The sequence below is a fragment of the Candidatus Jettenia sp. AMX1 genome (genome assembly GCF_030263775.1).
In the GTDB taxonomy this organism is placed as follows: Bacteria; Planctomycetota; Brocadiia; order Brocadiales; family Brocadiaceae; genus Jettenia; species Jettenia caeni.
In genome coordinates this window covers 1-47,818 of the sequence record NZ_SZPP01000024.1, presented here as the reverse complement: position 1 = coordinate 47,818, position 47,818 = coordinate 1, and the positions used below count along the sequence as shown (strand labels likewise).

Below are 47,818 nucleotides of genomic sequence, written 5' to 3'. Positions count from 1 at the left end.
AGAGCGGTCGGTGAAGGCTCATGAGACAAGACCTGATGGAAGGGCGCTATCGGCAGGCACCGGGTATCAATCAAGCTTCCGTTATGGATCACAACAGAGTATTACCAGAGATTGGTCCATGCCCATGCATCAATTGGATAGTCTGTTTCACAAAGCGAAGATTGGTATGAAGTTTGTTTTTGGTTTTGAGGCAGATAATCATGGCATCAACACAGTGCCAAAGGAGACCCTGGTAAAGATTACTAAGGCAGAGGACGGTGGTATTGGAGGTAAGGGGCTATGGGATCCGGCAAAGACAGGGTATACCGCTGGCAATGAGAATGATTTCATGAAAAAATACCTGAGCGGAGAATTAATAAAGGTGGAAAAAGCGTAAGGTAAATTTTGTAAAATATGATAACGAGCTAGCAGATGGTTATAATACATCGGTTAGCTCGTTTAATTTAGATTTTTTTCATTCATTTTGTATAAAGGGAGAAAAAAGAATTTATGAAGAGATATTTGATTTCTGGTATACTCTCGTTATCGGTGATTGCATTTTCATATAGTTCATTAACTTGGGCTCAAGAAGAAAAGAAGGCTTTAACAGCAGAAGAGATTGCTGAAGCACAAAAGAAGTTGGAAGAGGCGCAGCAGAAACTGAAAAAGACTGTTAAAAACCTGCCAAAGGTAGAGAATGCAGGTTCTATTACGGGTGTAGTTACTTGTCAAAAAATGAGGAATAATGCTGATGCCGTAGTATATATTGAGAAAGTAGGAGAGAATAAATTTCCTCCTCCTGCTGAGCACGCAGTTGTTGATCAGCTTAATCTTACCTATGTACCCAGGGTTGTGGCATTACAGAGGGGTACTGTAGTAGACTTTCCCAACAGTGATGCGGTACGCCATAATGTGTTTTCACCTCCAACGGCAGCTTTACAGTTTAATTTGGGTACCTATCCTACAGGTGTTGTAAAAGAGGTATCTTTTGATGTTATTGGTGAGACGCCTCTGCTCTGTAATGTTCATGCTGAAATGGCAGGCTATGTTGTGTCTTTTGATAATCCTTATTTTGCAGTTACAGATAAGGATGGAAACTATACAATTGAAGGTGTTCCTCCAGGAAACTATGTACTAAAGACCTGGCATGAAAAACTCAAGGAGATGTCTCAGGATGTGACGGTAGAGGCAGGAAAAGCCACTACGTCAAATTTTGAGTTAAAGAGAAGAAGATAAGCTTAACAATGTAGATTATTTACCCAGAATGCGCTGCTATAAGAATTCCAGTGAGGTAGCAAAATACTTCACTGGAATTTTTTTTGGTTTAAGATGGAAATATAAAGAGGATGGAAGCGCCTTATATACTTTCAATTCAAGTCGGCAGACCTAAAATTGTTACCATAGAGACGGGTTCGCTTGTTAGCGAAAATTCTTGGGTAACCGGATTTTTCAAAGAACCTGCAGAAGGGAGGATTTGGTTAGGCAAGTCAAATCTTTCAGGTGATGGTCAAGCTGACCTGAAACATCACGGTGGTGCTGATAAGGCAGTTCTTGGATATTCTGCTGATCACTATATCGCCTGGCATAATGAAATCGTAAGTGTTAAATTACCCTACGGAGCATTCGGAGAAAACTTTACTGTGAAGGGGCTTACCGAAGAGTCTGTTTGTATCGGTGATATGTATGCTATTGGAGATAGCCAATTACAAGTTTCTCAACCTCGGCAGCCATGCTGGAAGATATCAAGCAGATGGAGGATTCAAGATTTAGCAGAAAGGGTTAAACTCAGTGGTCGGACAGGTTGGTATTTTAGGGTTATCCATGAGGGATTTGTCGAAAGAGGCCTTCCACTAATCCTTCTTGATCGGCCATTTCCACAGTGGACTATTGCTTGTGCCAATAAAATTATGCATAGCCGGTACGAGGATAAAGATGCTGCTGCTGAACTTGCTTCTTGCCGTCTTCTTTCAACGAATTGGCGTGCAACATTGTCTGGTAACTAAGGTTAATAGTAAGTTTACATTTGACAAAATCAATAAGATGCTCATATAATTGCTAATCTATAGATGCTTTGTACATTAAAATTACTGTAAATATAAAATTTATCATAAGATTATGATTCAAAGGCGGAAAACAAGGGTAGTGAATATTGGTGGTGTATTAATTGGCGGAGAAAATCCAATCTCTGTGCAAACTATGACTAAAACCCACACAGAGAATATTGATGCTACGGTTCAGCAAATTAAGGAGCTTGAGGCAATAGGATGTCATATCGTACGTGTTGCAGTACCTACTATTGTTGTGGCTAAATGTCTTGGTGCTATTAAAAGGCAGATACAAATTCCAATCGTTGCTGATATTCACTTTGGTCATCATTTAGCATTGGAATCTATTGCGCAAGGGGTTGATAAAATACGAATTAACCCTGGAAATATGAAGGATAAAGAGAAGCTGGAAGAGGTTGTACGTGCTGCTAAAGATAAGGGCATTCCAATTCGTATTGGAGTTAATTCAGGATCTGTTCGTGGTAATGAAGATAAACACGAGGATTTAACAATGTTGATGGTAAAAACAGTCCTGAATTATTGTGAGCATTTTGAATCAATCGGATTTAAGGATATTGTATTATCTCTCAAGGCTTCAGATGTTCCTTCAACCTTAAGCGCCTATAGATCTATAGCTGCCCTGTGTGATTATCCACTGCATTTAGGTGTTACCGCTGCAGGGCCGCCAAGCCTTGCTACTATTAAATCAGCTATTGGTATTGGAGCGTTACTTTCTGAGGGTATTGGGGATACCTTAAGGGTTTCTTATACTGGTGCATCCGAGCTAGAGATTAAGGCTGGTTATGATATTCTTGAAGCGCTTGGCCTTTATAAAAGCGAAAAGACAGAACTTATATCTTGTCCTACATGCGGTCGTTGTGAGATCGATTTAGTAAATATTGTAGAAAAAGTTAGGCAGCGTTTACCAAAGGATAAAAAACATCTCCAAATAGCGATTATGGGTTGTGTTGTTAATGGCCCTGGCGAAGCGCGTGAAGTTGATATCGGTATTGCTGGAGGAAAGGGATTTGGATTCCTTTTTAAGAAAGGTGAGAAGGTGCGGAAAATACCGGAAGATCGTATGGTAGAGGAACTCCTGGAAGAAATTGCCCAGATGTCCTAAAATGAAAAATATTGTTATTCTTGGTTCTACAGGCTCGATTGGTAAAAACACTCTTGAAGTTGCTCGAAATTTAAAAGACAAGTTTCGAGTTATCGGTCTCTCCTCAAATTCACGATGGGAATTGCTTTCCGATCAAATTGAAGAATTCAAGCCAACATATATTGCCTTAAACGATAGCAAATTAGTTGAAAAGATAAAAGGTCGCTTTCCAAACAATAATGTAAAAGTAATTACGGGAAGCAATTGTTTGGAAGAAATTGTTCAAAAAAAAGAAGTAGATATTGTGGTTTCTGCTGTGGTAGGCGCAGTGGGTTTGCCGGCAGCTATTGCAACTTTACAACAGGGGAAGATTCTTGCGCTGGCTAATAAGGAATCACTTGTTATGGCCGGGCATATAGTGATGTCGTTGGCAAAAAAAAATCAAATTTTACCCGTAGATAGTGAGCATAGCGCAATATTTCAATCTCTTCAATCTGGTAAGCCGGGTGAAATCAAGCGTGTTATTATTACAGCATCAGGTGGTCCTTTTTACGATTATCCTCGAGAAAAGCTTTGTGATGTAAGTCCAGCACAGGCACTCAAACATCCAACTTGGCAAATGGGACAGAAGATAACAATAGATTCAGCTACTCTGATGAATAAGGCGCTGGAGATTATAGAGGCTAAATGGTTATTTGATCTGAAGATAGAGCAAATTGATGTCGTGATACATCCGCAATCAATCATTCATTCTATGGTGGAATTTTGTGATGGGTCGGTTATTGCGCAGATGGGTATGCCTGATATGAAGGTCCCGATTCAATATGCTTTAACATACCCTGAAAGAAAGGCTTTGAGTGTAAAATCATTCGATTTATCAAGTATAGGGAATCTTACATTCAAAAAGCCCGATATGGAAAAATTTCCGGCTCTGAAATTAGGGTATCAAGCCGCTCGGGAAGGCGGTACAATTGGCGCGATTCTTAATGCCGCCAATGAAGTTGCAGTTCAGGCCTTTTTGGATGGCCATATTCGATTTACCGAGATAGTATCTTATGTAGAAAAGATGGTAAATGATCATCACTTTATTAAAAACCCTTGTCTGGAGGATGTTTTAGCAGCTGATATCTGGGCAAGGCAGGAGATAAAAAATGCCTTATTTAAACGTATCAACTAATGTTATTCTTGTTATTATCGGCATCGGTTTGCTTATCTTTATTCATGAGCTTGGCCACTTCCTTATGGCAAAGAAGATAGGAGTCCGTGTATTCGCTTTCTCATTGGGTTTTGGGCCTGCGATATTAAAAAAACAATGGGGAGAAACTGAGTACCGGCTTTCCCTGTTTCCTCTTGGGGGTTATGTTAAATTGGCCGGAGAAGGTCCGGAAGAGGAAAAGACAGGCGCTTCTTGGGAATTCTCATCCAAGTCTGCCGGTCAGCGTGCCTCAGTACTTGTAGCGGGTGTAGCATTAAATGCTGTTTTAGCCTTTCTCGCTTTTATCGTTGCCTTTCAAATCGGTGTGCCTTTTATTACTCCGGAAGTAGGGCAAGTTATGCCCGGATGGCCAGCATGGGATGCAGGAATTCAGCGAGGTGATAAAATTGTTGCGGTTGATGAAGATAAAGATATTGATTTCGAAGATCTCTTTACGATTGTTGCCCTGAGCAGCCCAGCGACTGGTGTAAATCTTAAAGTTGAACGGGATAATAGGACTTTTGATGTAAATGTTATACCCAGGTATGACAATGAGAATGGTATACAGCGTATTGGTATCATGCCTGCAACGAGCCTGGAGGTTGATAAAATATTTGCATTTGAAAATAACAACTCCCCAGCCAGAGATGCTAATCTCCAGGTTAAAGATGTTGTGGTTGCTGTAAATGGTAAGCGAATTTCTACAGAAGATGAATTCCGGGAAGTAGAAGCGAGTAATCCAGGCAAAGAGATGTCTGTTACCGTATTACGAGATAATAAAGAAATAGAGTTAAAGGTGACACCTTCAAAAGCTACCCGATGGATGCTTGGTATTTCTTGTGCAAGTACGATTTTAGAAGGAGTAAAGGACGATAGTAGCGCAAGTAAGGCAGGCTTAAAAGAAGGAGATGAGATTCTTGAAGTCAATTCTAAGCCTGTTACAGGATTTACTGACATTAAGAATTTAGTTATAAATTCAGAAGAAGAAACCTGTGTCTTTACCATGAAAAGGGATGGCATCGTAACCTTAATTTCTGTCCCACTGAGTGATAGCAAAGCGAAAGAAGAGTTTCTTAATAGCATCACTCCTTTTTATGGGTTGAAGGTTGATTCTGTTGTTGAAGGATTTCCTGCAGAAAAGATTGGATTAAAACCAGGTGATAGAATTACTTCACTTAACGAGAATGAGGTAAAAGACTGGAACACTCTGCTTCAGATGATAATGGCGAGCCAAGGGAAGCCTATGGTGATTGAGTGGATGCGTGGTAATGAAAGGTTTGTATCTACCATAGAACCTCAAAAAGATGAAAAAAATGCTGTAGGAAGTATCGGAGTAAAATTTAGAGAAAAAACAGTAGTAAAAAAATACGGTCTGTTGGGTTCATGTGTCGTTGGCACAAAAAAAGCTGTCATTAATGTACAAAGACTTTATCTGACAATAAAAGGCTTTTTCTCCCAAAGACTTTCTCCAAAAAATGTCGGAGGCTTTATTTTGATTGCCCAGGCATCTTATGAATCGGCAAAAGTTGGTTTTGGCAAACTGGTCTACTTTTTGGGCATTTTGAGTCTCCAGCTTGCAATTTTGAATATTTTGCCTATTCCAGTACTCGATGGAGGCCATTTAATGTTCTTAGCTATTGAACGAATCAAAGGATCCCCTGTAAGCCAGAGGACCCTTTCCATAGCGCAATACATTGGTTTTGCTATTATTATTACCTTAGTTATTTATGCTACTCGAAATGACATCATGCGTTTGTTGACACTTTAAGTTTAAACACTCTGATTATTGAACAAGATTATTTTATTGTTCTTCTTAATGATTCATCCGAGATCCCTTTTTGGCAGTATGGATGTGTAGTTAACGCTTATAATTGAGATGGATACATAAGTTTGTCATTAAGATCATCTTCTAAGCCCGTTTTTATAATGCTTACGATCTTCGACAATTTTTCAATATTCATCATTGGATGTGTAGGAATCAACAATAATCTTCGGGAAAAATAGGTAGCATTCGGAAATGGGTCTTCATATAAATCATATCCTAAGTCATACATTCTATGGATTGGATTATGATAAGGTAATACGATCTTAATGCCTGTATCATTAATTCTTTTAAGAAAAGTTTCTTTCATATTTTTATTATCGAACAGAATAGGAAACTGATTGAACACGGGAACAGCGTATGGATGTAACTCTGGAATTTTAATTCCCTTTATCCCACTGAGCATGTCAGATAAGAAAATGCCGTGATCGAACCGTTTATTGAAAAGCTCAAATGCATGTTTAAATAATGTATATCCAATGCCTGCTTGAAATTTTGTGTAGGCGAAACTATGAAAATCAGCATGCAGGGTAGTGTTTTTTAATTTAGGGGTCAGATTATAAAAAACTGTGTAAAAGACGGGATATGCGGCAAAGGCTAATGCAAACAATCTGGCAGTAATGTTTAATTTTGAAATCAATCCTGGTTGTGGCAGTGAAGCACATTCTGTTTCAATGAATTTTGCAATGTCCTCTCTATCGGTAATAATACATCCGCCGGAAAGTGTAGAAAAGTTTTTTTCCTGATCAAAGCTATAAAAGCCGACATCACCAAAAGTTCCTGTCGGGCGTTGGTGAATGGTTGTGCCTAATGAAGATGTTGCATTCTCAACTACCAATAAAGATTTTTTTTGGGCAATATTTATTATAGCTTCCATATCAATAGGTAATCCAAACGTATGTGCAGGAGCTATGCAGAGGGTGTTTTCCTGTGTATAAGTATTAATAGATTGGATATCCATATTGAATGTTTTGAGGGAAATATCACATAATACCGGCTTCAATCCCGCTTTTCTTATAGCAATAACCAGAGAAGGGCATGTATATGCGGGAATAATTACTTCTGTTTTCTCTGAGATATTCCTGATGGCCTTCAGGATGATATAAAAGGCGGTGATGCCTGAGTTGGTAAAATAACAATATTTTTTATTTGTATAAACCTTCATGGCTGATTCAAAGGTATTGATGGGCTGGTTAAGGGATACTAACAGCCCTTTTACTATATTTGGAAAAGAAACAGGCATACCGGCAGATGGGATTAACAATTTCATGACTATTCAAACCTCCCTGCGTGTAGTAAAAATGCATTGATGTTAAATTTGACAGAACAGCCGATAAGTATATATGCTATGCAATGAAACTCGTAGTTTTTTGAGATATCGGGAATATCTTCCATCTTGTAATCTTTATCGATGATTTCTATTGATCCGGATTAACTATTTCATTCTTTGCAGAATGTATGAGATTTTATAGGCGTAATTTTTCATATTATACTTCCTTATAAAGAGAAGTGTCTAAGAAATATTTATCGTAGTATTTTAAAAGTTGATTTTGCCAGAATCGATGGATGTCTTTACCGTAGTCTGATATGGTGATATTTTTAACAGTTATTAAGAACATTAATATCTCTTGAATTTTACTGGAAACTTATTTTAAGTTATGTATAGCGTGAGAAACTAATAATCCCCTTTGTCTTGCCTGCTGCCCAGATATACTCCCTATTCTGAAATACTTTACGTTATATGGAACAGACTGGTCAATTAAAGATTAACTCCGAAAAAGAACTCATTTCAAGTATTCAAATCTACCTCATGGATATTTTAAACACACATGGCGTTATATATGATGTGAATGGAAGCGTAATTAATGAAATTAATGCTTCATCGTATTGTAAGACGCTACGTTTTGTCAGTGAACGCAAAGACCTCTGTCAGTCCTATAGCTGGGAGTTATCAAAAAGCGCTATCCATTTTAAAAGGCCCTTTGAGGATGTTTGTCCAGGAGGTTTAACTCTTCTTTCAATGCCGATATATCTTTATGACAATACGGTAATTGGCGCACATTGTGTGGCGATTTCCAACCCCAGACGTTCAAAGTTCTGTATATATGATATTGCTGCTCATTTTAATATCGATGCTCATATCCTTTGGGATGCGGTAAAAAAAACACCTCCTATACTAAAACCGATCTTGAAGATAGCGAGGGGGCAGGTGTTTTCAACAACCGAATTACTATCAAAGATTTTTACCCACACATATGCCCTACAACAAAGGGAAGCTGCGATAGCAGAAAAATATCATTGTATTGAGGAGTTTTTTAAAAGTCAGAAAAAAGATTAAGTAGTCAGTGCTATTAAATTTATAGCTTGAAATTTCTATTATACATGCTAAACTTTCGGGTGATTTATATCGAATATTCTCATATTCTTACATGGATACAAACTCTCGTTGACAATGAACAATAAAACATACCTAATTTTATTGATTTAAAAAACTTACCTTTAGTGGGAGGATGTGCGTAATGAGAAGTATAGCATTACTTAACCAGAAGGGAGGAGTAGGGAAGACTACTACAACGGCAAATTTGGGCGCATGTCTTGCAATGCTGGGGAAAAAAGTGTTGATTGTCGATATGGATCCACAGGCCAATTTGAGCGTACATCTTGGGGTAGACATTTACAATCTAAAATGTTCCGTATACAACCTCATTAAGGGTGAATGTAAACCAGACGAAGTAATTTTACCTACCCATATTAAAGGTCTCGATATTATTCCTGCAGATATTGACCTCTCGGGCGCAGAAATTGAGCTTGTCGGTGTTGTTGGACGAGAGACGGTGCTAAAAGAACATTTGGGAAATGTATTAGACCGATATGATTATATTCTCTTTGACTGTCCTCCTTCTCTTGGCTTATTGACTCTTAATGTCTTGACGTTAGTACATGAGATGTTTATTCCCGTACAAACTGAATTTTTCGCATTACGAGGGGTGGGTAAGTTGTTGGATACATTTGAGGTTGTGAGAAAAAGATTAAATAATAATTTAGAGATTACCGGAATAATTCTTTGTATGTATATTAGTCGTACCCGACTTAGCAAGGAAGTTGTTGAAAAGGTTAAAGAACACTTTGAAGATAAGGTATTTAATACAATTATCAGGAAAAATGTGAAACTTTCAGAATCTCCCAGTCATGGTAAGCCAATTACATCTTATGCGCCTGATTCTTATGGTTCTGCAGATTACATGGCCCTTGCAAAGGAAGTCATACAGCAGGAAAATAACAGAAATCTTAATTTGTTGGAAATATAAGTTGTTTATTTTGATGATAAAAGGGGATATTTATCGTAATGCTAGAAGGTTTGGGAAGTGTGTTTCTGTCGTGAGTCTCATTAAAATATAATGTAAGTGATTGTAATATATTATTACGAGAAAATCTACATTAGGAGAAGATATGGGAAAGGGTAGTGTGCTTGGGAATGACCCATTGGGTTGGATGAAGATTGCAAATGAAAATAAAAAATTGCTTCCCTTAGAGAGCGAAAATGCCGTTGATCTGAATAATGAGAAAAGTAACCAGCAAATAGCAATAAAACAACAAATACCTGTTTCGGCAAACAGTAAAGAGATTTCAGATATTATAAAGATACAACAACCTATAAGTGAGGTTAATGATGATTCAGGCGGCATTATAATGCCTAAGCAAAAAGTCTTGATTGGACGTTTATATGAAAAACCTGCGGAAAAAGCAAAATCAATACAGAGTCGTGAGATTGTATTTCAAGGATCAAAGAACTATACCGAAACATCATTTTCTGGATCAAGAATACAACAGAAAAAGAAAGAATCAGAAATGAGCCGTGTACCCATTTCTACTTATATCATAATAGCCTATACAGCACTTATGCTTATTCTGGGATATCTTGTGTATAATGATCTTTCAAAACAGACGAGCAGGATTGAAGCAAGGTTGTTTGCTATTGAGAAAATGTTACGATTAAAGTAATGGTAAGTTAAGAATGTAAAAGCAAGAAGATTTTATGAACCAAAAGCTGTAAAGACGGGAAGAGACGGTTTTTTAGGCTCCCATTCTTTTGATTCTCATTTTCCGCAGTCTCAAAATAGTATATGATTTAAGGTGGTGTTTTGCTAATATTTGATCGTGGCATGTTCACCACGGAATATTTTTATCTCACCGTTATCTAACCGCAACATCAAGCCTCCGTTATTAGAAATATCGATTACCTGGCCAGAATAATCTTTACCACAATCGGCAATAGTTAACTTCTCTCCGATCGTAATACAAAATTCCCTCCATCGTTCAGCAATATACCTAAAGTGTTCGTCCTTTAAAATTAAATACCATTTGTCGATATCTTGAAGTAATGCAGTTGCAAGGGTCGTACGATCTATAAGCTCATTTTTTTCGATAGCTAAAGATGTTACCGGTAAACGTGTTTGTTTTGGTAACTCTTTTTCAGAGGTATTGACATTCAGACCTATACCAATTAAAAATATTGGTTGTTTTTTAGGTCTTTTTTCCAATTCTACCAATACACCTCCCACCTTTTTCCCATAGATTAAAATATCATTAGGCCATTTAATTACTGCCGGGAGCTTTAAAGTCTCGCGAATTGTCTCTGTGATTGAAACAGCTATAGTGCCGGTTAATAGGCATAAATGGTCTGGCTGGATAGTATGCCTTATTAAAATTGTAAAAAGCAACCCTTTAGATTTTTGGCAAGACCATAATTTGCCTGAACGTCCCCTTCCGTGAGTTTGCTCTTCTGTAAAAATTACCATGCCATTTTTAAAACTCCTATGGGCAATTTTTTTGGCAACATCCATCGTTGAGGTTATTCGGTCATGAATAACTACAGCACTTCCAATGATTTTTGTTTTTAATCCCTTAATGATTTCTTCGGAAACCAGACAATCTAGCATATATGCAAATAACTTTGTATCAAATTCTATTCAATTTTCAAGGTGAAATAGATGGATTTGGTCAAAAACATTAGGCTGACAATGTTTTTAATATATGTCATAAATAATTTAAAAGTCAACATTAAAGATAAACTAATTTTCTTTTAATCTTAAAGGTGTAAGATAATAAGTTTCTGTCATAGTGGCAGATATTGTTTAAAGCCAAGTTTCAACACTGCCACAATGGCATACCCAAGGTAAATATTTTTTGTTTTATATTGGATAATACCTATGAATATAACATTATAAACTTTAATTGGTTAAGGTGTTTTGTTGTTTGAAAGTATTTAACGGCATTATGTTTGCTAAGTTATGGTGAATCAAGTTAAGGTTTTTAAAATATATTTTTATTTCTTTATTATTATGAGAGTATAGATACTATTGAAAGGAGGTATTCAATGGCGAAGCAACTGGCCTTTAATGAAGAAGCAAGGGCCGCTATAGCTAGAGGCGTTACAAAACTTGCCAGAGCAGTTAAAGTTACTTTGGGCCCAAGGGGGAGGAACGCTGTATTGGATAAAGGATACGGGAGTCCTACGGTAACTAAAGACGGTGTATCTGTGGCCGAAGAGATTGAATTAAAAGATCCTTATGAAAATACAGGCGCTAGGTTAGTACGGGAAGCTGCATCAAAGACAAGTGATGTTGCAGGTGATGGTACCACTACAGCTACGGTTCTTACCGAGGCTATATTTCTGGAAGGTCTAAGGTGTGTAGCATCGGGCGCTGATCCCATGGCGCTAAATAGGGGGATGCAAAAGGCGCTAGGTAAGGTTGTAGAAAAATTGAAAGAAATGAGCAAGAAGGTCAAGAACCAGACAGAAGTTGCAAGTATTGGTTCTATTGCAGCAAATAATGATGCTGAAATTGGAAAGATGATTGCTGATGCAATGAATAAAGTTGGAAAAGATGGCGTTATTACGGTTGAAGAAGGAAAGGGTCTTGAAACTAGCGTAGAAGTGGTAGAAGGTATGCAGTTTGACCGGGGTTATCTTTCTCCTCATTTTGTTACGAACCAAGATTCCATGGAGGTTGAGTTTAAAGATCCTTACGTTTTGATTTATGAGGATAAAATATCTACTATTAAGGGATTAGTTCCATTATTAGAGAAGATTGCAAAGAGTGGGAAACCTCTTTTTATTATTGCAGAAGATGTAGAGGGAGAAGCATTGGCAACCTTGGTAGTTAACAAGCTCCGTGGTACCATTAGTTGTGCGGCAGTAAAGGCGCCTGGGTACGGTGATCGGAGAAAATCGATGCTTGAAGATATTGCTATTCTTACCGATGGTAAGGCAGTGTTTAAAGATTTGGGAATTCAGTTGGAAAGTATCGATATTCGTGATTTAGGGCGAGCGAAGAAGATTACCGTTGATGCAGATAATACAACTATCGTTCAAGGCGCAGGCGGTTCAGATGCTATTGCAGGGCGTATCAAACAAATTCGTAATGAAATTGATGCTACGACATCAGATTATGATAGAGAAAAATTACAAGAAAGGCTCGCAAAGCTTGCCGGAGGTGTTGCTCAGATTTTTGTCGGCGCTGCTACAGAGAGTGAGATGAAGGAAAAGAAGGCAAGGGTAGAGGATGCGTTGCATGCTACAAGGGCGGCAGTTGAAGAAGGCATTTTACCCGGCGGCGGTGTTGCGTTGTTAAGAACGGCAGAGTCTCTGGATGGTCTTAAGCTTGAGGGAGACGAGGCTATGGGGGTTGATATTGTAAGAAGTGCCCTGGCTGCGCCTGCAAAACAGATATTTAAGAATGCAGGTCTGGAAGGATCTGTAGTAGTCCGAAAGATATTAGAATCTAAAGATAAAGCATTTGGCTACGATGCAGAAAAGGAGGAGTACTGCAATTTACTTGATGCAGGTGTTATAGATCCGACCAAGGTTACGAGGAGCGCATTGCAGAATGCTGTAAGCATTGCAGGAATACTATTAACAACAGAATGTGTTATTACCGATATTCCTAAAAAGGAAGAAGAGAAGATGCCGGGAGGAATGGGCGGTGGTATGAGGGGAATGGGTGGTATGGGAGGCATGGGGGGTATGGGCGGTATGGGTGGTATGGGAATGTAGTTCCCGCGCTTTTATTTAGTGTAATGTTTAGAATTTTAATTGTTTTCTTGAGGAGGTTAAATGTAAAGATATGGTAAGTATCAAGCCATTAGATGATAGAGTAGTTATTGAGCCTATAGAAGCTGAAGAAAAAACGCAGGGTGGTATTCTGTTGCCTGATACTGCAAAGGAAAAGCCTATGAGGGGTAAGATTGTAGCTGTGGGTGAAGGAAGGATGTTGGAGAATGGGAAAAGGGCTGAGCTTTTGGTAAAAAAGGGAGACAAGGTGCTTTACGGAAAGTATGCGGGGACTGAGGTTGTTGTTGACGGTAAAGAATATCTGGTTATGAGGGAAAGTGATATTTTAGCCAAGATTGAGTAATGTGCGTTAATCTTTAAAGTATCAAAAATTAAAATTTTTGGAGGTTTTAAAATGGCAGCAAAACAGTTAATTTATGATGAAGATGCCAGGAAGTTGCTCCAAAAAGGGATTAAACAGCTGGCAGATACTGTCCGAGTAACCATGGGTCCTACGGGAAGAAATGTGATTCTGGAAAAAGGATTTGGTACACCTTCAATTACAAAAGACGGTGTAACGGTTGCTAAGGAAGTTGAGTTGAAAAATCCCTTTGAAAATATGGGGGCAAAGATGGTTTGTGAGGTTGCATCAAAGACCAGCGATATTGCCGGAGATGGCACCACTACAGCTACCATCTTTGCAGAAGCTATCTTTAATGAAGGATTAAAAAATGTAGTTGCTGGCGCAAATCCAATGGCAATAAAAAGAGGTATTGATAAGGCTGTAGAAGTTGTAGTTGCGGAGCTTAAGAAATTAAGTAAGCCGGTGAAAGGCCGTTCTGAAATTGCCCAGGTAGGAACGATCTCTGCTAACAACGATACCTCAATTGGAAATCTATTGGCTGATGCAATGGAAAAGGTTGGCAAGGATGGGGTTATTACCGTTGAAGAGGCTAAGGGAATTGAGACTACGCTAACGGTTGTGGAAGGAATGCAATTTGATAAAGGATATCTCTCTCCATACTTTATTACTGATGCGCAGAATATGCAGGTTGTTTTGGAAGATGCCTATATACTCCTTTATGAGAAAAAGATATCAAGCGTAAAGGATCTTGTCCCTTTATTGGAAAAGATTGCAAGCGGAGGAAAACCTTTGCTCATTATATCGGAAGATATAGAGGGTGAGGCATTGGCAACTTTGGTTGTTAATAAACTCCGAGGTGTATTGAGTTGTGCGGCTGTGAAAGCTCCTGGTTTTGGTGACCGCAGAAAGGCGATGCTTGAGGATATTGCTGTATTAACAAAAGGACGCGCTGTTACAGAGGATCTGGGATTAAAGCTGGAGAGTATAGGAATTGAAGACCTTGGCCGTGCCAAACGGATTACCATCGATAAGGATAATACGACCATCATCGAAGGTGCAGCAAAGAAAGCCGATATACAGGCTAGAATTAATCAAATTAAAAATCAAATTGAGCAGACAACTTCCAATTACGATAAGGAAAAATTAAGCGAGAGACTCGCAAAATTGGCAGGCGGAGTAGCTGTTATTCATGTAGGCGCTGCAACTGAAGCTGAAATGAATGAGAAAAAGGCGCGCGTAGAAGATGCGCTCCATGCGACCCGTGCAGCTGTTGAAGAAGGGATCGTTCCCGGAGGTGGTGTGGCCTTTATCAGAACAATACCGGTACTTGATGAAGCACGTAAAAAACTCAAAGGCGACGAAAAGGTTGGTGCAGACATTATTAGAAAAGCGCTCGAATCGCCATTACGTCAAATTGCCTTCAATACAGGCGCCGATGGTTCGGTAGTTGTTGAAGAGGTCAAAGAGCTATCGACTACGAAGGGATATGATGCTAATACAGGAAAATATGTCGATATGTTCGAGACAGGAATCGTGGATCCGGCAAAGGTATCGCGTGTTGCATTACAGAATGCTGCCAGTGTTGCCGGTTTGCTGTTGACTACGGAAACTATGATTACTGAACTCAAAGAGGATGAAGAAGAAAAGGTGATTGAAGGCAGTGTTTACTAACTGATTGAACATTGAATAAATAATGTAAATACCCTGGAAAGTAAAAAGGCTGCGCAAGTAGCCTTTTTACTTTTATACCAAAAAATATATAAGGAATTGTGGCCGATGACTATTTCCCTTGCCTTTCGTGGATACTTAAAACACCCTTGATTTTATGCAGTTTTATATACTATAATTTCACTATTATAACATTCGTATTTCATAGTATCCTATTATAAAACCATTACTTAATTTATAGACTCTATACATGGAAGAAGATTATTATCAAGTATTAGGTGTTGATAGAAGTGCAAGTGGAGAAGACATAAAAAAAGCATATCGTAAGATAGCCTTAAAATATCACCCGGATAGAAACCCGGAAAATAAAGAGGCTGAACATATATTTAAGAAGGCCGCTGAGGCTTATGGTGTACTGGGTGATCCTGAAAAAAGAAGGCGTTACGATCAATTTGGAGTTGATGGCTTAAAGGGTACAGAGTCTCGCGGATATAGTACTTTTGAAGATATTTTTGATGCTTTTGGGGATATTTTTGGTGGTGGAAGTATCTTTGAGGACTTCTTTGGTGGAGGAAGGGGTCGTGGAAAGGCTCAACGGCGAGGGGCAAGTCTAAAGTGTGATATTGAGGTTGATTTCAAGGATGTAGCTACAGGTATTGAAAAAAAGATTGAACTAACACGGAGAGAGATCTGTGATGTATGTCGGGGAACTGGCGCTCGGGAAGGAACATCTCCGGTAAATTGTCCGTATTGTAGGGGTCGGGGAGAGGTTCAGCAGTCGCAAGGTTTTTTCACCTTGCGCACTACGTGTCCGAAATGCCGGGGCAATGGCAAAATTATAGAATCGCCCTGTACTAAATGTGGCGGCTCTGGCCGTTATCCAAAAAAATCAGTTATTTCTATCCAGATTCCAGCCGGTGTAGAAGATGGTATGCGGCTGAGGTTATCAGGCCAGGGAGAGCCGGGAGAAAACGGAGCATCTCCCGGAGATTTATATTGTGACATACATATCAAACCACATCCTATCTTTAAGAGACAGGGAGATGATGTTCTTTGTGAGGTTCCCATTACTTTTGCGCAGGCAGCTTTAGGTTGTACGATTGAGGTGCCTACACTTACCAGCAATATTATTCAGGTAAAAATACCAAAAGGAACACAAAACAATGAAGTTGTCCCTCTTCGTGGGGAAGGGTTTCCTAATCTGCATGGATATGGAAAGGGTAATCTTCTCGTACAGGTAGTTATTGAAACGCCTACAAAGATGACTACCAGACAAGAGGATTTATTACGTGAATTTGCTGAATTAGAGAAAAAAAATGTTTCTCCCCGGCAAAAGAAATTTTTCGAAAAAATGAAGAATTTTTTTGAATAAATCTTGTTGAAAAAAATTCTCATAACTAAATTCTAAGTAGGATTAAAGATGAGCTTAATATAGGTTGAATTGCAATTTAACTCAATCTATGGATTATCTATAAATAAGGAGGGAAGATGCCAACATATGATTATAGATGTAGTGAGTGCGATCATTCATTTGAATTGTTCCAGCACATTACAGAAAGACCAATAAGGGAGTGTCCCGCTTGTGGAAAACCAAAAGCTGAAAGGGTAATAGGCGCAGGAAGTGCTATTATTTTTAAAGGATCGGGTTTTTATCAGACAGATTATCGAAGTGATGAGTATAAATCAAAAGCAAAAAAGGAGACAGAATCCGCAAAACCCGAAGTAAAAACTTCTGAAAAGAAATAAGAGGTTGTTGTACATGAGTGGTGAGGGTATAAGAATAAAAGGTAACATAAATCCTGTTATAACCTTCAAGGGGATTTCTTTGCGTCTTTGCTGCAATATGTTGAAAACTGTTATGAGAGAAAAGTATGGCCAAGATTAATTGTCCTAATTGTAAAAAAGAACTGGTTTATCAAAAGATAAAGGATTTGCCTTATTTTCCTTTTTGTAGTGAACGGTGCAAGCTTATTGACCTTGGAGCATGGCTGGACGAAAGTTATCGTATTGAAGAACCATTGAATCCTGAAGTATTGAGCCGAATGGGAAAAAAAGGAGAGGAAAATGGGTGAAGTAAAAACGATAAGGCATGATTGGCGCGATATTCTCCGCGCCTTTAAAATGGCTTTTGACCCTAAGAAGATGTTTCTTGGATATTCTGCCCTTTTAGCAAGTTTATTTTGGTGTACGATCGTAGTTGCACTCTTCTCAGCATTAAAATTAATCAGTACCACTCCTTGTATCTTTATAAGGCTTGTCCTGTGTTCTGCAAGAGAAGGTGTACCGGTTATTGCAGGAAATGTATCGCAGGCTATTATGCCGCTGGACTTTGGTGAATTATTTGCCTTATCGATACTCATTTTCGGAATCCTTGCTATTTGGTCGCTTGCGGGTGGCGCTATTACAAGAATTTCTGCAGTAGACTATGCGAAAGACGAAAGCATCTGTTTGATAGATGCCTTGAAATTTTCCAGAAAAAAGTTTTGGTCTTATTTCTGGTCGCCATTAGTGCCGGTAATTGGCGTTTTCTTTTTTGCTTTATGTAACGTAATAGGTGGACTTTTAGGAAGAATTCCTGTCTTTGGAGAGATCTTGGTTGCATTAGGTTTTCCCTTTGCTTTGATATCTGGATTTTTAATGGTTTTTATAGGTCTGATAGGTGCATTAGGCCTCTGTTTTATGTTTCCTACAATCAGTGCAGAAGGATCTGATGCCTTTGATGCAATGAGTCGAGCCTATAGCTATGTCATTTCACGTCCTAAACAATTTATCTTGTATTGTATCATAAATACGCTGTATGGATTAATTTGTTTGATATTCATTGCATGTATAGCATGGCTTGTGGTTCGTCTGTCATTCTATACCATAGGTATAGGTATGGGGCAAAAGTTTGGTCTCATTCAATCCTTTCTATCACAAAAATGCAATATTGCTTGCCTCGGATTTTGTAATGTGCCCTCTCCTCAGCCGCTAGTATCAACAGCTTCGCTTACTTGGTCATTGAAGTTTCTGGCAGGTATGTTGATTGTTTATATAGTTTTAATTAAATTGACAGTTTGGACTTTTGTTCTGACTTATCTGTTCTCTGCAAAAACGATTATCTATTTTCTCTTAAGGAAGGATATTGATAGTACAGATATAAGCGATGTGTATATAGAGGAGGAAAAGACCGAGAGATCGAATGCAGAGGTAAAGACCTTCCCCTCTTCAGGAGAAGGTAATAAAGATAATAGTTCTCCGGACAAGGAATCAAGACTATAAGCTGGTGGAGAAGAGGTAGCCGGGAAAAGACTAATCTTCTCTTGCATTACGAGCCTTTTAAACCTTTACTTTTCATTGCTAATGATTATACCGACCGTTACTATTGTTGGCAGGCCAAACGTAGGAAAATCTTCCTTACTGAACTGCCTTGCAAAACGCAGAATTTCGATTGTAGAACCTACAAGCGGTGTTACAAGAGACCGTGTTTCTACTGAGATTCAATACAATGATTATGTATTTGAGTTAGTGGATACGGGCGGGATGGGTGTAAAAGATGTAGACGGTCTTACAGAAGATATAGAGCTCCAGATAGAAATTGCAATTCATAAAGCAGATATAATTTTATTTGTCGTGGATATTCGTGAGGGTGTGATGCCTCTGGATATAATGGTTGTGGAAAAGTTACGGCGTTTAAATAAGAAGGTAATCCTTGTTGCAAATAAAGTAGATACACCCAAGCTGGAATACTTAATAGCAGATTTCAATAAATTGGGATTGGGTGAAGCGGTGCCAATATCTGCCTTAGAAGGGTTTGGAAGGTCTGCATTATTGGACAGAATTATTTCTCTATTGCCAGCGCTACCTCATCAGGAAGCGGTTCCTGCCGACTCCATAATAAAACTTGCCATCGTTGGTAAACGGAATGCAGGAAAATCTACGCTAATTAATACCTTAGCAAAAGAGAAACGGATGATTGTTAGCGAAGTAGCCGGTACTACACGGGATTCTGTCGATGTCCGGTTTGAGACAGGCGGTAGACAGTTCCTGGCTATTGATACGGCAGGTGTAAGGAAGAAGAGGCAGGTCAAAGATTCTATAGAGTTTTACAGTATGGCGCGTGCCGAGCGGTCTATTCGCAGGGCTGATGTGGTGCTCTTTCTTATTGATGCTACATTAAAAGTATCCGAGGTAGATAAAAAACTGGGAGATTATATTATCTCTGAGAGTAAACCTTGCATTATCGTGATTAACAAATGGGACTTAGTGCACGGTGTTGAAACAGAAAGGTTTAATAATTATATATACAAATGCTTGCCAGGACTCTCCTTTGCTCCTATCATTTTTATTAGTGCTAAAGATAACAAGCATGTTATAGAAATGGTACAGCTCGCTACAGAACTGTATGAGCAAACCAATACCCGTATTTCAACTTCTGAATTAAATCAGGCGCTGGAAGAAGCTCTATCCTTGCATCGGCCAACACGCAAAAAAGCCAAATCACCAAGGATTTATTATGCTACTCAGGTAAGTGTTGCCCCTCCAACCTTTATTCTTTTTGTCAACGATCCAAAACTTTTTGATAGTGATTATGAGCGTTATCTCTCCAATCAGCTACGCAGCAAGCTTCCTTTCTCGGAGATCCCCCTAAAGTTCCGTTTCCGCGCCAGGACAAAAACGCCGTTAAGCCATGTATAACGGATAAACCACAAATCAAATCTGTATTGCAATTAGAAAGTTAGGATTACATTATCGATGAGTCGTGTCCTTCCGATTCTTATTGCAAGAGTAACAACATTGCCATTACGTACTTCCGAAGTTATCTCAAGGGTTTCAGGATTAACTATTGAAATGTAATCAATCGTTGCTGATGCACAGGTATGGATAATTTTTTTCATTTCCCGTATGATTTTTTCAGTATCTGTAATACCTGAGGTTGCCATGCATTGTGCTTTTACCAGCGACTGGTATAAACACAGAGCGTCCTTCTTTTCTGTTTCTGTAAGATAAACATTTCTCGAGCTTAAAGCTAAACCCTCTGTGTTCCTTATTGTTGGAAGAACCTTTACGTTAATATCTAAATTCAAATCATAAACCATTCTCTTGATAATAACGGTTTGCTGGAAGTCTTTTTGTCCAAAATATGCAGAATCAGGTTTGATAAGATGAAAGAGTTTTAGCACGACTACTGCAACCCCTCTGAAATGTCCTGGGCGTGTTTTGCCACAGAGCTTGTCCTCCAGATCATGAACAATAACAGAGGTACAAAACCCATCCGGATATATTTCTGTTATATCTGGATAAAACACAAGATTTACTCCTTCTCTTGAGAGCAGTTCGCAATCTCTGTCAAACGTTCGCGGGTAGTGCCGGAGATCTTCATTTTTCCCGAATTGTAAGGGATTTACAAAAATACTTACCACAACTTCATCGTGCTCTTTTTTTGCATTCCTTACTAAACTTAAATGCCCCTCGTGCAAGGCCCCCATCGTAGGAACAAAACCAATCGTTAAGTGGCTGTCTTTGATGGTTTTAATTTTTTGTTTCATATCTTTTATTGATTTAATTACCTGCAGCAAATCGATTTTTTCCCCCAATTCACTTTTAAATCAATAAAATGTCTTTTGCACTCATGGTACGTTCACAATAGTGACATTCTAACCGTATGGGGTTTTTATTTACTACATTCAATTTAGAAGTTACATTATTATAATTACTCACACAATTGGGATTAAAACATTTAACAATACCTTCTATAACCTCGGGGACTGCCACTTTAAACTTCTTTACAACCTCATAATCCTTAATAATGTTGACCGTTGCATTCGGTGCAATGAGTGCAATCTTATTCACCTCTTTTTGGTCAATAATTTTTCCGCCTATTTTTATTATACCTTTTTTGCCGAGAAGTTTACTCTTTAAATTCATCCCTACAAGCACTACTTGTTCTTCATTCTGGATATTGAGTATATCAGCAACTTTGAGAGTGCTTTTGTTATCTATATGGTCAATTACCGATCCATCTTTAATAGCGGAGACATCGAGATGTTTCATTCAATAACTCCCAAGACAGCAGAAAGTATAGCTTTTCTGACAGGCACACCATTACGTGCCTGGTGAAAATAGACTGCATAATTAGTCTTATCAAGACTTTCATCCATTTCATCTACGCGCGGTAAAGGATGTAATATCTTTAAATCTTTCTTAATTTCTAATTCTTCCAGCATCGCCTTGCTCAATCTGTATACACCACGAACCTTCTCAAATTCAACAGGATCTGCAAACCGTTCCTTTTGGATTCTTGTACAATAAATCACATCGAGTTTCTTGCTGATACCTGATAATGATTCATTCTCGTAGCACTTTACCTTTCTATCCTTAAGTTCATCTATAGAATCTCTGGGCATTCTCAAACCAGGTGGTGAGATAAAGAACATTTCTGTGCCAAAATATGCGAGGGCATAGGCAAGCGAATGTACTGTTCTTCCATATTTCAGATCACCTAGAAATCCAATGGTAAGTCCTTCTAATGCCCCTTTTGTTTTTTGGATTGTATAGAGATCCAGGAAAGTTTGTGTCGGGTGTTGGTTAGCGCCATCTCCTGCATTAATCACCGGTATATTAACAACATCTGCCGCTAATTGTGCAGAACCTTCAAGGTAGTGCCTTAAAACGATGATATCACAATATCCTTCTATAATCTTTACAGAGTCACGAAGCGACTCGCCCTTAGCTACTGATGTAATACCGGAATCTGCAAAGCCAATTACCATTCCACCGAGCCGTTGCATAGCCGATTCAAAGCTGAGGCGTGTTCGTGTTGAAGGCTCGAAGAATAATGAAGCAAGTATTTTATCTTTCAGGGTATCTGTATAGGTTGTCCGCTCCATTTCTTTTGCTAAATCAAGGATGTATAATAACTCTTCTTTGTTGAAATGACGGATAGAGATAATATCTCTTTGTTTAAAACTTACCATGTACTCTTTGATGATATCGTATGTGAGAATTGCTTTTATAGGTATAGATGTTCAAATCAATCTTATCAGACCTTATAAAATATTACAACTAAAATTAAACGGCATATGATAGACAAAACGAGTTCTTTCGTTTGCAAATTTTATTGAAATAAACAAACTCTTCCGTTATAGTAAATTTTCTTTATAGCAATATCAGTGCTTTATGTGTTTTGCGACTTTATCAGTCATAGGAAATAATAATTATGAGAACATTCAATGTCGGCATTGTTGGTGTGGGTATCGTTGGGACAGGGGTTGTAAAGATCCTTTTAGAAAAACATTCTCCTCTCCTGGAAAAACTCGATTGTGTTCCGGTATTAAAAGGTATTGCCGATCGTAATCTCGATGTAAGAAACAGAATAGATTTGCCATCGGATATTCTTTTTACAGATGATGTGGATATACTGATAAACGATCCGGATATCCACGTTATTATAGAACTTATTGGGGGATTGCATCCTGCAAAAGAAATTATTACGAAAGCGCTTGAAAAAGGTAAGGATATTGTAACTGCAAATAAAATGCTTTTAGCCCTTCATGGTTTGGAACTTTTTCGTAAGGCACGGCAGTGTGGCAAAAGTATTTCCTTTGAGGCAAGTGTAGGTGGAGGTATCCCCGTTATTGCAGCATTAAGAGACGGCTTTATTGCAAATAGGATAGAGTCTATTTTTGGTATTGTAAATGGCACTACCAATTATATCTTAACAAAGATGACCAAAGAGCATGTAAAATACAGCGATGCCCTTGCAGAGGCACAAAAGATGGGTTATGCAGAGAAAGATCCTTCTATGGACGTTGACGGTATAGACTCATCGCACAAGCTTGCTATTTTAGCAAGAATCGGCTTTGGTGTTGATTTTGATTATAAGGATATTTATTGCGAGGGTATCAGTACTATAGATCTCTCCGATATTTGGTATGCACACGAGTTGGGATACACCTTAAAACTTTTAGCGGTGGCGAAAAGGATAAAAAGCGCTATTGAATTACGTGTGCATCCAACACTCCTGCCGCACGATCACCCGCTTTCCTCGGTAAACGGTGTCTTTAATGCTATCTGTGTCAATGGAAGTGCTGTGGGTGAAACTATGCTTTATGGTAAGGGAGCTGGTCAAATGCCCACTGCCAGCGCTGTGGTTGCAGACCTTGTGGATGTTGGACTTGGAAGAGCAGGTATAACATTTCATGCGATGAAGACCTTTTCTGGAAACTGTGAGCATATTTCCATAGCGGATATTATGCAAATCAAAACGCGCTATTATCTGAGATTCTCTGTTGTTGATAAGCCAGGGGTACTCGCAAAGATATCGGGTATTTTGGGAAATTATGAAATCAGTATTGCCTCAGTTATTCAGCATAAAATCAAAGAGAATGGCAACGTCCCTCTCGTGATGATGACCCATCTTGCAGAAGAGGGTAATCTGCAAAAAGCGCTTACAGAAATTAAGCGATTAGATATCATAAAAGATTCTACAAAATTTCTCCGCGTAGAGGAATAATTCCTTACTGAAAAGTGCTAAATTCTCGGGATTGGGTATCAAATAAGTCGATAAGTGGAAAGTGAAGACAACGTGCGTCCGTGCTTCCCTCTAATCCCCCCTAACTCCTTTTAAAAAAGGGGGGACAAGGGATTTTCCCCTTTTTTAAAAGGGATTTGATTTCCCCCTTTTCTAAAGGGGGACTAAGGGGGATTATGGGTGGTTCATTATTCCTTATCTTTACACATTTTAGCTTGATGCATATGGGGTTGTAGGCTCGGTGATGAGTGTTTATGTAGCCTGGCATGGGTAATTTTGAAATTAGAGAACTGTTAATTCTGGTTTATCTAGAATAGGAGATAGTGTGAAATATTGTATTATTATTCCTGATGGTATGGCTGATTATCCTCTGGAGAAGCTCGGTGGCCGGACACCAATCGAGACGGCCCGTACTCCTCATCTGGATTTTCTTGCCCAAAATGGTCAACTTGGTGTTGTTCGAACTATTCCAGGCGGGTTTTCACCCGGTAGTGATGTCGCTAATCTTACGATCGTGGGATACAATCCGGGCGAATATTATTCAGGGCGTGCGCCATTAGAGGCTGCTAGTATTGGCATTAAACTGAATAATAGTGACTGGGCATTTCGTTGCAACTTGATTACGGCCAATGAAGATACCTTAGAAGATTTTTGTGCAGGTCACATAAAGACAGAAGAGGCGGGTCTCCTTATTAGATTATTAAACGAAAAGTTAGGTAACGATCTTATTCAATTTTATACAGGGAAAAGCTATCGGCACATTATGGTATACAGAGGCACACAGAAGATGGATGCCAAATGTTTTCCACCTCACGATATTATGGGGCAGTCGATTCAAAAACATCTTCCGAGGGGAAATGGGAGTGAGATTCTTGCTGATCTTATGGAGCGTTCCCGGACACTTTTACTTAATCATGATGTAAATAAGGTTCGTGTAGATTTGGAAGAAAATCCGGCTAATATGATCTGGTTATGGGGACAAGGGCATCGTCCTCATATGCCTGCGTTTCAGGAACGGTTTCATCTCAGAGGTGCCGTTATTACTGCTGTAGACCTGATTAAAGGTATTGCATGTTATCTTGGATGGGATATCATTGATGTGCCTGGCGCTACTGGTTATTTTGATACGAATTATAGTAATAAGGGTCAATATGCCATTCAGGCGTTAGAAAATTATGATATCGTTCAGATACACATTGAATCTCCCGATGAAGCGGGACATGAGGGTAATGTGCATGAGAAGGTGTCAGCTATTGAGCAGATCGACAGTAAGATTATAGGACCAATCCTTGAGGCGAAAGATAAATTTAACGGCCTGCGCATTCTCGTCCTTCCTGATCATTACACACCAATTGTTAAACGGACCCACACCCCCGAAGCTGTTCCTTTTGTGGTATACGGAACCGGTATAGAGAAGGGTATAGGATTTTCTTATACTGAGGCCAATGCCCATGCCTCAGGTCTCCACATAAAGGAAGGTCACCGATTAATCGAACATCTTATTTCTGGTTCTTTTCGATAAATTATGGCTAGCCCGAGCTTTGCCGTAAGGATAAAAAAGATTTGAGGATTAAATTTCTAATACATCCAAAAAGGGGATAGTCATTGGCGAGAATATGAGGCGTATAAAGGCTGCGGCAAGACAGATTGAAGCTAGAGGTATCAAGGATGGAGAATTGACCCCTGGGATGAGAAATTAGCTATGAAAAGAAATCAGGCATGGATAATAAAGATGGTGAGAGAGGGATATGAGATAGTAGATATTGGGATTGACCCCACAAGAAGTATTCGTAGCCATTTTTATAAGATGGAGAAACAGATTATTAATCAGAAACACTATCCTATTATTCCTTATGGTAGTATCATTGGGGCTTAATATGCAAGAAACAATGATCAAAATTACAAGTGCTTTTTATCAGGTTAGTATTAAGAAATTCCAATTCCTGATAGAAGAATTTAGTTTTGGAAAAGCTAAGAAGAAGGCAGATGAAGGAGTCTACAGGCTTATCTATCAGAATAAGACAACTGCGGTAGTGATTGGGTTAGAATGGAGAGAACAATACATATACGTGGAGCTTTTCCAGCTTGTTAACGGAGAGATTCAAGAGAATCCCATTCTCATCAATTCAGAAAGCAAACTTACTGGTTTTAATCTCGAAGATCTTCTTGCCTTGAGAATTCCTTCCCTTAAGCTCGATTGTAAGTATTTTAATAAACCTTTAACCGTTGAGTTAGTTAATGATATCGTAACTCATTATTCGGACTGTGTGCGGAAATATGCCCGTGATATTTTAATGGGAGATTTTAGTATCTTTACTAAACTGGATGCAATAGTCAAGAATAGAGTGCAAGAAGAATCTCTAGTGGGAACAGGACATGGACTTATTAGAAAAAAACCCTTGGCAGACTTCTGAAAGCACCCACAGCGACCAGACTAAAGCGGAAGAAGCGAGTAGGTGAATACACCTATAGGGAAGATAGCTATTGTTATTGCCAGGCAAAACGCCTGAAGGTCCCAATAAAACAGGGCAGCTCTGCCAGGAGTTTGGTTCGTTAAGGCCTGGTTTTTATGGCACACTCAATAACCATATTTTTTATACAAAAGAAGATGCCTTCCCCGTCTAAAAAGGCGGACTATCCACCCTTCATACCATACAAATTCTGGGGACACCATACGTAATTATTGATATTGTTTTTTTAATAGTTAAGATGCGTGCATGTCCAGAATTGCTCGTGTAGTTGTACCGGAAGTTCCACACCATATTACTCAACGAGGAAATCGCCGTTCACAGATACTTGAAGTGTTTGGCAAGTGGGATGATTTTCTTTCCAGAGACTTATCGGATGAAGAGGCCAAAAAGTTTCGATGTCACGAGCGAACCGGGAGACCTTTGGGTGCTGACAATTTTATAGCCTGGCTTGAAAATGTTCTTGGAAGAATGCTCCATAAGCAGAAATCTGCAATATCTTTCGGGGTAGCAGGGGCGGCATGCAGGGGAAGATAAACAGACCAGTGCTGGAGAGACCCTATGCAGTAATGTTTGAGGGGCATAAACCGCTCTGTATAAGGAAACGAAATCACATCGGGCTGTAGAGGGAGAAGGAACCCTGCTTTGTTCATGCAACCGAGGAGGAGAGGTAAAGGAAGATTGCAGAAATGCTAACAACCACGGAAAAGATCAGGATACTTCCATTATCGCAATTGCAGCAGAGTCCTCAAGCAAGTAAGAGAACACACTCAATTCCGGCTTCGGATACACCTGTACAGACGTCATAAAATCAGAGACAGGAAGACAGGGCTTAAGCGATACACAAACAGCATGTTGTTTGAACGATATGGTCTTTACAAAGTGCCGACCATAGAGGTATGGAGACAGGTGTATGCCTTATGGTGAGGAGCATTAGAAAGCCATGTGCGGGAAAACCGCAAGCACGGTTTGATGAGGGAAGACTGGCGAAACAAGCATGGTGAGGCTATTGAGGCACTGCCAGACGAAAGGGGCAGAAACAGATAGGCCAACCTAAACTATATAGAGCCAGTTCCCTACGCTACCCGGAATTCACCCAGAATTCTAATCCGGAAATGATTCATAAATGTCTTTACAACATCCCTGTGGCTTGTTAGATCTGGTATTCGAGAGGTTCGATTGTTAAGTTATTGCTATTTCAAGAATTAATTAATTGAGCAACAAAAACACCCTTTTTATAAGCCATTAAAACTACAGGACATATAAAAACCTCTCGAATGTCAGTTAGATAATTTAGATTCATAAGGGCTTTGTTGCACAAATCCGAGAAGATCACAAAAATAATGGTGCTGCTGTCTGGAGCGATTTATATAACTCATTGCCAGAAAGGCAAAAGAAAGAATTCCATAATCTGGTTTGTGAAAACCAATTTAAAAATGGTGTACATTCTAAGCACCCGGAAGTAAATACTTTATTATCACATTACAAACGACAAAAAGTATAAATCACATGCCCAATCTAACCAATATGCCTTAGCTTATGTATACCTTTATTGATAAAAGAGAAAAGTAAGCTAGCTGAATTTCAATCAAAAACTTTAGACACGAAAAATAGAATTAAGCAATATACTCTAGTAATTGTTCAAGAAGATTCCTGCTTTTTGCTCTTGTATAAAATAATACCGTTGAATGGGTTCTCATCAAAAAGTTTCACTCTGTCATTAAGGGTAGACAGATAAACACGATTATTTTCTTTCGTCAATTATATTTCACATGCCCTCAATTTTTCCCTTAACTCCTTTTCCCGGTCACTTAAAACCGCGTTAGTGAGTTCGTTGATCTCTTCCAGCCATTTTAATTTATCCTCTGTGGATAATTTCATATATTCAATTATTTTTTCGTCTTCAAATGTATAGACAAAACCCTTATCCATTCTTTCCTCCCATATATTCTCTTACTTTTTTCAGCATTTCTATATCGCTTAAATCCTGATTTCTCCCGCTAAATTCTTTCATTTTTATTATATCGTCTATTGATGCCAAATAAATATCTATATCCTTTGCCTTTTTTATGGTTCTATTTATAAAGGACTTTTCAAAATCCAATGGATGGATAAGCACAATATCAACCACCTTATAGTTGTCTTTTTTATGATAAAAACTGAATGCCTTAAGGTTTTTATTTTCAATCCAGTTCTTCACTTTATCAGGATTTGCAAGGTCATCGGGGTTTACAGGTAGGCGCGGAACATAACCTAATTCCTTCAGTAGAGATGTTATCTTGAGAATATTTTCTTTATTCATAGCGATAATGATGTCAATGTCCTGAGTCACCCGAGGAACACCATAAAGGTTAACAGACAATCCACCTACGATGAGATATCTGATCTTACTCTTATACAATCCTTCCAGTATCTCAAAATAATACATGTTCAGTCCTCTTGCTCCTTTTGAACATGAGTATAGTATCAATCAACTAACATCTCTTTAATTATCGATTTGATCTTTGTGATGGCATCATTAGTTACTTGCCCTAATCTTTTAACCAACCGGCTCCTGTCTATAGTCCTTATCTGATCGAGTACGACCCATCCCATTTTTTTCTCAAAGGTTATTTTTACCCTGGTTGGATAGCTGTGGGATTTTGTTGTCATGGGGGCAATAATGATTGTCTGAATGTTTCTGTTCATTTCATCTGGGGAGATTACCAGGCAAGGTCTTGTCTTCTGGATTTTAGAACCGACCGTTGGATCAAGATTGATGAGATAGATATCGTACTGCTTTATTTCCATTCCCAATTTTCCATGAAGTCTATGGTCTCATCAAGCAACAGTGCGTCATCCTTTTTCTCGTGCATTAGTCTGAAGGCGTCATTCCATCCCTCTCTGGGTATGGTTTTTACCGGTCTGATGACTATTTTTTCTTTTTCAACTTCCAGATCCACTTCATTTTCAATCTTGCATTGCTTAAGTATTGCCGTAGGTATCCTGATACCTTTTGAATTTCCTATGGACACTAGTTTTGTTCTCATAATATATCTCCATAATGTTATGTAATTATAATGTAATTACATGTAAAAAGCAATCCTGGAATTGGTTTGTAAACATCAGTTTAATAGCTTTACTATCTCGTTTGCCGCATGTTCAGATGCCCCTGGCTTTGCAATGGCGTTCATAAGTACCGATAGCTCATCGATGCTGGTTTGTCTTCTTTGATTATTCTTAATTCAGGGGACACCATATTTAATTATTGACATTGTTTTTAAAATAATTTGGCAAGTGAGGTGATTTCCTTTCCAGAGGTCTATCGGATGAACTAGTCGAAGAGTTGGTAGAATAACTTGTTGAACTACTATTTAATAAACCCTTGGCATCAAGGATAATATGGAAATCGGAGAGACTATTACAAAAACAATCCGCTTTATTCTCTTGGGTATAGTTCTGTGTTTTTATACAAAACAATGCCTGAAATCACAAGCATCGAAGTTGTTATGCCGCATCCTGTGAGGTAATTCGCTATGTATTATTTTGTTATTATTTCTACTATAGATATATCTTTTTTTATCCATTCATTTACTATTGTAGACACATCGATACCTTTTTTCTTTGAGACAAACAAAATAAAAATAGCAGAAGAATGAATAGCAATTACATCCGATCAGGAGAGTGTATACCAAGAATACTAAGGCCGTTTTTTATGACCTGTCTGGTGGAATCGACCAGTAGTATCCTGGCCCTGGTTAATTCCTCATCATCAGACAAAACGCGGTGGGTATTATAAAATCTGTTCAGGCTGGCGCACACATCGATAAGATAATTGGAGATTAACGACGGCTCGTAAAATTCTGCAGCCTTCAGGATTGTAGTAGGGAATTGTGATAAGTTTTTGACGAGGGCAAAGGCTTCGTCTTCCTTTAATAATTCGTAGTTTATATCTGCTGTTACAGGCTTACCATATTTTCTCAGGATACTGCAGAGTCGGGCATGGGTATACTGGACATAAGGACCGGTTTCTCCCTCGAAGTTTAAGACCGATTCCCATTCAAAAACGACGTCTTTTGTCCGCCTGGTCGATAAGTCAGTAAAGATAACAGCGCCAATACCAACCTCTTTTGCCACAGCATCTTTATTTTCTAATGAAGGATTTTTTTCTTCTATGATCTTTCTAACACGCTCAATTGCCTCAATTAACAGGTCTTCCAATAAGATGACCTTCCCCTTCCGGGTGGACATCTTGCCGTCTTTAAACTTCATAAGGCCAAAATCCACGTGCACACAACGGTTTGCCCAGTCGTATCCCATCAGTTCCAGGACTTTGTAGACCTGCTTAAAGTGCAGCTTTTGTTCTGAACCAACCACATAGACCATGTTATCAAAGGTGTAGGTCTTCATCCGGTATTCAGCGGCAGCAATATCACGGGTGGCATAGAGGGTCGCATCGTCTTTCTTGCGTAAGAGACATGGAGGCATGTTGTAAGGTTCCAAATCAACAATCAATGCCTCTTCACTAATCTTTGTTAAGCCTTTTTTTTTAATCCTCTTTACCGTATCCTCAACCATCGTATTGTAAAAACTTTCACCAATAAAGGCATCGAAATGTATTTCAAGCATATCATAAATCTTTTGAAACTCTTTCAGGCTAATATCCTTGAAATGCTGCCACAACTCTTTTGCCTCAGAATCCCCTGCTTCAAGTTTCTTGAACCATTCCCTTGCCTCATCCTCCAATGCGGCATTCTTCGCCGCCTCCTGGTGAAATCTTACATAAAGATTGTTCAAGTCCGTAACGGTATATACCTTCCGTGCACTCTCATCTCCCCACTTTTTATATGCAACAATCAATTGTCCAAATTGTGTCCCCCAATCGCCGAGATGATTAATCCCGACACAGTTATATCCAAGGGTTTTATAGATATGGTAAATCGCATTCCCGATTAGTGCAGAACGGAGATGGTGAACAGCAAGGTGTTTGGCAATATTCGGAGAAGAATAATCGATAACAATAGTTTTTCCGCTCCCTACCTTTGCACTGCCATAAAGATCCTGTTCTTCATGCACCTTTTTTAATAGCATTTTTGAGAATATTGTCTTATCTACAAAGAAATTTACATAAGGACCTATAGCCCTTATTTCTGCAACTGGACTGATGGCATGTAAGGTTTTGGATAGTTCTTCAGCAATACTATTTGGTGGCTTTTTGAGTACCTTTGAGAGGGTATAACAGGGGAATGCATAATCACCCATCTTTTGGACGGGTGGTATCTCGATAAGCTTTTCTATCTCATCTTCCCGGAGGTTTGTTTTCTCTTTTAATAAAGATGCGATACTTTTTACAAAATAATCCATTTAAATCAGACCCATCTTCTTTTTTACTTCACTCATCGTATCTCTTACTATTTCCTTACATCTTTTAGCGCCGGTGTGTAAGATATTTAACAGGTAATCCTGGTCATTGACCAAATGCTCATATTTCAGACGGATAGGAGTTAGCGTCTCGATGATATTATTTGACAAAATCTTTTTACACTCAACACAGCCAATCTCAGCAGTACGGCACACTGCATTGATAGTTTCAATCTGTTCGTTTTTGGAAAAATGCTTATGCAGGGTAAAGAGATTACAAACATCAGGATTACCAGCGTCAGTGCGCCTTTTTCTGTTCTCATCAGTTACAGCCGTCGAGAGTTTTTTTCCTATTGATTCAGGCGTTTCTACCAGCGATATGTAATTCCCAAGACTCTTACTCATCTTGGCTTTTCCATCAAGGCCCATAATCCGTGAGGCTTCAGAAAGGATTTCTTTCGGTTCCGGAAACGTTTCTCCATACCGTGTATTGAATTTTCTCACGATTTCCCGTGCAAGCTCAATATGCTGAACCTGATCTTCACCTACCGGAACAGCCTCACTTTTATAAATTAAGATATCGGCAGCTTGTAAGATAGGATAGGTAAACAACCCTGCATTAATGTTTTCGGCGTTCTGTTTTGATTTGTCTTTAAATTGGGTCATACGCTCTAAATGGCCCATAGGAGTTATCGTGTTTAATATCCATGCAAGCTCGGTATGCTCTGGCACGTATGATTGAACGAAAACGATGCAACGATTAGGGTCTAAGCCAGATGCAATATTGACCGCTGCTGCATTCAGGATTCTCTTTTGCATATCTTTCGGATTGTATTCAATAGTAACTGCATGATAATCTACGATGCAAAAAATACATTCATACTGATCAATCAATCGTACCCAATTTTTAATGGCCCCTAAGTAGTTGCCGATATGCACATCACCGCTGGGCTGAATTCCACTAAATAAACGCTTTTTCATAAGACTATCCTGTTATTTTCACCGCAGAGGGCGCAGAGAAATAAGAAAATATTTTTTATCCCTGCGATCTTTGCGTTCTCTGCGGTGAGTATTTTATTTATAAAACCTTTGGTAATAACTTTTTGATTCGCCGTGCTGCTTCCCTGGTATTTTTAATACTTGGTACCAGGGCAAAACGTACATACCCTTCACCAGGGTTTTGCCCGCTTTCTGTCTTATCACTAATCCATGCGCCCGGAGTTGTTACAATTGCAATATCAGGCGAAAGCAGTTTTCTGGCAAAGTCCACAGAACTCATGTCTTGAGGTACCTTTTGCCACAAATAAATGGTAGCCTCCGGGGTACAATTTGGGAAATTGATAGAGTGAAATGCATCAACCAGTAAATCCCTTTTGATTTTATATTCCGCTCTCATCTTTTCCACGTGGGTCTCATCACTGAGGGCGGCAATAGCTCCATCCTGAATAAATGTGGCCGTACCCGAATCAATATTAGTTTTTACCTTTTTAAATATATCGATAATCCGCTTATCACCGGCAACCCATCCAACCCGATAGCAAGTCATGGCGCTCCTCTTAGAGAAGGAATTAAATACGATAACGCCTTCCCTGGTAACCTCCAGGATACTATGAGGAGCCTCTTGAAAATAAATCTCGCTATAGGCCTCATCCGAGGCAATAATGATGTTATATTTTTTACCAAATTCTACAACTTCTCTTAAATACGGCAAAGGCGCTACAGCCCCACTGGGACTGTTCGGATAGTTAATCCAGAGAATCCTGGCCTTCCTGCAGACTTCTTCCGGAATGGATTTCAAGTCTATGAGAAATTTATTTTCAGCAAGAAGCGGTACATAATAGGGAATGCCTTCGGCAAATAAAGTACCCCGCGTATAGGGTGGATAGCCAGGAGAGGGTATAATCACATAGTCGCCCGGGTTGACAATTCCTTCAGGAAAATTAAATACAGCTTCTTTTGAACCAATAGTTGATGAGATTTCTGTGACCGGATCCATTTGTATACCAAATCTTTTTTGAATCCACTGGGCGATAGCTTGCCGGAATTCAAGTGTGCCAATATAGCTAGGATAACCGGATGATTTACGTAGTGTTATTCCTTTTTGTGCCGCCTTACGTACAATCTCAGGCGTTGGTACCGTAGGGTCGCCAACTCCAAAATCAATGGGAGTTATCCCCATCGTTTTTAACTTTTCAACTTCTTTATCAACTTCTGCGAAGGCATACGCACCAATGGACTGCAACCTCTTTGATGCCGTAATCTCCATAAATACATCATCCTTTCTTCTAATTTTTGTGTTGATTTGCTATTCTATTTTTTTGACGGATCTGTAGTCGCAGGTACTATTGGTTTAACAGGACTTCTTTTCCCGGTCATTTCTTTAATTTCTATCTCAAGCACATTCGTCCTACTCAGCATTGCATCAGTAAAAGGAGCTTTGGGATTTTGTGGTGCATACTTGTCGGCAAGCTTCTGAAGGGCATTATTCTTAGCATGTATATCGGTAAGTATTTTTATACTGCCAAACAGAACGACAGATCTATAAGCAACAGAAGAACCGCAGGTAGGCTGCTTTATAATTACATTTTTAACCTCTTCTACTTCAAAACAAACGTTCTGATTAACCCGTATGTTATCTAATTTTCTTCCTTCGTTTGCGCAATGGAGAAAAATCTTTGAGGTCTCTTTGTCATAGGTGAAATTCATTGGTGTAATATAGGGAATCCCGTTGGCGCATGTCCCTAATCTTCCCACAGAAGCAGTTGAAAGAACCTCTTCGATCTCAATCCTATCCGTTATTTCTTTATCTTTTCTTCTCACTGATTATATTTTTCTTCCAACGGCTTCTGCCACAGGTTTCAACTCCTGCATCAGCTCATCAAAGGATTCGAGGGTGATTGTTTGCGGACCATCCACGAACGACTTTTCAGGTTCAGGATGAGTTTCGATTAATAAACCATCAGCACCCACAGCGATAGAACCTTTTGACATTGGATTAATAAGACTTCTCTTTCCTGTTCCATGACTTGGGTCTACAATGATAGGGAGATGCGTCATTTCCTTAAGTTGTGGAACAATGCTTAACGATAAGGTAAATCTGGTGTGCGTCTCAAATGTTCGGATCCCCCGCTCACAGAGAATTACATTCGGATTATTCTGTGCCAGGATATACTCTGCTGCTAAAAGAAATTCTTCAATCGTAGCAGACATTCCTCGCTTTAAAATTACCGGCTTCCCCGATTCACCTACTGCCCGCAAAAGCAGAAAGTTTTGCATATTGCGGGTTCCGATTTGTAATATATCACTGTATTTACTCACTAATTTTACATGCTCAGGAGTAAGCACCTCGGTAACGATGGGCAGACCCGATACTTCGCGGGCACGGGCCAGATGTACGAGACCTTCTTCCTTGAGGCCCTGGAAGGTATAGGGATTACTTCGTGGCTTAAATGCGCCTCCCCGTAATGCAGTTGCGCCTGCATCTCTTACCCTTTTGGCAATTTCAATAATTTGCTCTTTACTTTCTATAGCGCACGGTCCTGCAATAACGGCAATGTGATCGCCCCCTATTTTTTTACCATTGTTAAAATGGATGATCGTTTTAAAATCTTTCCCCTCTTTACTGGCTAATTTATAGGGTGCAAGAATCGGAACGGATTTTTCCACACCTGGCAAAACATCCCAAAAATCTTTCGGTACAACCCGTTCATCCCCAATAATCGCAATTACATTCCGATTTGTTCCTTGCAAGAGGACTCCTTTTAAGCCGGCCTTTTCTACACTATCGAGAACGTGATCGATATCCTTTTTTGTAGATTCAGCCTTCATTACAATAATCATTTAGCTACACCTCCACCAAATTTTGTGGGCAAAAAAAAGCCCTAAAACTAGCTGTTTTAGGGCAATATGTTTAACTTCCATTATTTTAATATCGAATCCTAAGATCGCCCTCTTTTATGATAATATCGAAAATAACAGAAAATAAAATAAGACTTTACAGGAGATTTCATAAGCATAAAAACCATTTCTCGATATACCCTTTGCAAGGTAATTAATAACCCTAACAAGCATTAGTTTCCGGAGTAATACTCTGTTTGTTATGAAATTTAAGTGTTAAAGTTTACCTAACAGGATATTTATTGTCAAGTGTAATTTTAATGTATTATATTTATTAGTCTTACGCTGAAAAGGGGTGAAAAGGTAGAGTGGATGAAGAAAAGTAGCAGGTAAGACTATTTGTTTTAAAAAACGCTGTTATTTTTATAATTAAATCGTATAATTTAATTACTTAATTTTTTAGAGAACTGGTAATATTTTAACTGTAATAATAGTATAGAAATTAGGTATTCAAAATAGAGAAATATGTAAGTGTTGTATGGATAAGTATTAATTTGCGGTTATTATATTCGGCTCGGTATATAATGTCATCGATTTCATATGAAAAAAAGTTATATCAGCGCCTTAAGACCCTATCGGATGCCTTTTTATTATCTTCCAGGGACTTGGATTACAAGGCGGTTTTACGGGCAGCAACTAAGCATTTTAAGGTATTTACAGAGGCAGACGCATCTGTACTTATGTTACATGATACGAAGAAAAACCTCACGCCGGTTTGTTCTCTGGGAATTCCTATCTCTAAGGTCAGGGATACAAAGCTTCCGTCATCCACAAGGCTAAAGAATATCCTTGCCCATCCCGTTTTAGATGTACGATATGCCTCTTTTATGAATACACCCTTTATTCAAAACAGGAAGCTTATTGGCTTATGCGCTGTATTTAGTACCGTGCCTGAGAAGTTTGATATCTTTGAACATAATAAATATGAAAATCTCTTTTTAACCATATTAGCTAGCTATATTGCAGCAAGTGTTGAAAATGCCATTTTAGCCAACTCTCTTCAGTTAATAGAACATTCCAAATCTGAACAGAAAAATTCTCCCGATACAATTGACAATTTAGCGCCATAAGTATTTTTTATCACTCCTCATACATAATGTAAGGTACATCCTTGCAAGATCACCTTATAGCTTTTTCCATCTTACCCGATTATAACTTGTTGTTCTTTTCTGCACTCAACAATAGTATGTATTTCACAGTTTTTATAAGAATATATGTAAAATTTAAAAGGATTGATTTTTATTAATCCTAAATTACAATATAAATTATGATGAGAGATTTCAGATTTGGCTCCATCATTTTTAGAAAAATATATGCAAAAGATGATCTTTGCCTGTAAGTGAGACAGCTAACCTACCCGTAATTTTTACTTTCCTGAGATGAGAGTTTATACGTTTATATCTCAAATTCTTTATTTGTAAGATAAAATTAATCGTCTTATAACAACGTTGCCTTCATGAAAAGTGAACAGGGATATCTCTCTAGATTGCTTCGGATATTTCATCCTTCCCGATGATAATGAGAAGACTATTGGCAGTAATAAACCAGGATGAGGTGAAGCTTACACCGTGAAAGGGGTGAATGTGAAACTCTCAGATGTATTAACGGAAAACCGTATACTTATCAATATACATGGGAAGGACAAATATGATGTTTTAGAAAAGATGGTACATGCAGTAAAAACTTCAGAGAAGGTAAAAGATGTTGAAAATCTCTTAAAGAAGGTACTTGAACGCGAGAAGATTAAAAGTACAGGAATCGGAGGTGGCATTGGAATCCCGCATGCCCAGACCTCCGGGGTTACTGATATTATTGCATGCTTAGGAGTTTCAGAATCAGGGGTCGAATTCAATTCCCTTGATGGAAAACCAGTACATTTGATTTTTTTAATCGCCACCAGGGAGCGAACAAATAATACCTACCTCGGACTTTTAAGCCGAATAGCCCGTCTCTTCATTGATGAGTCTTTCAAACAAAAGATCATTCAATCCACATCGCCAGAAGAAATCATAAACCTTATCAGAGAAAAAGAGAAGGAATAAAAGAAAGTTGTTTTTATGGATTCAATACACTTTTCAACCACAACAATTATTTTTATGCTGATACTCTTTTTTCTGCTTCTCTTCGTCTCCGCCTTTTTTTCATTATCTGAGACAGCGCTTTTTTCTCTTAATAAGATACGACTGGATTTCCTCATGAAACAAAATAACAAAAGAGCCGTCTCTGTTTACAAAATTATTAACGAACCAGATAAGCTCCTCAGTACCATCCTTACAGGAAATAACATTGTTAATACCGTAGTATCAACGATAGGAACAACGGTTGCAATATATTATTTACACGAGTGGGGTGTATTTATGGCTCCCATTATTGTTGCCCTTATTTTGCTGCTCTTCGGCGAAACCTTTCCGAAAATGCTTGCAACCCAGTTTCCCGACCAGCTTTCATTATGGATTGTCAAACCATATGAATGGATACGATGGATTCTATCACCTATTGTCATGCTGATTACCTATGTTGCCTGCCTTTGTTTTAATCTCTTTGGTGTAAATATCAAATATAAGAAAATAATTTTCAGCCGTGATGAGGTAAAACACATTATTAATGAAAGTGGAGAGACTGGTGTATTGGCTGATGGAGAACACGCGTTGTTACATAAGGTATTTGAATTTAATGACAAGCTTGTAAAAGAAATTATGGTGCCCAGGCATAAGATTGTTGCCATAAATGCTGATACATCTCCTGAACATATTGTGAGGATTGTTACAGAAGAAGGTTATACAAGGTACCCCATATATAAGCATTGTATTGATAACACCATTGGAATAATCCACGCAAAAACGGTTATCAACATACTACTCAATAATCCATTATTCATCCTTGAAGATCTCATGATGGAACCTTATTTTGTCTCCGAGGATGAGAAGATTAGTAAAATACTTACCGATTTTCAGAGAAAGGAATTACATTTTGCCCTGGTTAAAAATACCGAGGGAATTATTTCCGGATTAATCCAGATAAAGGATATTTTAAAGGTTATTTTTGGAGAAATGAGAGAAAAAACATTGTAAATATGACACTACCCGTTATTTCACTAAAAGCAAAAAGAAACTCCCTTCATCCCTGGATATTCGACAGAATGATCCGCCATCCCCAAAAACGTTTAAAACCAGGAATGTTGGTAGAAGTAGTATCCAAAGAGGGGGTATTTATCGGCAGGGGTATCTATAATTATAAAAGCAATATTGGCATTCGCCTATTGACTGAAGACGCATCTGAACCGCTCAATAAGGAGTTCTTCTTAAGAAAACTTCAGCAAGCCAAGACACTGCGTGAAGAAGTTCTCGGAATCCAGAAGATCTCGAATTCTTATCGGCTGATACATGGAGAATCCGATGGTCTATCCGGATTGATTATCGATAAGTTTGCTGATGTGTTTGTTATAGAACCATACTCCGCCGGGTATGTTGGCATAACAGAATGGATCGTATCATCTTTACAGTCTCTTTATCCAGGCGCCCGGGTTGCAGTACGCCCCGATGAACGAACCGCAGCAAAAGAAGGAATAGATTTTTTACCAGTAGCAAAGGATTATCCAGGTCCGGATTCTGTAGAAATTAAAGAAAATCTGTTACAGATGAGAGTAAATCTCGAGACAGGGCACAAAACAGGATTTTTTCTTGATCAGCGTGAAAACCGCTTAACACTATCACAATACTGCTCCGGTAAAGAGGTGCTTGATTGCTTTTGCTATACGGGAGGATTTGCTATCTCTGCAATGTTGATGGGTGCAAAATCAGCTACCGGGATAGACCTGGATGAAAAGGCATTGGAAATGGCACTAGAGAATGCACGCCTGAACACTGTAAAGGTAACCTTTCAACACGTGAATGTATTTGATTATCTTCGCACGATGCATGCAAAAGGAGAGCAGACTGATGTTTTAATCCTCGACCCTGCCAAACTTGCTGGCCATAAGGATGAAATGAAGCGGGCGCATCGTACCTATGGGGATATTAACCGGCTTGGTATGCAGGTCATTAGGCCGGGCGGCATTCTACTGACGTGTTCCTGCTCAGGGCTTGTCTCTGAGAAGGATTTTCTTTCCATCCTGACCCGTTCAGCCGCAGAAGCAGGAGTTGTACTCCAGATTTTCAAGGTTGCCGGTGCATCATCCGACCATCCCTTTTCTACCATTTTTCCCGAAGGGAGATATCTCAAAGCCGTTTTTGCGAGAGTATTTCCCTATATAAAAAAAGGTATAGAATTCCATGGTGAAACCAAACACGCCAGCGTGCGTCAGAACACAATCCATGCGTAGAGACGTAAAATCTTCCGTCTCTACCATATTGCCTGGCATTCGAGAGGTTTTCTTTTAAGCTGAGCAGAAGAGTTATTTTTTACCTGTATGTTTTTCCGTAATCAGAGCGAACGCAAGGTTAGCCTCTATTATTCAATAATATTTTGTGTAACTACAAACATGTTGACCGATGAGGATTAACAAGACTATTCCCTGAATATATTTACTATTACTCACACAACGATGATTCCTCCTGTCATTTCCGAATGCTTCCCCGTTCCTCATTTCCATGAAGACAAGTTTCACGAGGACAAGTTTATCGGAAATCCAGTGCCTTTCCCGTTTCTTCCCTATGCTGGATTCCTGATAAAGACATTCGGGAATGACAAATGGGAAACAGGGGAATAATAGAAATCACCAGGGAATAGCAGGAAAAACACGTGGGAATGATACTCTGCGTGGATAACTAATTCCTGTTCAAGACATACTGAGATAGGATTTACCCTGCTACCAAAGGAATAAATTTCAGGCATGGATATGAGCTTTGCAGACAACCCCTTAGCATTTTTACCATTCCCTTAATAAAGATGCTTAATAACATTGTCCTGCCACTTCAAAAACCGCTTACCTCAGATGATCCCGTCTCTTGGTAGCAAGTATTGTAAAAGAGTCACTCCCCATAAGGTATTTCCTGGAGGGATGCATATAACCTCTTCAAAAACCAATCACCATCTCTCGATACTCGTGAATGTCAGTTACTACATACGAAAAGTTATTCCGAAATCTACAAAAGTTTTCTATTGCATTAAAAATATGTTCTTTTATAATCTAACGGGTTTAAAAGATATATCTATCCTCTTTTCATTTCATGGATAATAGTAGCTAACCTATGACTTATTTAGAAGCTTTGATTCTCGCTATCATCGAAGGTATTACTGAGTTTTTACCTATTTCGTCTACCGGTCATATGATCATTGCTTCTACGATTATGGGAATCAACGAAAATACCCTTGTAAAGAATTTTGAGGTTGTTATCCAATTCGGCGCTATTTTATCTGTGGTAGCGCTTTACTGGCAAAAGTTTTTTACCTCCTTCCGGTTCTACCTGAAATTAGCCTTTGCATTTCTGCCGGCTGCGGTTATAGGTGTTTTACTCGGTGATTATATTGATAGCTTATTGATGAATATATGGGTAGTAATTACTACCCTTTTTCTCGGAGGAATTGTTCTCATCTTTGTGGACAAATGGTTTAGGCATGCCAACGAGGCTAAAGAACAGGAAATATCCTGGTCTCAGGGTTTCAAAATAGGATGCTTTCAGTGTATCGCTATGATTCCGGGTGTATCGCGGTCAGCGGCCACTATTATAGGTGGGATGAGTACCGGACTCAACCGGAGAACGGCAGCAGAGTTCTCATTTTTTCTTGCCGTTCCGACTATGCTTGGCGCCAGCGCCAAGAAATTAATAGATTCTTATGCAACCATTCAGCATCATGATATAAAGATTCTTCTGTTTGGAAATATTGTGGCATTTATTGTAGCTATGTTAGCTATTAAAGCCTTTGTTGGCTTCCTGAAACAGCACGGCTTTAAATGGTTTGGATATTATCGTATTATCGTTGGTGTGGTATTGGCTATTGTTGCAGTTTTATTAAAGATACAGATGTAAAATGAGCCTTCAGGGAAAAAAGCCTTGAGTTACCGGAAGCTTTAAGCCATTTTTGTGCCCTTGTATTCACGGTCTCTACCGTTTTATCTCCTTCTTCTCTTGTGTAATGATACGAATTTGCCGTTTTAACAGGAAGTATTCGTAGCCCCAATTGAGCAACACCACAATTCGGTTACGGAAACCGATTAAAAAGAACAAATGCAGTGCCAGCCAGATAACCCATGCACTAAAGCCTGAAAAGCTAAAGCCCATTGTATGGGCAACTGCAGCTCCACGGCCAATTGTTGCCATTGAACCTCTGTCACGATAGTAAAATGGACCTATCGGACGTCCACGCTCGCCCTGAAGAATTGCCCTGCCTGCGTATTCTCCCTGTTGCATTGCCACAGGCGCTATCATAGGTAACGGTTGTCTATCTTGCTCCAGGTAAGCCATGTCACCAATAACAAAGACATTGGGATAGCCTTCAATCGTGAGGTCCTGTTTGACGATAATGCGGCCGCCACGGACCTTCATCACTGGTAATGCATCAGCCAGCGATGAGGCGCGAACACCTGCTGCCCAAAAGAGTGTGCGGGAAGGAATTGATGTCCCGTCTTTCAACAATACCTGATGAGATTCGGCTCCGCTGACAGCCGTCTTAAGCCGCACCTCGATACCCATCCGATGAAGTTTGAAAAGCGCATAGTCCTGCAGCTTTTTGGGGAAATTCGATAAGAGACTGTCGCCTGCCTCTATAAGAATAATCCTGATATCCTTTACCTGCAACTCCGGATAATCCTTCGATAAGACATGATGAACTAATTCTGCCAGTGCGCCGGTGAATTCAACGCCAGTCGGTCCCCCGCCAACAACTACAAAGGTAAGCAATGCTAAACGCTCGGATGCATTTGGCTTTTGTGCTGCGTATTCAAAAGAGCTCAGGATTTGATTCCGCAGTACGACTGCATCGTTGAGATATTTAAGATCATATCCGTAACGTTTCATAGTATCCATACCAAAGAAATTCGTTACACTGCCTGTGGCAAGTATAAGGTAGTCATATGCAATTACACCGTTGGCTGTTAACACCTGATGACGTTCAAGATCAATACCCCATACCTCAGCAAGCCGGAAGTGTACTCCCCTCCAGCGCCGTATAATCTCCCTGATGGGATAGACAATCGATTCCTGTTCCAGTTCTGCTGTTGCTACCTGGTACAGCAACGGCTGAAAGAGATGATAATTATTCCGGTCAAGCAGCAAAACGTCGAAGCCCTTATTTGCTAAGGTCCGGGCTGCTCTAAGTCCGGCGAAACCAACTCCGACGATTACCACTCGCTTCATCTCTTGTCTCCTGGAATATCAATAATACATAAGATATTCATCCATCTCATGCTTTCATTCACAACCAGTCTTTCTTTTTGAAAATAATTACTACTATCAAAGATATCACAAGAGAGACAAGCAATATCGATGAAAATGTAAAGGAGTAATTCTGCCCCGGAAGACGCACATTCATGCCATAAAAACCGGCAACCAAAGTGGGAAGGCTAATTACAATCGTTATCGAAGCCAGGAACTTCAGGATTACATTGAGATTATTAGAGATAATGGATGCAAATGCATCCATCATCTGACTCAGGATATTCTCTGAGATGCTCGTCATTTCCATTGCCTGGCGAATCTCAATAAGGACATCATCCAGGAGTTCTGCATCCTCCGGGTAAGCCTGAAACAACTGACCTTTTTGCAACCGTTCAAACATTAATTCATTTGATTTTAAGTCAGAAGTAAAATAGATCAGGCTCTTTTGATACTTGAGTAAGTCCAGAACCTCTTTATTTTGCACCGACCGGTAGAGCTTATCTTTCAGTATACTAACAGCGGCATCAATATCACGCAGATAATTCAGGTATTGATTTGCCGTGTGGAAAAACAACTGCAGGACAAACCGATTCTTTTTATCAGTAGACAGGTCATGTATACGGCCGGCAGCAAATTCCTTAATAATGACGGTCTCTTTTCGGCTGATCGTTACGATAAATTTATCAGCCAGAACAATCCCAAGCGGCACAGTGATGTATGGAATATCTGCTATCTTGTCCTGTTTATAGGGAAGACGGAGCACGATCAGGATAAGACTGTTATTTCTCTCTGTCCGGGCACGTTCATCAATATCCAGAGAATGAGTTACGAACTCAGGAAGAATACCCCATTTTTCTACCTGTGCAATTTCTTCCGAACTGGGATCTGTAACGTTAATCCAGATTCCATCGCTCAGGGTATGAATAGTTTTTAACCCTTGATCCGTACTTTTGAAGATGGTAATCATATTTTCAAAAACAGACGACGGTTGTTGTTAAATAAGATAATTACGTACTATCAAATATGAAAACGATTCCTGCTTTTTGGAATTGCCATATATGTTTCATAGCAAAAAATACCCTATTGTATTAGCCTTAGGTTCTATTTAATACATTTTTACTCATTTTACAACCATTATAAATTACCAACGGTACAATATCGTATATTTCACTATTGTCTCTGTATCTTTTTTTACCGGAATGAGGAATTCAAGGGTATTTGCATCTTTTTTATGATACGGATGTGAGGATTCACGAATTTCAAAATCTCCCCAGACATGTTCTATTACGAGAATCTCGACATCTTCTTTTTTATGATTACGTAACTTGATTTGCCATGTCTCTTCCCGTGCGCGGTCACCTAATTGTTTATAATTGATCTGTTTTCGTTCACCAACGATATCAAATGCATCTCCTACATACAGCCGTATTTTTTCATTCTTCGGTGTATGATCTACCTGGTCTTCACCGAGAAAGATTTGCGACTGGTCTTCATCGGATTTATAAACCCGTACCTTTCCGGCAGGAATGGGCAATCCCAAACCATTTTCTTCTGCGTTTATAAATTCCAATTTTACATTAATCTTCTTCTCGTTTTTAGATCCATCATACTCATAGATCTTTTTTACGGATGTTGTTGCCGTTGGAAAAAGCGAGAGCTGTTTTATTTGATTATTTTTAATTGTGGCATCACGCTGAAGTGTATAAAGATGATACTCAAAGAAGGCCTTTTCCTTAAATTGGGGAGCCGAAGCGACTTTTTCCATTGCCAGTTCTTCATAAGCAGTATATACCGGTGGAGGCGGGGTTATCCGATGAACATCACCTGCTACCAGTTTAAGCTTAGCGCCTTCGTAATCTGTGCCTGATTGATTTTGGATGGAAACCCAGGCAGACAAATCTAATGTTGTTTCATCTTTATTTACCAACGCAACATATTCTGCATGCCAACCAATTCCTCCCGTCAGGTAGCTCGTTTCTATCGTATGTGTGCCGGCTTTTTCATTCGAAAGATACCAGACAAGGGTCGGTCTGGTAATCAAACCTGCTGGTAATTCAGGGAAGTCTACATTCAGAACATTCGCCATGGCAATAGATTGAATCCCTCCGTCCTTCTTCTCCAGCACAACATTTCCACCGGTACTGAGCAACTTTCCCTCAAAGACTTTACCCTCTTTCGTAAATAATTGAATAACCTGATCGATATACTTCTGCAATATTTTTTCTGCACTCACCAGATCATACTCGTAGTTTTGTTCAAGAGCAGCTACCTGATCCGGTGCACTCAGTGATTTAAAATGAACTGAGGTAGGATCAATTGAAGACGGAACATCGGTAAAACGAATTTGCTGATCCCCAGCTTTTAAATCTATCTTGCGGACATCATGAACCAAGCCAAGATTATTCTGGTAAACAGTAATAGAGATGTGCTTCTCCTGTGCTCTGGAATCACGAGTTAAAACAGGAAAAAGAAACAGACAGGAAAGACTGATAAAAAAAACAGAGTTCTTCATTTTACAAACCTCCAGGTTAATACAGTATCCATAAAAAGACAAATACGGGAACCACAGATTTCACAGATTGCATAGATAATTTAAGCTATTTGCAAGGGCAAAGTATCTGCTGATTATGAAATAAGTAATCCACCTATCGTGTGCAAATGCCTCGCCCTTATTGCCATTTTACACCTCATAGTATACCGCTAAGAATCAGAGCAAAAAATTTCCTTATGGTATCTGTGTAACCTGTGAAATCTCTGATTTCAAAGGATAAGATTTTTCTTGCCATGTCCGGTAACGAAAGAGGAATATCAGGCCAGGAATAGCGGCCAGAGTGCAAAAGATAAAAAAATAATTCCACCCAAGATATTCGGCCAAATACCCGGTAGGGGATGAAACAATTACCCGGGGAACACCCATAAGGCTGCTCAAAAGGGCATATTGTGTGGCGGTAAACCTCTTATTGCACAGGCTTGCCATAAAAGCCGTATAAGCAGAAACTCCCATACCGCTCGTTAGATTCTCAAAGGTTATCGTTGACACCAGGATAGAGTAATATGCCCCGATAGATGCGAGTGTAGAAAACGATAAGGTGGAAATAGCTTGAAGAATTCCAAAAATCCAGAGGGCATTATGAAGTCCAATTCTTATCATGAGAATGCCACCAATAAGACTTCCCGCAATGGTAGCAAATATACCAAAGGTTTGTGCAATAACAGCCAGATCCGTTTTGGTAAACCCAATCTTCAAAATAAAAGGGATTGTCATATTGGCTGCCATAATATCGCCAATCTTATAGAGGAGGATAAACGCCAGAATTTCAAAAGCCCCTTTTCTCTTAAAATAATCGATAAAAGGTTCTATAACGGCATCACGAAGAGATTGAGGTGGTATGATCTGCCCTTCAGGGTTTGGACTGAAACAGGTAGTAATAATACCTATGAGCAGTGAGGCGGCTAGCAGTACATAAACGTAATTCCAGGAAATACGGTCAGCCAGAAAGAGCGCAAACGCACCAGAAATGAGCATGCCTGTCCGATACCCATTAACAGCCAGAGAAGACCCTAGCCCTAGCTCTTCATCCTTTAAAAGCTCTCGTCGATAAGCATCAACAACAACATCCTGGCTCGCACTAAAAAATGATACAAGTACCGCCAGAAAGGCTATAATCCACGGAGACTCAGCAGGTCTCACAAGATAAAACGCCCCAATAGCCAGCATAAGAAGTACTTGAAAAATCAGCATCCATCCACGTCTGCGACTAAAGAATGGCGGTACGTATCGATCCAAAAAAGGGGACCAAAGGAACTTTACTGTGTAAGGAAGCCCCACTAAAGAAAACATCCCGATTACCGCAAGGTCTACCTTCTCATCCGTCATCCACGCCTGAAGTGTAGAACCGGTAACTAAAAGAGGGATGCCAGAGCTTATACCCAAAAAGAAGGTAACCAGTATCCGCCAGTTAAATATAGCTTTTACGATAGAGACCTGCATACCATGTACATGAGAAAAATGTTAAAGAAAAAAGCAAATATTCAATCTAAATTAACGCTTACAATTCCATATCAAAGCGTAGTATGAGCAAACTTATTTGTCCGTGTCTAATTTGAGAACTACTTTAAATCAGGCACTAAATTTAAATAAAAATTTTTTTTGCTGCTTCCTCAAATTTTTGTTTAAAAACTATTTGATTTACTTCAAATACTCTATCGTTGAAAAACACCTTTGAAATCCATCCTTCCTTAAACTCTTGTCTTACGTTTGAATAGCGGAATTGATTATGGCAATTTCCGCAAACTGCTAATAAATTTTGAATATAGTCATCTTTTTCGGGGTTAATATGATGAGTCTCAAAATAGGGGTTTTTATCTTTTTTTAAAAACCAAAAGTCACAAATCTGGCAATGTCCTGAATAAATTCTATTAAGTAAAACTTTTACGCTAGGTGGGGCACTTTCTTTAGCAGATGCTTTTCTTCTAATGGTTCTTTTTCTTTCTCCTATAGTACTAGTTTGTCTAATTAATCTATGGAACTCACTTAATTTAACAATTTCTTCTTTTGTTCTTGTCCAATTTACTATTTCATCTAGATGCTGTAATGCTTCTTGCTCATCAATTGAATTATCAAATTTATTCTGAATCTGCTGAGTTTTAATTATAAAATTTGATTCCCTTATTAGTTTATATTTAAAATTGTTCTGGTCTATAATTTGAATTACTATTTCATCATCATTTTCGATTCTATTTTTCTCAAACCATTCCCGCATTCCATAAATTCTACATTCACGAGTGCTACTGTTATAAGAGGAGTATTTCTTGATCTCTAAATCAGTTGAATCATCTAAATATACCTTAATAATACCATTGTGATCAGGAAACCATTTCGACAAAGAGACTGGAATGGCTATTAACCCCTTGTTTATACGGCCCTGCGTCATTTTAACTGTTACATAGTAACTATTATAACGTTTCATTAAAACATCGACAATTAGTTTGTTAAAAATTCAAATTTGCGCCATCGGTGCACCACGGGTTGCTCATTGATTTCTTGTACCCCTAA

46 protein-coding genes and 1 pseudogene are annotated in these 47,818 nt (G+C 39.0%); 27 read left to right on the top strand and 20 right to left on the bottom strand.

Annotation, left to right across the window (positions count from 1 at the left end; translation table 11 throughout):
- From FBQ94_RS08915 to rseP, 6 genes and pseudogenes are all read left to right on the top strand, one after another.
- Positions 1–376 (top strand): annotated as a pseudogene (locus FBQ94_RS08915) (molybdopterin-dependent oxidoreductase); the annotation flags it as partial.
- Positions 377–489: 113 nt separating this feature from the next.
- Positions 490–1,215: a carboxypeptidase regulatory-like domain-containing protein gene (locus tag FBQ94_RS08910; RefSeq protein WP_007220239.1), complete on the top strand. Its 726-nt coding sequence runs from the start codon at positions 490–492 to the stop codon at positions 1,213–1,215.
- Between the two features lie 110 nt (positions 1,216–1,325).
- Positions 1,326–1,982 (top strand): MOSC domain-containing protein, encoded by a 657-nt coding sequence (locus FBQ94_RS08905; protein WP_007220238.1) that lies wholly within the window; start codon positions 1,326–1,328, stop codon positions 1,980–1,982.
- A gap of 112 nt (positions 1,983–2,094) precedes the next feature.
- On the top strand, positions 2,095–3,147 hold the full coding sequence (gene ispG / locus FBQ94_RS08900) for a flavodoxin-dependent (E)-4-hydroxy-3-methylbut-2-enyl-diphosphate synthase (RefSeq protein WP_007220237.1): 1,053 nt from the start codon (positions 2,095–2,097) through the stop codon (positions 3,145–3,147).
- Position 3,148: 1 nt separating this feature from the next.
- Complete coding sequence (locus FBQ94_RS08895; protein WP_007220236.1) at positions 3,149–4,303, top strand: 1-deoxy-D-xylulose-5-phosphate reductoisomerase; 1,155 nt, start codon at positions 3,149–3,151, stop codon at positions 4,301–4,303.
- Entirely contained in the window at positions 4,278–6,089 is a 1,812-nt protein-coding gene (gene rseP, locus FBQ94_RS08890) for an RIP metalloprotease RseP (protein WP_007220235.1), read from the top strand. The genes FBQ94_RS08895 and rseP overlap by 26 nt, the downstream gene beginning before the upstream one ends.
- 97 nt (positions 6,090–6,186) lie before the next feature.
- Here the strand turns inward: rseP and FBQ94_RS08885 are convergent, their stop codons facing one another.
- Positions 6,187–7,413 carry a DegT/DnrJ/EryC1/StrS family aminotransferase gene (locus tag FBQ94_RS08885; RefSeq protein ID WP_007220234.1) on the bottom strand — a complete coding sequence of 409 codons (1,227 nt, stop codon included), beginning with the start codon at positions 7,411–7,413 and terminating at the stop codon, positions 6,187–6,189.
- A gap of 217 nt (positions 7,414–7,630) precedes the next feature.
- On the bottom strand, positions 7,631–7,762 hold the full coding sequence (locus FBQ94_RS08880) for a hypothetical protein (protein WP_285442095.1): 132 nt from the start codon (positions 7,760–7,762) through the stop codon (positions 7,631–7,633).
- Positions 7,763–7,884: 122 nt separating this feature from the next.
- Between FBQ94_RS08880 and FBQ94_RS08875 the strand changes: the two genes are divergently transcribed.
- From FBQ94_RS08875 to FBQ94_RS08865, 3 genes are all read left to right on the top strand, one after another.
- A complete protein-coding gene (locus tag FBQ94_RS08875) occupies positions 7,885–8,481 on the top strand; it encodes a PocR ligand-binding domain-containing protein (RefSeq protein ID WP_007220233.1) in 597 nt (198 codons plus the stop codon).
- A 181-nt stretch (positions 8,482–8,662) separates the two neighbouring features.
- The gene (locus tag FBQ94_RS08870; protein ID WP_007220232.1) at positions 8,663–9,451 is read left to right on the top strand and encodes a ParA family protein; all 789 of its coding nucleotides are present in this window, start codon (positions 8,663–8,665) and stop codon (positions 9,449–9,451) included.
- A gap of 142 nt (positions 9,452–9,593) precedes the next feature.
- Entirely contained in the window at positions 9,594–10,145 is a 552-nt protein-coding gene (locus tag FBQ94_RS08865) for a hypothetical protein (RefSeq protein WP_007220231.1), read from the top strand.
- Positions 10,146–10,288: 143 nt separating this feature from the next.
- Here the strand turns inward: FBQ94_RS08865 and FBQ94_RS08860 are convergent, their stop codons facing one another.
- Complete coding sequence (locus tag FBQ94_RS08860) at positions 10,289–11,083, bottom strand: biotin--[acetyl-CoA-carboxylase] ligase (protein ID WP_007220230.1); 795 nt, start codon at positions 11,081–11,083, stop codon at positions 10,289–10,291.
- 437 nt (positions 11,084–11,520) lie between these two features.
- Between FBQ94_RS08860 and groL (FBQ94_RS08855) the strand changes: the two genes are divergently transcribed.
- The 8 genes from groL (FBQ94_RS08855) (at position 11,521) to der (ending at position 19,906) form a co-directional block, all read left to right on the top strand.
- Complete coding sequence (gene groL / locus FBQ94_RS08855; RefSeq protein WP_007220229.1) at positions 11,521–13,200, top strand: chaperonin GroEL; 1,680 nt, start codon at positions 11,521–11,523, stop codon at positions 13,198–13,200.
- A 70-nt stretch (positions 13,201–13,270) separates the two neighbouring features.
- On the top strand, positions 13,271–13,561 hold the full coding sequence (groES, locus tag FBQ94_RS08850; protein WP_007220228.1) for a co-chaperone GroES: 291 nt from the start codon (positions 13,271–13,273) through the stop codon (positions 13,559–13,561).
- Between the two features lie 51 nt (positions 13,562–13,612).
- On the top strand, positions 13,613–15,232 hold the full coding sequence (gene groL, locus FBQ94_RS08845) for a chaperonin GroEL (protein WP_007220227.1): 1,620 nt from the start codon (positions 13,613–13,615) through the stop codon (positions 15,230–15,232).
- Positions 15,233–15,479: 247 nt separating this feature from the next.
- Positions 15,480–16,601 (top strand): molecular chaperone DnaJ, encoded by a 1,122-nt coding sequence (gene dnaJ, locus FBQ94_RS08840; RefSeq protein WP_007220226.1) that lies wholly within the window; start codon positions 15,480–15,482, stop codon positions 16,599–16,601.
- Between the two features lie 116 nt (positions 16,602–16,717).
- Complete coding sequence (locus FBQ94_RS08835; RefSeq protein ID WP_007220225.1) at positions 16,718–16,975, top strand: FmdB family zinc ribbon protein; 258 nt, start codon at positions 16,718–16,720, stop codon at positions 16,973–16,975.
- Positions 16,976–17,100: 125 nt separating this feature from the next.
- A complete protein-coding gene (locus FBQ94_RS08830) occupies positions 17,101–17,301 on the top strand; it encodes a DNA gyrase inhibitor YacG (RefSeq protein ID WP_007220224.1) in 201 nt (66 codons plus the stop codon).
- Positions 17,294–18,490 (top strand): hypothetical protein, encoded by a 1,197-nt coding sequence (locus FBQ94_RS08825; protein WP_007220223.1) that lies wholly within the window; start codon positions 17,294–17,296, stop codon positions 18,488–18,490. Before FBQ94_RS08830 ends, FBQ94_RS08825 begins: the two co-directional genes overlap by 8 nt.
- Before the next feature lie 81 nt (positions 18,491–18,571).
- The gene (der, locus tag FBQ94_RS08820; protein WP_007220222.1) at positions 18,572–19,906 is read left to right on the top strand and encodes a ribosome biogenesis GTPase Der; all 1,335 of its coding nucleotides are present in this window, start codon (positions 18,572–18,574) and stop codon (positions 19,904–19,906) included.
- Between the two features lie 32 nt (positions 19,907–19,938).
- On the opposite strand, the gene panC is transcribed toward der, so the two are convergent.
- Genes panC through pyrB form a run of 3 tightly spaced genes read right to left on the bottom strand, consistent with a single transcriptional unit; the run spans position 19,939 to position 22,185 of the window.
- Positions 19,939–20,787, bottom strand: coding sequence for a pantoate--beta-alanine ligase (gene panC / locus FBQ94_RS08815; protein WP_007220221.1), 849 nt, complete (start codon positions 20,785–20,787; stop codon positions 19,939–19,941).
- A 25-nt stretch (positions 20,788–20,812) separates the two neighbouring features.
- Positions 20,813–21,262 carry an aspartate carbamoyltransferase regulatory subunit gene (gene pyrI / locus FBQ94_RS08810; RefSeq protein WP_007220220.1) on the bottom strand — a complete coding sequence of 150 codons (450 nt, stop codon included), beginning with the start codon at positions 21,260–21,262 and terminating at the stop codon, positions 20,813–20,815.
- A complete protein-coding gene (pyrB, locus tag FBQ94_RS08805; RefSeq protein ID WP_007220219.1) occupies positions 21,259–22,185 on the bottom strand; it encodes an aspartate carbamoyltransferase in 927 nt (308 codons plus the stop codon). The genes pyrI and pyrB overlap by 4 nt, the downstream gene beginning before the upstream one ends.
- A 242-nt stretch (positions 22,186–22,427) precedes the next feature.
- Between pyrB and FBQ94_RS08800 the strand changes: the two genes are divergently transcribed.
- From FBQ94_RS08800 to FBQ94_RS08780, 5 genes are all read left to right on the top strand, one after another.
- Positions 22,428–23,723: a homoserine dehydrogenase gene (locus FBQ94_RS08800; protein WP_007220218.1), complete on the top strand. Its 1,296-nt coding sequence runs from the start codon at positions 22,428–22,430 to the stop codon at positions 23,721–23,723.
- A gap of 343 nt (positions 23,724–24,066) precedes the next feature.
- Positions 24,067–25,263, top strand: coding sequence for a cofactor-independent phosphoglycerate mutase (locus FBQ94_RS08795; RefSeq protein WP_007220217.1), 1,197 nt, complete (start codon positions 24,067–24,069; stop codon positions 25,261–25,263).
- 180 nt (positions 25,264–25,443) lie between these two features.
- Positions 25,444–25,617 (top strand): hypothetical protein, encoded by a 174-nt coding sequence (locus FBQ94_RS08790; protein ID WP_007220216.1) that lies wholly within the window; start codon positions 25,444–25,446, stop codon positions 25,615–25,617.
- A gap of 1 nt (position 25,618) precedes the next feature.
- Entirely contained in the window at positions 25,619–26,155 is a 537-nt protein-coding gene (locus FBQ94_RS08785) for a hypothetical protein (protein WP_007220215.1), read from the top strand.
- A 303-nt stretch (positions 26,156–26,458) separates the two neighbouring features.
- Complete coding sequence (locus FBQ94_RS08780; protein WP_007220214.1) at positions 26,459–26,746, top strand: hypothetical protein; 288 nt, start codon at positions 26,459–26,461, stop codon at positions 26,744–26,746.
- A gap of 1,224 nt (positions 26,747–27,970) precedes the next feature.
- Here the strand turns inward: FBQ94_RS08780 and FBQ94_RS08775 are convergent.
- The 9 genes from FBQ94_RS08775 to aroF all read right to left on the bottom strand — a co-directional run bounded on the left by FBQ94_RS08775 (position 27,971) and on the right by aroF (position 35,389).
- Positions 27,971–28,141, bottom strand: coding sequence for a hypothetical protein (locus FBQ94_RS08775; RefSeq protein ID WP_007220213.1), 171 nt, complete (start codon positions 28,139–28,141; stop codon positions 27,971–27,973).
- A complete protein-coding gene (locus FBQ94_RS08770; protein ID WP_007220212.1) occupies positions 28,134–28,637 on the bottom strand; it encodes a DUF6036 family nucleotidyltransferase in 504 nt (167 codons plus the stop codon). Before FBQ94_RS08770 ends, FBQ94_RS08775 begins: the two co-directional genes overlap by 8 nt.
- A gap of 38 nt (positions 28,638–28,675) precedes the next feature.
- Entirely contained in the window at positions 28,676–28,999 is a 324-nt protein-coding gene (locus tag FBQ94_RS08765; protein WP_007220211.1) for a type II toxin-antitoxin system PemK/MazF family toxin, read from the bottom strand.
- The gene (locus FBQ94_RS08760) at positions 28,990–29,238 is read right to left on the bottom strand and encodes an AbrB/MazE/SpoVT family DNA-binding domain-containing protein (protein WP_007220210.1); all 249 of its coding nucleotides are present in this window, start codon (positions 29,236–29,238) and stop codon (positions 28,990–28,992) included. Before FBQ94_RS08760 ends, FBQ94_RS08765 begins: the two co-directional genes overlap by 10 nt.
- Before the next feature lie 616 nt (positions 29,239–29,854).
- Complete coding sequence (gene argS / locus FBQ94_RS08755; protein WP_007220209.1) at positions 29,855–31,552, bottom strand: arginine--tRNA ligase; 1,698 nt, start codon at positions 31,550–31,552, stop codon at positions 29,855–29,857.
- Positions 31,553–32,530, bottom strand: a complete 978-nt coding sequence (trpS, locus tag FBQ94_RS08750) for a tryptophan--tRNA ligase (RefSeq protein ID WP_007220208.1) — start codon at positions 32,528–32,530, stop codon at positions 31,553–31,555.
- Positions 32,531–32,627: 97 nt separating this feature from the next.
- The gene (locus FBQ94_RS08745) at positions 32,628–33,815 is read right to left on the bottom strand and encodes an aminotransferase class I/II-fold pyridoxal phosphate-dependent enzyme (protein ID WP_007220207.1); all 1,188 of its coding nucleotides are present in this window, start codon (positions 33,813–33,815) and stop codon (positions 32,628–32,630) included.
- A 44-nt stretch (positions 33,816–33,859) separates the two neighbouring features.
- The gene (locus FBQ94_RS08740; RefSeq protein WP_007220206.1) at positions 33,860–34,369 is read right to left on the bottom strand and encodes a pyridoxamine 5'-phosphate oxidase family protein; all 510 of its coding nucleotides are present in this window, start codon (positions 34,367–34,369) and stop codon (positions 33,860–33,862) included.
- A gap of 3 nt (positions 34,370–34,372) precedes the next feature.
- Positions 34,373–35,389: a 3-deoxy-7-phosphoheptulonate synthase gene (gene aroF, locus FBQ94_RS08735; protein WP_007220205.1), complete on the bottom strand. Its 1,017-nt coding sequence runs from the start codon at positions 35,387–35,389 to the stop codon at positions 34,373–34,375.
- A 581-nt stretch (positions 35,390–35,970) separates the two neighbouring features.
- Here aroF and FBQ94_RS08730 point away from each other — a divergent pair.
- From FBQ94_RS08730 to FBQ94_RS08710, 5 genes are all read left to right on the top strand, one after another.
- Positions 35,971–36,516, top strand: coding sequence for a GAF domain-containing protein (locus FBQ94_RS08730; protein WP_007220204.1), 546 nt, complete (start codon positions 35,971–35,973; stop codon positions 36,514–36,516).
- A 513-nt stretch (positions 36,517–37,029) separates the two neighbouring features.
- Positions 37,030–37,488 (top strand): PTS sugar transporter subunit IIA, encoded by a 459-nt coding sequence (locus FBQ94_RS08725; RefSeq protein WP_285442094.1) that lies wholly within the window; start codon positions 37,030–37,032, stop codon positions 37,486–37,488.
- 15 nt (positions 37,489–37,503) lie between these two features.
- Positions 37,504–38,517, top strand: a complete 1,014-nt coding sequence (locus FBQ94_RS08720; protein ID WP_007220202.1) for a hemolysin family protein — start codon at positions 37,504–37,506, stop codon at positions 38,515–38,517.
- Between the two features lie 2 nt (positions 38,518–38,519).
- A complete protein-coding gene (locus FBQ94_RS08715) occupies positions 38,520–39,767 on the top strand; it encodes a class I SAM-dependent rRNA methyltransferase (protein ID WP_051006123.1) in 1,248 nt (415 codons plus the stop codon).
- Positions 39,768–40,635: 868 nt separating this feature from the next.
- The gene (locus FBQ94_RS08710) at positions 40,636–41,415 is read left to right on the top strand and encodes an undecaprenyl-diphosphate phosphatase (RefSeq protein WP_007220199.1); all 780 of its coding nucleotides are present in this window, start codon (positions 40,636–40,638) and stop codon (positions 41,413–41,415) included.
- A 75-nt stretch (positions 41,416–41,490) separates the two neighbouring features.
- Here the strand turns inward: FBQ94_RS08710 and FBQ94_RS08705 are convergent, their stop codons facing one another.
- The 5 genes from FBQ94_RS08705 to FBQ94_RS08685 all read right to left on the bottom strand — a co-directional run bounded on the left by FBQ94_RS08705 (position 41,491) and on the right by FBQ94_RS08685 (position 47,732).
- Positions 41,491–42,741 (bottom strand): NAD(P)/FAD-dependent oxidoreductase, encoded by a 1,251-nt coding sequence (locus FBQ94_RS08705; RefSeq protein WP_007220198.1) that lies wholly within the window; start codon positions 42,739–42,741, stop codon positions 41,491–41,493.
- A gap of 58 nt (positions 42,742–42,799) precedes the next feature.
- Positions 42,800–43,729: a magnesium transporter CorA family protein gene (locus FBQ94_RS08700; RefSeq protein WP_007220197.1), complete on the bottom strand. Its 930-nt coding sequence runs from the start codon at positions 43,727–43,729 to the stop codon at positions 42,800–42,802.
- A 174-nt stretch (positions 43,730–43,903) separates the two neighbouring features.
- Positions 43,904–45,274, bottom strand: coding sequence for a DUF4139 domain-containing protein (locus tag FBQ94_RS08695; protein ID WP_051006122.1), 1,371 nt, complete (start codon positions 45,272–45,274; stop codon positions 43,904–43,906).
- A gap of 213 nt (positions 45,275–45,487) precedes the next feature.
- A complete protein-coding gene (locus FBQ94_RS08690; RefSeq protein ID WP_007220195.1) occupies positions 45,488–46,753 on the bottom strand; it encodes an AmpG family muropeptide MFS transporter in 1,266 nt (421 codons plus the stop codon).
- Between the two features lie 142 nt (positions 46,754–46,895).
- A complete protein-coding gene (locus FBQ94_RS08685) occupies positions 46,896–47,732 on the bottom strand; it encodes an HNH endonuclease signature motif containing protein (protein ID WP_040543157.1) in 837 nt (278 codons plus the stop codon).
- Between the last annotated feature and the right edge of the window lie 86 nt (positions 47,733–47,818).

Bases quoted from the DNA above. Each gene is read 5' to 3' on its own strand.
- FBQ94_RS08910 (WP_007220239.1), top strand. From the start codon at position 490: ATGAAGAGATATTTGATTTCTGGTATACTCTCGTTATCGGTGATTGCA.
- FBQ94_RS08905 (WP_007220238.1), top strand. From the start codon at position 1,326: ATGGAAGCGCCTTATATACTTTCAATTCAAGTCGGCAGACCTAAAATT.
- ispG (WP_007220237.1), top strand. From the start codon at position 2,095: ATGATTCAAAGGCGGAAAACAAGGGTAGTGAATATTGGTGGTGTATTA.
- FBQ94_RS08895 (WP_007220236.1), top strand. From the start codon at position 3,149: ATGAAAAATATTGTTATTCTTGGTTCTACAGGCTCGATTGGTAAAAAC.
- rseP (WP_007220235.1), top strand. From the start codon at position 4,278: ATGCCTTATTTAAACGTATCAACTAATGTTATTCTTGTTATTATCGGC.
- FBQ94_RS08885 (WP_007220234.1), bottom strand. From the start codon at position 7,413: ATGAAATTGTTAATCCCATCTGCCGGTATGCCTGTTTCTTTTCCAAAT.
- FBQ94_RS08880 (WP_285442095.1), bottom strand. From the start codon at position 7,762: ATGTTCTTAATAACTGTTAAAAATATCACCATATCAGACTACGGTAAA.
- FBQ94_RS08875 (WP_007220233.1), top strand. From the start codon at position 7,885: ATGGAACAGACTGGTCAATTAAAGATTAACTCCGAAAAAGAACTCATT.
- FBQ94_RS08870 (WP_007220232.1), top strand. From the start codon at position 8,663: ATGAGAAGTATAGCATTACTTAACCAGAAGGGAGGAGTAGGGAAGACT.
- FBQ94_RS08865 (WP_007220231.1), top strand. From the start codon at position 9,594: ATGGGAAAGGGTAGTGTGCTTGGGAATGACCCATTGGGTTGGATGAAG.
- FBQ94_RS08860 (WP_007220230.1), bottom strand. From the start codon at position 11,083: ATGCTAGATTGTCTGGTTTCCGAAGAAATCATTAAGGGATTAAAAACA.
- groL (WP_007220229.1), top strand. From the start codon at position 11,521: ATGGCGAAGCAACTGGCCTTTAATGAAGAAGCAAGGGCCGCTATAGCT.
- groES (WP_007220228.1), top strand. From the start codon at position 13,271: ATGGTAAGTATCAAGCCATTAGATGATAGAGTAGTTATTGAGCCTATA.
- groL (WP_007220227.1), top strand. From the start codon at position 13,613: ATGGCAGCAAAACAGTTAATTTATGATGAAGATGCCAGGAAGTTGCTC.
- dnaJ (WP_007220226.1), top strand. From the start codon at position 15,480: ATGGAAGAAGATTATTATCAAGTATTAGGTGTTGATAGAAGTGCAAGT.
- FBQ94_RS08835 (WP_007220225.1), top strand. From the start codon at position 16,718: ATGCCAACATATGATTATAGATGTAGTGAGTGCGATCATTCATTTGAA.
- FBQ94_RS08830 (WP_007220224.1), top strand. From the start codon at position 17,101: ATGGCCAAGATTAATTGTCCTAATTGTAAAAAAGAACTGGTTTATCAA.
- FBQ94_RS08825 (WP_007220223.1), top strand. From the start codon at position 17,294: ATGGGTGAAGTAAAAACGATAAGGCATGATTGGCGCGATATTCTCCGC.
- der (WP_007220222.1), top strand. From the start codon at position 18,572: ATGATTATACCGACCGTTACTATTGTTGGCAGGCCAAACGTAGGAAAA.
- pyrI (WP_007220220.1), bottom strand. From the start codon at position 21,262: ATGAAACATCTCGATGTCTCCGCTATTAAAGATGGATCGGTAATTGAC.
- pyrB (WP_007220219.1), bottom strand. From the start codon at position 22,185: ATGGTAAGTTTTAAACAAAGAGATATTATCTCTATCCGTCATTTCAAC.
- FBQ94_RS08800 (WP_007220218.1), top strand. From the start codon at position 22,428: ATGAGAACATTCAATGTCGGCATTGTTGGTGTGGGTATCGTTGGGACA.
- FBQ94_RS08790 (WP_007220216.1), top strand. From the start codon at position 25,444: ATGAAAAGAAATCAGGCATGGATAATAAAGATGGTGAGAGAGGGATAT.
- FBQ94_RS08785 (WP_007220215.1), top strand. From the start codon at position 25,619: ATGCAAGAAACAATGATCAAAATTACAAGTGCTTTTTATCAGGTTAGT.
- FBQ94_RS08780 (WP_007220214.1), top strand. From the start codon at position 26,459: ATGTCCAGAATTGCTCGTGTAGTTGTACCGGAAGTTCCACACCATATT.
- FBQ94_RS08775 (WP_007220213.1), bottom strand. From the start codon at position 28,141: ATGGATAAGGGTTTTGTCTATACATTTGAAGACGAAAAAATAATTGAA.
- FBQ94_RS08770 (WP_007220212.1), bottom strand. From the start codon at position 28,637: ATGTATTATTTTGAGATACTGGAAGGATTGTATAAGAGTAAGATCAGA.
- FBQ94_RS08765 (WP_007220211.1), bottom strand. From the start codon at position 28,999: ATGGAAATAAAGCAGTACGATATCTATCTCATCAATCTTGATCCAACG.
- FBQ94_RS08760 (WP_007220210.1), bottom strand. From the start codon at position 29,238: ATGAGAACAAAACTAGTGTCCATAGGAAATTCAAAAGGTATCAGGATA.
- argS (WP_007220209.1), bottom strand. From the start codon at position 31,552: ATGGATTATTTTGTAAAAAGTATCGCATCTTTATTAAAAGAGAAAACA.
- trpS (WP_007220208.1), bottom strand. From the start codon at position 32,530: ATGAAAAAGCGTTTATTTAGTGGAATTCAGCCCAGCGGTGATGTGCAT.
- FBQ94_RS08745 (WP_007220207.1), bottom strand. From the start codon at position 33,815: ATGGAGATTACGGCATCAAAGAGGTTGCAGTCCATTGGTGCGTATGCC.
- aroF (WP_007220205.1), bottom strand. From the start codon at position 35,389: ATGATTATTGTAATGAAGGCTGAATCTACAAAAAAGGATATCGATCAC.
- FBQ94_RS08730 (WP_007220204.1), top strand. From the start codon at position 35,971: ATGTCATCGATTTCATATGAAAAAAAGTTATATCAGCGCCTTAAGACC.
- FBQ94_RS08720 (WP_007220202.1), top strand. From the start codon at position 37,504: ATGGATTCAATACACTTTTCAACCACAACAATTATTTTTATGCTGATA.
- FBQ94_RS08715 (WP_051006123.1), top strand. From the start codon at position 38,520: ATGACACTACCCGTTATTTCACTAAAAGCAAAAAGAAACTCCCTTCAT.
- FBQ94_RS08710 (WP_007220199.1), top strand. From the start codon at position 40,636: ATGACTTATTTAGAAGCTTTGATTCTCGCTATCATCGAAGGTATTACT.
- FBQ94_RS08705 (WP_007220198.1), bottom strand. From the start codon at position 42,741: ATGAAGCGAGTGGTAATCGTCGGAGTTGGTTTCGCCGGACTTAGAGCA.
- FBQ94_RS08700 (WP_007220197.1), bottom strand. From the start codon at position 43,729: ATGATTACCATCTTCAAAAGTACGGATCAAGGGTTAAAAACTATTCAT.
- FBQ94_RS08695 (WP_051006122.1), bottom strand. From the start codon at position 45,274: ATGAAGAACTCTGTTTTTTTTATCAGTCTTTCCTGTCTGTTTCTTTTT.
- FBQ94_RS08690 (WP_007220195.1), bottom strand. From the start codon at position 46,753: ATGCAGGTCTCTATCGTAAAAGCTATATTTAACTGGCGGATACTGGTT.
- FBQ94_RS08685 (WP_040543157.1), bottom strand. From the start codon at position 47,732: ATGAAACGTTATAATAGTTACTATGTAACAGTTAAAATGACGCAGGGC.